The following is a 55597-nucleotide window of genomic DNA, read 5'->3' as shown; positions in this document are numbered from 1 at the left end:
TCCGCTGCCGTCCAGGTCGCGGCCGCGCCCGGCCACCCGGGAGGCGAGGAAGTCGGCCTCCTCGCCCGAGTGGACGCGGGCCCGGAAGTCGACGTCGTTGGTGTCGAGGGCGACCCGGGCGAACTTCGCGTAGGCGTAGGCGTCCTCGACGGTCAGCCTGCCGCCCGCGAGGACACCGGTGCGGCCGCGCACGAGCCCACGGGCCGCCGCCTCCAGCGCCTCGGGCCAGGAGGCGGGCTCCAGCTCACCGGTCTCGGCGCTGCGGACCAGCGGGGTGGTGAGCCGGTCGCGCTGCTGGGCGTACCGGAAGCCGAAGCGGCCCTTGTCGCACACCCACTCCTCGTTGACCTCCGGGTCCTCCGCGGCGAGCCGCCGCATGACCTTGCCGCGCCGGTGGTCGGTGCGGGTCGCGCAGCCGCCGGCGCAGTGCTCGCAGACGCTCGGCGAGGAGACCAGGTCGAAGGGGCGGGAGCGGAAGCGGTACGCCGCCGAGGTCAGCGCGCCGACCGGGCAGATCTGGATCGTGTTGCCGGAGAAGTACGACTCGAAGTCGTCGCCGTCGCCGGTGCCGACCTGCTGGAGCGCGCCGCGCTCGATCAGCTCGATCATCGGGTCGCCCGCGACCTGGTTGGAGAAGCGGGTGCAGCGGGCGCAGAGCACGCACCGCTCGCGGTCGAGCAGCACCTGGGTGGAGATCGGCACCGGCTTCTCGAAGGTCCGCTTGTGGCCCTCGAAGCGGGACTCCGACTGCCCGTGCGACATCGCCTGGTTCTGCAAGGGGCACTCGCCGCCCTTGTCGCAGACCGGGCAGTCCAGCGGGTGGTTGATGAGCAGCAGCTCCATCACGCCGTGCTGGGCCTTCTCCGCGACCGGGCTGGTCAGCTGCGACTTCACCACCATGCCGTCGGTGCAGGTGATGGTGCAGGACGCCATCGGCTTGCGCTGGCCCTCGACCTCGACGATGCACTGGCGGCAGGCGCCGGCCGGGTCGAGGAGGGGGTGGTCGCAGAAGCGGGGGATCTCGATGCCGAGCTGCTCGGCGGCGCGGATGACGAGGGTCCCCTTGGGGACGGAGATCTCGGCGCCGTCGATGGTCAGCGTGACGAGGTCCTCGGGCGGGAGGGCGGCTGCGCCGCCGGCCGGGCCGGCCGTGGTCACCGTCATGCCGTCACCTCCTTGTGGTGGTCCGCCCAGGCGGTCGACTTGGCCGGGTCGAAGGGGCAGCCCCGGCCGGTGATGTGCTGCTCGTACTCCTCGCGGAAGTACTTCAGCGAGGAGAAGATGGGGGAGGCGGCGCCGTCGCCCAGCGCGCAGAACGACTTGCCGTTGATGTTGTCGGCGATGTCGTTCAGCTTGTCGAGGTCGGACAGGGCGCCCTTGCCGGCCTCGATGTCGCGGAGCAACTGCACGAGCCAGTAGGTGCCTTCGCGGCACGGGGTGCACTTGCCGCAGGACTCGTGGGCGTAGAACTCGGTCCATCGGGTCACGGCCCGCACGACGCAGGTGGTCTCGTCGAAGCACTGGAGCGCTTTGGTGCCGAGCATCGAGCCGGCGGCGCCGACGCCTTCGTAGTCCAGTGGGACGTCGAGGTGTTCGTCGGTGAACATGGGGGTGGAGGAGCCACCGGGGGTCCAGAACTTCAGCCGGTGGCCGGGGCGCATGCCGCCGCTCATGTCGAGGAGCTGGCGCAGCGTGATCCCGAGCGGGGCCTCGTACTGCCCGGGGGAGGCGACGTGCCCGCTCAGCGAGTAGAGCGTGAAGCCGGGCGACTTCTCGCTGCCCATCGACTTGAACCAGTCCTTGCCGCGGTTGAGGATCGCGGGAACGGAGGCGATGGACTCGACGTTGTTCACCACGGTGGGGCAGGCGTACAGACCGGCGACCGCGGGGAAGGGCGGGCGCAGCCGGGGCTGGCCGCGCCGTCCTTCGAGCGAGTCGAGCAGGGCGGTCTCCTCGCCGCAGATGTACGCCCCGGCGCCCGCGTGGACGGTGATGTCGAGGTTCAGTCCGCTGCCGAGGATGTTCTCGCCGAGAAGGCCCTCGTCGTACGCCTCGCGTACCGCCTCGTGCAGGCGGCGCAGGACGGGCACGACCTCGCCGCGGAGGTAGATGAACGCGTGCTCGGAGCGGATCGCGTAGCAGGCGATGATCATTCCCTCGATGAGGGAGTGCGGGTTGGCGAAGAGGAGCGGGATGTCCTTGCAGGTGCCCGGCTCGGACTCGTCGGCGTTGACGACGAGGTAGTGCGGCTTGCCGTCGCCCTGCGGGATGAACTGCCACTTCATCCCGGTGGGGAAGCCGGCGCCGCCGCGGCCGCGCAGGCCGGAGTCCTTGACGTACGCGATGAGGTCGTCGGGCGACATCGCGAGGGCCTTCTTCAGCCCTTCGTACCCCTCGTGCCGCTTGTACGTCTCCAGCGTCCAGGAGTCGGGCTGGTCCCAGAACGCGGACAGGACGGGTGCGAGCAGCTTCTCGGGGCTGCTGTGGTCGATCTCGGCTGCCAAGGTCATCACTCCCCCTCCCCACCGGCTGACTCGCCGCGCGGGTGGACGATCTTGTGGTGCGGGGCTTCGCCCTTCGCCAGGCGCAGTCCGACGAGGGAGGCCGGGCCGGCCCCGCCGGTGGCCTCGACCGCGCCCTCGCGCGCGTCGGGGAATCCGGCCAGGATCCGGGCGGTCTCCTGGAAGGTGCACAGGGGCGCGCCGCGGGTGGGCTCGACGGGGCGGCCGGCCCGCAGGTCGTCGACCATCGCCTTGGCGGACTCGGGGGTCTGGTTGTCGAAGAACTCCCAGTTGACCATCACCACGGGGGCGAAGTCGCAGGCCGCGTTGCATTCGATGTGTTCGAGGGTGATCTTGCCGTCGTCGGTGGTGCCCTGGTTGCCGACGCCGAGGTGGGCCTGAAGCTCCTCGAAGATGGCGTCACCGCCCATGACCGCGCAGAGGGTGTTGGTGCAGACGCCGACCTGGTAGTCGCCGGAGGGGCGGCGCCGGTACATGGAGTAGAAGGTGGCGACCGCGGTGACCTCGGCGGTGGTCAGGCCGAGGAGGTCGGCGCAGAACCGCATGCCGGTGCGGGTGACGTATCCGTCCTCCGCCTGCACGAGGTGCAGCATCGGCAGGAGGGCGGAGCGGGACCCCGGATAGCGGGCGATGATCTCCTTGGCATCCGCCTCCAGCCGGGTGCGGACCTCGGCGGGGTAGTCGGGGGCGGGGAGCTGGGGCATCCCGAGACTGGTCTGTCCGTCCGTCATCGGTCGACGCCTCCCATCACGGGGTCGATGGACGCGACGGCGACGATGACGTCGGCGACCTGGCCGCCTTCGCACATGGCCGCCATGGCCTGCAGGTTGGTGAAGGACGGGTCGCGGAAGTGGACCCGGAAGGGGCGGGTGCCGCCGTCGCTGACGACGTGCACGCCCAGTTCGCCCTTGGGCGACTCGACGGCGGTGTAGGCCTGTCCCGCGGGGACCCGGAAGCCCTCGGTGACCAGTTTGAAGTGGTGGATCAGGGCCTCCATGGAGGTGCCCATGATCTTCTTGATGTGGTCGAGGGAGTTGCCGAGGCCGTCGGGGCCGAGCGCGAGCTGGGCGGGCCAGGCGATCTTCTTGTCGCCGACCATGACCGGGCCGGGCTCCAGGCGGTCGAGGCACTGCTCGACGATCCGCAGCGACTGCCGCATCTCCTCGAGGCGGATGAGGAAGCGCCCGTAGGAGTCGCAGGTGTCGGCGGTCGGGATGTCGAACTCGTAGTTCTCGTAGCCGCAGTACGGGTCGGTCTTGCGCAGGTCGTGCGGGAGGCCGGCGGAGCGCAGGATCGGGCCGGTGGCGCCGAGCGCCATGCAGCCGGTGAGGTCGAGGTAGCCGACGTCCTGCATGCGGGCCTTGAAGATGGGGTTGCCGGTGGCGAGCTTGTCGTACTCCGGCAGGTTCTTCTTCATGGTCTTCACGAACTCGCGCACGGCGTCGACGGCGCCGGGCGGGAGGTCCTGGGCGAGGCCGCCGGGGCGGATGAACGCGTGGTTCATGCGCAGGCCGGTGATCAGTTCGTACAGGTCCAGGATCATCTCGCGGTCCCGGAAGCCGTAGATCATGATCGTGGTGGCGCCCAGCTCCATGCCGCCGGTGGCGATGCACACCAGGTGGGAGGAGAGCCGGTTGAGCTCCATCAGCAGGACGCGGATGACGCTGGCCCGGTCCGGGATCTGCTCGGTGATGCCGAGCAGCTTCTCGACGCCGAGGCAGTACGCCGTCTCGTTGTAGAACGAGGTGAGGTAGTCCATGCGCGTCACGAAGGTGGTGCCCTGCGTCCAGGTCCGGAACTCGAGGTTCTTCTCGATGCCGGTGTGGAGGTAGCCGATGCCGCAGCGGGCCTCGGTGACGGTCTCGCCGTCGATCTCCAGGATCAGGCGGAGCACTCCGTGGGTGGAGGGGTGCTGGGGGCCCATGTTGACGACGATCCGCTCGTCGTCGGCCTTGGCCGCCGATTCGACGACCTCGTCCCAGTCGCCGCCGGTGACGGTGTAGACGGTGCCTTCGGTCGTCTCCCGTGCGGAGGCATGTGAAGTACTCATCAGCTGTACGACCTCCGCTGGTCAGGAGCCGGGATCTGGGCGCCCTTGTACTCGACGGCGATGCCGCCGAGGGGGTAGTCCTTGCGCTGCGGGAAGCCCTGCCAGTCGTCCGGCATCATGATCCGGGTGAGGGCGGGGTGGCCGTCGAAGACGATGCCGAAGAAGTCGTACGTCTCGCGCTCGTGCCAGTCGTTGGTCGGGTAGACCGCGACGAGCGACGGGATGTGCGGGTCGGCGTCCGGGGCGGCGACCTCCAGCCGGATCAGCCGGCCGTGGGTCAGCGAGCGCAGGTGGTAGACGGCGTGCAGCTCGCGGCCCTTGTCCCCGAGGTAGTGGACCCCGGAGACGCCCGTGCAGAGCTCGAAGCGGAGCGCGGGGTCGTCGCGCAGGGTGCGGGCGACCCGCACGAGGTGCTCGCGGGCGATGTGGAAGGTCAGCTCGCCGCGGTCGACGACCGTCTTCTCGATGGCGTTCCCGGGGAGGAGGCCCTGCTCGTCGAGGGCGCCTTCGAGCTCGTCGGCGACCTCGTCGAACCAGCCGCCGTAGGGGCGGGTGGCCGGGCCGGGCAGGCGCACGGAGCGGACGAGGCCGCCGTAGCCGCTGGTGTCGGCTCCGCTCTGGGCGCCGAACATCCCGCGCTGGACCCGGACCTCCTCGCCGTGGTCCCCGCGCTGGCCCGGCAGGTTCTGCTCGCTGAGCTCCTTGTCGGGATTGGGTGTCTCGTCACTCACCGGAGCAGACCCTTCATCTCGATGGTCGGCAGGGCCTTGAGCGCCGCCTCCTCCGCCTCGCGGGCCGCTTCCTCCGCGTTGACGCCGAGCTTGGAGGTCTGGATCTTCTGGTGGAGCTTGAGGATCGCGTCCATCAGCATCTCCGGGCGCGGCGGGCAGCCCGGCAGATAGATGTCGACCGGCACGATGTGGTCGACGCCCTGCACGATCGCGTAGTTGTTGAACATGCCGCCCGAGGAGGCGCAGACCCCCATGGAGATGACCCACTTGGGGTCGGGCATCTGGTCGTAGACCTGCCGCAGGACGGGCGCCATCTTCTGGCTGACCCGGCCGGCGACGATCATCAGGTCGGCCTGGCGCGGCGAGCCGCGGAAGACCTCCATGCCGAACCGCGCCAGGTCGTACCGGCCGGCGCCGGTCGTCATCATCTCGATGGCGCAGCAGGCGAGGCCGAAGGTGGCGGGGAAGACGGACGACTTGCGCACCCAGCCCGCTGCCTGTTCGACCGTCGTGAGCAGAAAACCGCTCGGCAGTTTCTCTTCGAGTCCCATGAGTGTGCCCTTCAGCCCCTCAGTCCCATTCCAGGCCGCCGCGCCGCCACACATACGCGTAGGCGACGAAGACGGTGAGCACGAAGAGCAGCATCTCCACGAGCCCGAAAAGCCCCAGGGCGTCGAAGGTGACCGCCCAGGGGTAGAGGAAGACGATCTCGATGTCGAAGACGATGAAGAGCATCGCCGTCAGGTAGTACTTGATCGGGAAGCGGCCCCCTCCGGCGGGAGTGGGCGTCGGCTCGATGCCGCACTCGTACGCCTCGAGTTTGGCCCGGTTGTACCGCTTCGGGCCGATTAGCGTGGCCATGACCACGGAGAAGATCGCAAACCCTGCCCCGAGGGCGCCGAGCACGAGGATGGGCGCGTACGCATTCACGCTCCTCGCTCCTTCCAGTCGTCCTTGACCTTTGGACCGCAGCGGGCATCCGGATCGCCGCCTCGAAGATCGCGTACATGTGAGGCAGTTCACAAGCCCGATTGACTCGCATCTTATGCCTGTCGCTCTGTGATCTGCGACACGGGGTGCACCAAGGACTTTGTGATCTCCACCACGAGGCGAACGATCATGAATTCGGATGAACGGTGATCTTCATACGAGAAGTAGCCACATGAGCACGAGACGTGACATCGACAGCGATCGTCGCTGGTCGGGGCGGCCTTGCTCTATCAAATGGTGTCAGCTACAGGCAAATTCGCGATGGACTCGCACGGGTGATAGGGGGCTCACCTCACCCGGCCGAGGGGCCACGCGGAGCGAAGTGGACGCGCCCCGGCGGGCACGAGAGCCCCGCATGGCCCCGGAGTTGCCGCCTTGTGACCTGCGTCACCAAGCCTACGGGCCGTCAACTGTGGGGCTTGGCCAACCGCGTGAAGAGGTGGTAAGCGCCGGTCAATTCGGACCTTTCGCGGAAAACCCGTGATCACGGGCCTGAAGGGGCGTGCCCGAATTGCCCGTTACGGCGTCAATAAGGGCGTCGCAGAAGCGGATTGAGTGGTTCCGGTCGTAACTGTGGCGCAACACACGTTTCTTGATGGGAACCGTGAACCCCTGATAGCGGTTGTTCTCATGTCCCAGACCGCTCACATACCCAGCCACCGGAAGCCCCGCCGCAGCGCGTCCAAGCTCGCGCTCCGTGCCGGAGTCGCCGGTGGCGTCCTGAGCACCATCGCGGTGGCCGGTGCTGCCGGGCCGGCGAACGCCGACCCTGTGACCGAGACCATCGAGATGCCCACGCTCGGCTCCCTCGAGACCGACCTGGCGAGCGCCGTGTCCGCCTCGGCCGAGGCGTCCCAGCAGGAGGCCCTCGACCTGAGCCTGCGCGCTCAGGAGGAGGCCGCGCACCGCAAGGCCGCCCAGGAGGCCAAGAAGGCCAAGGCGGAGGCCGACCGCAAGGCGGAGGCCGAGCGTGCGGAGAAGGCCCGCGAGGAGGCCCGTCAGCGCGCCTCCCGGACCGCGGAGCGCACGACCCTCGCCGCGTCCTCCTCGGACGACTCCTCCGGCAGCTCCTCCTCCAGCGACGACGGCGGCCAGGTGGCCACCGGCTCCGCCGCCGCGATCGTCGCCTTCGCCCGCGCCCAGGTCGGCGACGCCTACATCTCGGGCGGCACCGGCCCGAACTCGTGGGACTGCTCCGGGCTCGTCCAGGCCGCCTACCGCCAGGCCGGCGTCGACCTGCCGCGCATCTCCAGCGACCAGTCGTCGATGGGTACGTCCGTCTCGCTGAGCAACCTGCAGCCGGGCGACATCCTCTACTGGGGCAGCCGCAGCGGCTCCTACCACGTGGCGATCTACGTGGGCGGCGGCAACTACGTCGGCGCGCAGAACCCGTCCACCGGTGTGGTCGAGCGGTCCCTGGACTGGGACACCCCCTCGGGCGCCGTGCGCGTCCTCTGATCCACGCCGGGCAGTACGCCCGGGCACGGAAGGGCCGTCACTCCTCGGGGGAGCGACGGCCCTTCCGTATGCCGCCCGCCGGCGACAGGCCCCGTATGCGGCTTATTTCCTGAACGCCTCGATGAGCCGGGCGTAGCTGTCGCCGCCGTGGCCCGCGTCGACCGCGCTCCGCATCAGTTCCAGGTGCAGCCGGGGCAGCCGGCCGTCGACGCCCCGGGCGTCCCCCGCGTGCAGCAGGTGTCCGATCGCCGCCACCTGGACGTCGATGGTGGCGTCCGCACCCGGGTACTCGCCCTGGTCGATCTGCTCCGCATACCCGCTCATGAACCAGGCGACCGTCCGCAGCCAGCGGTCGGCGACCCTGGTGAAGTCCCGGGCCGTGACTCCGTCGGCCCCGGTGAGGGCGGTGGCGTGCAGCCAGCCGCCGAAGACCGACCACATGAGCCCCAGCAGTCCGGCGTCGTAGAGCGAGGCGAGTCCGGCGTCCCGGCCGAGGTCGACCGGGTCGCCGAGCACCGCGAGGACCGGGCGGTACCGGGCCAGCGGCTCGGCGTCCCCCGCGTACAGGATCATGTGGGCGCTGTCGCCGATCCCGGGCGGCGTCGTCATGATGCCGCCGTCCAGATAGCCGATGCCGTGGCCCGCCGCCCACTCGGCCTCCGCGCGGGCCTGCTCCGGTGAGCCGGTCGTCAGGTTCACGACGGTCCTGCCGCGCAGCGCCGGTGCCTCGGGGCCCAGGAGGGCGCGCACGGCGGGGTAGTCGAGGACGCAGACGACGATCAGGTCGCTCGCCGCGACCGCCTCGGCGACCGTGGCCGCGTGGGCGGCGCCCCGGTCGACGAGCGGCTCGGCCTTGGCCGGGGTGCGGTTCCAGACGGTGGTCGGGTGGCCCGCCGCCAGAAAGGCGGCGGCGAGGGCGGCGCCCATCTGCCCGAGGCCGAGGACGGAGACGGCGGTGGGGGTGTGCGTGTGCGTGTTCGCGGTCATGCCCTCACCGTTCCAGCGGCCGGAACCGGCCGACAGTGGCAGGACTGACGACATCCGCACCGTTCCCGCCATAGGCTCGGGGTCATGAACCCCGGAACCGTCGCCCTCGCCGTCGTCCCCGACCCCCGGGTCGGGACGACCCTGTGGGAGATGTACGAACTTGCCATCGCGGCCACGGTCTTCGGCATCCCGCACCCGGGCCTCGCCGACCCCTGGTACGAGCTGCGGCTGTGCGGGGAGGGCGATCCGGGGGGCGTCCTGGCGCTCCGGACGACCCATGGCCTCGACGGGCTCGCCGGCGCGGACACGGTCATCGTGCCGTCCGTCCCCGACGCGGTCGTGGAGGAGGGCGCGGAGGTCCCCGCCGAGCTGGTGGAGGCGCTGCGGGCGGCCGCCGACTCCGGCGCCCGGATGGTCTCTCTGTGCACCGGCGCCTTCGCCCTCGCCGCCGCCGGGCTGCTCGACGGCCGCCGGGCCACCGCCCACTGGCAGCACACCGCGCAGCTCGCGGCCCGCCACCCGGAGGTCGTGGTCGACGACTCGGTGCTCTACACCGACGAGGGGTCCGTTCTCACCAGCGCGGGGGCCACCGCCGCGCTGGACCTCTGTCTGCACCTCGTACGCAGGGACCTCGGGGCCGCGGTCGCCGGGCAGCTCGCCCGCCGTCTGGTCGTGCCGGCGCACCGCGCCGGCGGCCAGGCACAGTTCATCGAGGCGCCGGTGCCGCCCCGCGACGACGACGGCCTCGGGGGCGTGCTCCAGTGGGCGGCCGAGCGGCTCGCCGAGCCGCTGACCGTCGAGGACCTCGCGCGGCGGGCCCGGATGAGCCCGCGCACCTTCCACCGCAGGCTCCAGCAGGCCTGCGGGACCACGCCCTTGCAGTGGCTGCTGCAGCAGCGCGTGGCCCGCGCCCAGACGCTCCTGGAGTCGACCGACCTGCCCGTGGAGCAGATCGGCGCCCGCAGCGGTCTGGGCACGGCCGCGAACCTGCGCCGTCACTTCCTGCGGACCGTCGGGGTCTCGCCGAGCGACTACCGCCGGGCGTTCACGCCTTCGGGGCCACCTTCGAGAGGCCGTTGATGATGCGGTCCATCGCGTCGCCGCCCGTCGGGTCGGTGAGGTTCGCCAGCATCTTCAGGGTGAACTTCATCAGGACCGGGTGGGTCAGGCCCCGCTGCGTCGCGATCTTCATGATCTTCGGGTTGCCGATGACCTTCACGAAGGCGCGGCCGAGGGTGTAGTACCCGCCGTAGGTGTCCTTGAGGATCTTCGGGTAGTTGTGCAGCGCCAGCTCCCGCTGGGCCGGGGTCGCCCGGGCGTGGGCCTGGACGATGACGTCCGCGGCGATCTGGCCGGACTCCATGGCGTACGCGATGCCCTCGCCGTTGAACGGGTTGACCAGGCCGCCCGCGTCACCGACGAGCAGCAGGCCCTTGGTGTAGTGCGGCTGGCGGTTGAAGGCCATCGGCAGGGCGGCGCCGCGGATCGGCGTCGTCATGTTGTCCGGGGTGAAGCCCCAGTCCTCCGGCATGGAGGCGCACCAGGCCTTGAGGACCTCGCGCCAGTCCAGCTCCTTGAAGGCGGAGGAGGAGTTGAGGATGCCGAGGCCGACGTTGGACGTGCCGTCGCCCATGCCGAAGATCCAGCCGTAGCCGGGCAGGAGACGGTCCTGCGGGCCACGGCGGTCCCACAGCTCCAGCCAGGACTCGAGGTAGTCATCGTCGTGCCGGGGGCTGGTGAAGTACGTCCGCACGGCCACGCCCATCGGCCGGTCCTCGCGCCGGTGCAGGCCCATGGCGAGGGAGAGCCGGGTGGAGTTGCCGTCGGCGGCGACGACGAGCGGCGCGTGGAACGTGACCTCGCGCTTCTCCTCGCCGAGCTTGGCGTGCACGCCGGTGATCCGGCCGGTGCGGTCGTCGACGATCGGGGCGCCGACGTTGCACCGCTCGTACAGCCGCGCACCGGCCTTCTGGGCCTGCCGGGCGAGCTGCTCGTCGAAGTCGTCGCGCTTGCGGACGAGTCCGTAGTCCGGGTAGGAGGCGAGGTCCGGCCAGTCGAGCTGGAGCCGGGAGCCGCCGCCGATGATCCGCAGCCCCTTGTTGCGCAGCCAGCCGGCCTCTTCGGAGATGTCGATGCCCATGGAGACGAGCTGCTTCGTGGCGCGGGGGGTGAGGCCGTCGCCGCACACCTTCTCGCGGGGGAAGGCGGTCTTCTCCAGGAGCAGGACGTCGAGGCCGGCCTTGGCCAGGTAGTACGCGGTCGTGGAACCGGCCGGGCCTGCCCCGACGACGATCACATCTGCGCTGTGCTCGGAGAGGGGCTCGGTCACGGCGGGGTCTCCCGGAGGGTCGAGGGAAGGTCGGTTGCAGTGTAGGGCGGGGGTATCGCGGGGTGTTACGGCTTGAAGCCCCGGTGCAGGGCGACGATGCCGCCCGAGAGGTCGCGCCAGGCGACCTTCGACCAGCCGGACTTCTGCAGGAGCCCGGCGAGGGCCGGCTGGTCCGGCCAGGACCGGATGGACTCGGCGAGGTAGACGTACGCGTCGGGGTTGGAGGACACCGCGCGGGCCACCGGGGGCAGGGCGCGCATGAGGTACTCCTCGTACACGGTGCGGAACGGCGCCCAGGTGGGGTGCGAGAACTCGCAGATCACGACGCGGCCGCCGGGCTTCGTCACCCGGTACAGCTCGCGGAGCGCGGCCTCCGTGTCCTGGATGTTGCGCAGGCCGAAGGAGATCGTCACCGCGTCGAAGACGTCGTCGCGGAACGGCAGCCGCGTCCCGTCACCGGCGGTCAGCGGGAGCCAGCCGTGCCGCTTCTTGCCCTCGCGGAGCATGCCGAGCGAGAAGTCGCAGGGCACGACGAACGCCCCGGTCGCCGCGAACGGCAGCGACGAGGTCCCGGTCCCGGCGGCCAGGTCCAGGACCTTCTGCGCGGGCCGCGCGTCGACGGCCTTGGCGACCTCCTTGCGCCAGCGCCGGTCCTGCCCGAGCGAGAGCACGTCGTTGGTGAGGTCGTAGTTCGCCGCCACGTCGTCGAACATCGAGGCGACTTCGTGCGGCTGCTTGTCCAAGGATGCGCGGGTCACTGGCGTTCGGCCTCGCAGGATCGGTACGGGCGGTACGGAGGTAACGGCCCCATTGTCTCAGGACGCCTCCCGCCACCGGCGGGGGGCATGCCGGTGCGCCTCCGCCCCCGTCCCGGGGGTGCCGGGCGGGCGGGCGGTGTCAGCGGCGGCGGAAGACCAGGCGGCCGGCGAGGACCGTGGCGACGCAGGTGCGCGCGCCCGCCTCGGCGAGGGCGCGGTACGGGTCGGGGCCGCTCGGTACGTCGAAGACGGCGAACGCGGCGGCCGCGCTCGTCGCGCCGAGCTGCGTCAGGAAGGCCTCCTGGACCGCCCGCCCCGCGAACGGGTCCAGCGACGGCGGGCCCGCCGGTGCCCCGGAGCGCTCCACGACGCTCAGCCCGGCCCGGCGGACGGCGTCGACGACCGCTCCCCGCCGCAGCTCGCCGGCGACCGCCACCGTGCCGTGCGCCAGCATCCGCTGGAGGCCGCGCCGGGCGCTCGCGCCCCAGCGGGTCTCGTCCGGGGCGAGCGCGGCGAGGGCCTCGCCGGTGATCGGCTCGGTGCCGAGCGCGTCGGCCTCCCGCGGATCCGGGTGGTACGCCCGCTCCAGCAGTTCGGGGCCGTACGGGTTGAGCAGCGGCGGGGTGAGGACGCCCGGCCAGCGGCGGACCCGCGCGGTCGGGTGGGCGGCGGCCAGCTCCTCGTACAGGCCGACGGCGGCGATCTCCGCGCCCCGTACCGCGACCGCCCCGCCCGGCACCGGCGCGCGGCCGCCGCCGGGCAGCAGGAGGTCCGCCGCGTGGATCGTCAGCACACGCGTCAGTTGGCGTCGAGGAGCTTCAGCTCCGGGTGCGCCGTGCCGCCCTCGATCGCGATCGACGAGATGTGCGAGACGACCCGCTCGTCCACCGGGTCGTTCGCCGGGTCGTCGTGGACGAGGAGGTGTTCGTACGTCGTCGCGCGCTGCGCCGGGACCCGGCCCGCCTTGCGGATCAGGTCGATGATCTCCATGCGGTTGGAGCGGTGCTTGGCACCGGCCGAGGAGACGACGTTCTCCTCCAGCATGATCGAGCCCAGGTCGTCGGCGCCGTAGTGCAGCGACAGCTGGCCGGCCTCCTTGCCGACGGTCAGCCAGGACCCCTGGATGTGCGCGACGTTGTCCATGAAGAGCCGCGCCACCGCGATCATCCGCAGGTACTCGAAGATCGTCGCCTGCGTACGGCCCTTGAGGCGGTTGTTCTCCGGCTGGTACGTGTACGGGATGAAGGCCCGGAAGCCGCCCGTCCGGTCCTGCACGTCACGGATCATCCGCAGGTGCTCGATCCGCTCGGCGTTGGTCTCGCCGGTGCCCATGAGCATCGTGGAGGTGGACTCCACGCCCATCCCGTGGGCGATCTCCATGATCTCCAGCCACCGCTCGCCGCTCTCCTTGAGCGGGGCGATCGCCGTGCGCGGCCGCGCCGGCAGCAGTTCGGCGCCGGCGCCGGCGAAGGAGTCGAGGCCGGCCGCGTGGATGCGCTGGATCGCCTCCTCCACGGACACCTTGGAGATCCGGGCCATGTGCTCGACCTCCGACGCGCCGAGGGAGTGGATGACCAGCTGCGGGAACTCCTTCTTGATGGCGGCGAAGTGCTCCTCGTAGTACTCGACGCCGTAGTCCGGGTGGTGCCCGCCCTGGAACATGATCTGCGTCCCGCCGAGTTCGACCGTCTCCGCGCAGCGGCGCAGGATGTCGTCGAGGTCGCGCGTCCAGCCCTTGGTCTTCGCCGTCGGCGGGGCGTAGAAGGCGCAGAACTTGCACGCCGTGACGCACACGTTCGTGTAGTTGATGTTCCGCTCGATGATGTACGTCGCGATGTGCTCCGTACCCGCGTACCGGCGGCGGCGCACCGCGTCGGCGGCCGAGCCGAGCGCGTGCAGCGGCGCCGAGCGGTACAGGTCGAGCGCCTCCTCGGGGGTGATCCGGCCACCCTCTGCGGCGCGGTCGAGGACGGACTGAAGGTCGGCCTTCTCGGTCACCGGGTGGTCCCTTTCGGAGGGGTGCTGGACTGACCGAGCCAGCCTACGCCAGCGTCTCTCACCGTTTCCGCAGGGTGCCGGTCGGGCGGCCCGCGGCCTCCTCGTCGGAGCGGTAGGCGAGGGTGCCGTCCTTGCCGAGGGTGAGGGTGAACGACGAGGTGCCGCCGGTGCACAGGCCCTCGGTGCCGGGGCGGTCGGGGTCGGTGCGGTCGGCGATGCGCAGCTGGGTGGCGGAGGCGGAGGTGAGCCGGCCGATGCCGTGGCACCGGACCGTGGTTCCCAGGACGCTGATGACGTGGCTGGTGCGGACGACGTCCTCGCCGGTGCGGCCCCGGGTGACGACGGCGGTGACGTCGCCGTGCGGGGAGCCGTTGCGCTCGGTGGTGGGGCCGGTCCAGGTGCCGAGGAAGGCGGTGGGCACGGCGCCGTCGGGGGCGGAGGTGGCGGCCGGCGGACGGGACGGGCTCGCCCCGGTCCGGTCGGCGGAGGCGTCGCGGTCGCCGCCCGGCATCAGGTCGAGGAGGTGGCCCGCCCCGAGGGTGACGGCGGCGAGGGCGGCGGTGACGGTGAGCGCGACGGTGCAGCCGGCCCGGCGGCCGGCGAGGGAGAACGACAGCCTCCGCGTGCCGCCCGTCCCGCCGCCTCCCGTGCCGCCGTGTCCCGTCTCCGCCTCGGACCGGTCGGCCGCACGGGGGCGGGGGACGGGCCCGCCGCCCAGGGGGGCGGGCCCGGGGCTCGGCCAGAGACCGGGCGGCGGTTCCACCGGCGGGCCGAAGGCGCCGGGAGGGGCCACCGAGGGCGCCGTGAAGGGGACGGGCCCCGAGACGTGCGGGTCCCCCGCCGCCACGCCCGCGCCCGGCTCCGTGCCCGGGGACTCCCCCGGGCCGCGCGCGTCGAGTTCCAGGAGGCGGACCGCCGTACGGCTCACCTCCTCGACCAGGGGCGCCGGGAGCCATCCGGTCGAGACCAGGGCCGCCGGGCCCGCCGGGGCGAGGCGGGCCGCGACGGCGGCCGGGGTCGGGCGGGAGGCCGGGTCCTTGGCGAGGCAGCCCGCCACCAGCTCCCGCAGCTCCCCGGCGAGCGCGCCCAGTTCGGGCTCCTCGTGGACGACCTTGTACAGCAGCGTGGCGGAGGAGTCGCCGGGGAAGGGCGGGGCGCCGGTCGCCGCGAAGGCGAGGACCGCGCCGAGGGAGAAGACGTCGGAGGCGCCGCTCGCTCCCCGGCCGAGGATCTGCTCGGGCGCCATGTAGCCGGGCGAGCCGATGGAGACGCCCGTCGCCGTGAGCGAGGCCGTGCCGTCCGAGGCCCGGGCGATGCCGAAGTCGATGAGCCGGGGGCCGTCGAGGGTCAGGAGGACGTTGGACGGCTTCACGTCGCGGTGGACGAGCCGCAGCGCGTGGACGCCCGCCAGCGCCTCGGCGAGGCCGGCGCCCAGGGTCCGTACGGTGTGCTCCGGCAGCGGGCCGACGCTCTCGACGGCCCGGGCGAGCGTCGGCCCGGCGACGTAGCCGGTCGCCACCCAGGGCACCGCGGCCTCCGGGTCGGCGTCGAGGACCGGAGCGGTCCACCGCCCGCCGACCAGACGGGCCGCCTCCACCTCCCGCCGGAACCGCGCCCTGAACTGCTCGTCGAGCGCGAAGTGCGGGTGCACGATCTTCACGGCGACGGTCCTGCCGCCTTCGTTGCGGGCGAGGTAGACGCGCCCCATGCCGCCGGAACCGAGCCTTCCGAGGATGCGGTAGCCGCCGATGGTCCTCGGTTCCTCTGCTTCGAGCGGCTGCATGTCTTCCCCTCCAGGGCGCGCGACGGCCCTCGTGGCCCGTGTCACGGTGATTCGAGACGGTATCGAGCCAACCGAACGCCGCTCCCGCCCCTCCTCCCTTCCGTCATCCCCCGTCGTGTCCGAAAGCACCCGGAGCCGCACCATGAATCGCCAGCACCCGTCCCGGATCGTTGCCGCCGCCCTCGCCCTCGGCGCGGCGGCCGTCCTGGTCACCGGTTGTTCCGACGAAGGCGCGCCGGTCACGTTCGACACCCCGAGGTCGACGGCGCAGCCCCGTACGCCGGCCCCGGACCACCCCGCGAACGTCCGGGCGAAGCCGGCGACGAAGGTCCCGGAGACGGTTCTCCCCACCGGCCCCAAGGCGAGTTTCACCACGGCCAACACCCTGGAGGACGGCACCAAGATCGGGGTCACCACCCTGCGGGGCGAGAAGTCCGGGTTCACGGGCAAGGTGTGGGTGTGGGCGCCGGAGCGGTATTTCGACCCGGCGTACGCGGACAGCGGCTTTCCGGTCCTGGTGGCCCTGCCCGGCGGAAACGGTTATCCGACGAATTACTGGATGGGGACGGACCTCAAACTCCAGTCGAGCATCAGCGCGTGGTCGAAGGCCGGCAAGAGCCTTCCGTTCATCGTCGTGATGCCCGTCCTCAATCCGGACGACGACTTCTACTACGACGGCAGCGACATTCCGGGCCAACCGCGCATGGGGACCTGGCTGACCGAGGACGTGCCGGATTTCGTCCGCGCCAATTTCCGTACGTTCGCGTCCCGGGACGGCTGGGCGTTCATGGGTTCGTCCTCGGGCGGCTTCGTCGGGCTGAAATCCGTTCTCCAGCGGCCGGACCGGTTCAAGGCCGTGATCGCCTCCGGACCCGACATCGTCCCGGACTCGCCGCTGTGGGCCGGGCACGAGGCCGAGCGGCAGGCGAACAATCCGGAGCGGCTCGCCCAGGCGCTCGGCGCGAAGCCGGACACCCGGGCGAACGACGTGTACCTGGCGTTCCAGATCGGCACCCAGGAGTCGGGGGCGGCCCGGATCAAGGCGTTCATGAAGAGCTACACCAAGGGCCCGGTGAAGACCCGCCTCCAGGTCATCCAGGGAGGCGGGCACAACGCCAAGAGCTATGTGCGGGGCATGGGCGAGGGCTCGATCGCCTGGATCAGCGGCCACATGCAGGGCCCGGTCCCCGCGCCGTAGGCCGGTGCGTCCTACCGGGCGCCGAGCAGCTGCACCCGTACGTCGGCGGGGAAGCCGGTCGTCGGGCCGGTCCTGCGGGCGAACTCGCGGACGCCCGCCAACTGCTCGGGCCCGAAGCGGAAGTCCAGCGTCCGGAAGTACCGTTCCAGCAGCGCCTCGTCGAAGGACTCCCAGCGGGCGGCCTGCTCGGCGACCTTGGCGACCTCCACCAGCGACAGGTCGCGCGAGGCCAGGAACGCCTCGTGCACCTCGCGGACCGTCTCCGGCTCCCGGGCCAGGAAGTCCTTGCGCGCCGCCCACACCGCGAAGACGAACGGCAGCTCCGTCCACTCCTTCCACATCAGCCCCAGGTCGTGGACCTGGAGCCCCAGGCGCGGGGCGTCGTGCAGCGAGGCCCGCAGGGCGGCGTCGCCGATCAGGACGGCGGCGTCCGCCTCCTGCATCATCAGCCCCAGGTCGGGCGGGCAGGTGTAGTACTCGGGCTCGACGCCGTACCGCTCGGCGAGCAGCAGCTGCGCCAGGCGCACGGAGGTGCGGGAGGTGGAACCGAGCGCGACCCGCGCACCGTCCAGCCGCTCCAGCGGACGCTGGGAGACGATCACGCAGGACATGACGGGGCCGTCGCACCCCACGGCGATGTCCGGCAGGGCGACGAGGTCGTCGGCGTTGCGGAGGTACTCGACGAGGGTGATCGGGCCGATGTCGAGATCGCCGCGCACCAGCCGCTCGCTGAGCTTCTCCGGAGTGTCCTTCGTGAGCTCCAGATCGAGGAGCGTTCCCGTGCGGGCCAGGCCCCAGTAGAGGGGCAGACAGTTCAGGAACTGGATGTGCCCGACGCGGGGCCGGCTGCGCTGGTGGTCATCGGTTGCATTGTCCACAGCGCGAGGCTAGACCCGTCTCGTACGGTGGACATCGCCGGGGGCGGCGCGTCGGCACGTCGGCCCCTCCGACGCGTGATGCAAACGCGCGAGTGACGTGATCTTTCCCTCTAGTGCGCACCGCACCCTGCGTGCTACGCTCGTCGCAAGTTGCAGTTTGGTTTCCCTTGCAGTACAGAGCCTGCGGAGCATGTGACCCGCAGGCTTTTGTAGTTTTCAGACTTCTTTGCAGGTTCTGGAGCAGGGCAACCCTTTGGCCCAAGGAGGGCTTATGGCTACCGGAACCGTCAAGTGGTTCAACGCTGAAAAGGGCTTCGGCTTCATCGCCCAGGACGGCGGCGGCCCGGATGTCTTCGTCCACTACAGCGCGATCAACGCGTCTGGTTTCCGCTCGCTTGAGGAGAACCAGCTCGTGAACTTCGACGTCACGCAGGGTCCGAAGGGCCCGCAGGCGGAGAACGTCACCCCGGCCTAAGTTGCCCGGGTCGGCGGTCGCGCACGGCTAGAGAAGTACCCAAGGAGCCCTGCTCCGTGCCTTCGGGCGCGAAGCGGGGCTCCTGCCTTTCCCGGCCCCCGCGCACCCGCTTCCGCCCTCCTGCCCCTCCCCCTCGCCCGCCCGGCTTCGTACGCTGGACGCATGACCGAACGCAAACCCCCCGGCGTCAGCTTCGAGTCATTCGTGGACAAGCAGATCCGCGAGGCGGCGGAGCGGGGCGAATTCAAGCGGCTGGCCGGCTTCGGACGGCCTCTCGACGACGACCGCGCGCCCTACGACGAGCTGTGGTGGATCAAGGGAAAGATCCACAGCGAGGGCGGCTCCGTCCTGCCCCCGTCGCTCACCCTCCGCAAGGAGGCCGAGGACGCCGTCGAGGCGGCCGGCCGGGCCGTCTCCGAGTCCCAGGTCCGCCGGATCCTCGACGAGATCAACAAGAAGATCGCCGAGGCCCTGAAGCGGCCGCCGTCCGGTCCGCCGCTGAATCTGAAGCCGTTCGACGTCGACGCGATGGTCGAGGAGTGGCGGAAGGGCCGGGAGGAACGGACGCGGCGGGACGGCTGAGCCCCGCCCCCGGGCGCCTCCCCCGGCCAGGTGAACCTCGCCCGGCTCCCGGCCCCGCCCCGGCCGCGCGGCCCCGGCCCGGTCCGCCTTCGGTGGCCCACTGGGAGGAGAGCACCGCGCGATCCGGCCGGACCGCGCGCGCCCACCGTGGAGGAGTGACCGGATGAAGAGCGCCGAGCTGCTGCTTGACCTGTTCGACCGCGTACGGGAAGCCGTGCACGGGGCCGTCGAAGGACTGTCGGAGGAGGAGCTGGCGTTCCGCGTCGACGAGGACGCGAACTCGATCGCCTGGCTGGCCTGGCACCTGGCCCGCGTCCAGGACGACCACATCGCGGGCGCCTTCGACACCGAGCAGGTGTGGACGGAGAGCGACTGGGCGTCCCGCTTCGGCCTCCCGTTCCCGAAGGACACGATCGGCTTCGGCCACTCCAGCAAGCAGGTCGGCCAGGTCCGCGCCCCGGCCGAGCTGCTGCTCGGCTACTACGACGCCGTGCACGAGCGGACCCTCGAACACGTCCGCTCGCTGTCCGACAAGGACCTCGACCGGATCGTGGACGACTCCTGGGACCCGCCGGTCACCCTGGGCGTACGCCTGGTCAGCGTGGTCGCGGAGGACAACCAGCACGTGGGCCAGGCGGCGTACGTCCGGGGCGTGGTGGAGCGCCGGGCGACCGCCTGACGGGACGACCGGGGCGGCCGGGGGCTCACGAGCGGTCGCCGCGGCCGGCGAGGGCGAAGGTGGCCCACACCGTCTTGCCGACGCAGCGGCTCTCGACGCCCCACGCGGTGGCGAGGGCCGCGACCAGCAGCAGCCCGTACCCCCCTTCGTCCGGTACGGCGACGGGCTCGGGCTCCCGCTCGCCACGGGCGTCGGACACCTCGACCCGGACGTGGTCCTCGGCGAGGGCGAGCCGCACCTCGAAGTCGCGGCCGGGCACCCGGCCGTGCGTGACGGCGTTGGCGGCCAGCTCGGCGACGACGAGTTCCACGGCATCGGTGGCGGTCACGCCCCAGTCGCGGAGCTGCTGCACGGCGAGCAGACGAGCGAGACGGGCGCCGCGGCGGGTGGCCGACAGGCGCTGCGCGAACGCGGCGGGGGGCTCACCGGTTGGAGTGGCGATTTCGGACTTCATGCCCCCGAGCCTGGCCGCGCCGCCCTACCCTGACCAGCAGCGACGCCACGACGCTGAGTAACGGTACGAGTACGCCAAGAAGGCGGTACGCATGTCGGGGAACCACGAGGAGCGGCCGGAACGGCCGTCCGAAATCGACGGTACGGCGCACTTGTTCAGTGCGCTCGGAAAGATCACCAAGGCCCTGCGCAAGAACGCGGGCCTGAGCCAGGCGGAACTGGCCGAGGCCACGCACTGCAGCGAGGACCTGATCTCCTCGGTGGAGCGGGGAGTTCGGACGCCCCAGCCGGACTTCCTGCTGCGGGCGGACCAGGCGCTGGGGGCGCGGGGTGTCCTGGCGGTGGCGGTGGACGACGTACGGGAGGCGCTGGCGCGGGCACGGACGCGGCACCCGGACTGGTTCCGGCGCTTCGCGGACGCGGAGGCGCAGGCGGTGGCCCTGCACTATTACGCCACGCAGGCAGTACCGGGGCTACTCCAGACCGAGGCGTATGCGCGCGCGGTCTTCAGTCATCGTCGCCCCATGTGGGACGAGGAGGCGATCGAGAAGTGGGTCGCGGACCGCCTCGCCCGTCAGGCGATCTTCGACAAGTGGCCGGCGACCACCATCAGCTTCGTCCTTGAGATGGCTGTACTGAACCGCCCCACCGGCGGCCGGGCGGTGCACCGGGAGCAACTGCTCCGCATCCTGGAGATCGCCAGGCTCCGGACGGTGCACCTCCAGGTGATGCCCGTCGAGAGGGAGGAACATCCCTCGCTGGACGGCTCGTTCACCCTGCTGACGCCCCGGGGGCGGCGCGAGGTCGCGTACACCGAGATCTACGGGCACGCGCGGTTGATCACCGACCCCGAGGAGGTCCGCCAGTACGCGGAGCGCTATGGGATCATCCGAGCACAGGCGCTCACGCCCCATGAGTCCCTGGCGGTCATCGAGAAAATGCTGGGAGAGCTATGAACAGCACGGAACTGGCCTGGTTCAAGAGCAGCTACAGCAGCGGTGAGGGCGGCAACTGCATCGAAGTCGCGTACGACTGGCGCAAGTCCAGCTACAGCAGCGGCGAAGGCGGCGAGTGCGTCGAGGTCGCCGCCCACCCCACCACCGTCCACGTCCGCGACTCCAAGGACCCCGACGGCCCCCAGCTCGCCCTCACCCCCTCCGCCTGGACCTCGTTCCTTGCGCAGGCCGTCGCGCGCGACCTGAGCTGACGCTCACGCTCGTGCTGCGGGGCGAGGCCGGAACACCGGGACGGTGACGTCCCCCTCCGCCCGGAAGCCGACCTCCAGCTCCATGCCGACGCGGAGGTCGGTCTCGGGGACGTCCACGACCTCGGTCATCATGCGGGGTCCCTCGGCGAGGTCGACCACCGCGGCGACGTACGGCACGCGCGCGCCGAACGGCGGGAGGTCGTTCCGGTGGACGACGGACCAGGTGTAGAGGGTGGCGCGGCCGCTCGCGGTCTCCCAGCCGCCGTCCTCGCTCCAGCAGTGCGGGCAGAACTCGCGCGGGTAGTGGTGCGCCCGGCCGCAGGCGCCGCAGCGCCGCAGGAGGAGGCGGCCGGCGGCGGCCGCGTCCCAGTAGGGGCGGGTGAAGGCGTCGACGTCCGGGGTGGCGGCGGTCATCCGAAGAGTCCGATCGCGTGGTCGAGGGAGAGGGTCTGCCAGGACATGGCGAAGAGGGCGACGACGGAAATCAGGGCCATCATCGCGTTCTGCCCCTGCTCGGCCCAGTCGTGGATCATCAGGACGAGGTAGAGCAGGTTCAGGAGCAGGCCGCCGACCAGGGCGATCGGCGTGAGGAAACCGAGGACCAGGCCGAGGCCGAGGGCGAGTTCGGCGTAGACGACGACGTACGCCATGAGCTTGGGGCGGGGGGCGACGACCCGGGCGAAGCCGGTCCGTACCGCGCGCCAGCGGTGCTCGGCGGCGACGTCGGCCGCCCACGCGATGCCGGTGCCGCGCTCGAACCAGCCCTTCCGGTCCTTGTGGCGCCAGCTCTCCAGCCACCACAGGCCGAGGCCGATCCGGAGGACGGCGAGCCATTCCGCGCCGGTGAGCCAGATGGTCTGCATCGCTTCCGGACCCCTCCCGAACGAAAAATCTGACGGTACGTCAGTTCAGCGGACTTCACACCGTCCGCGCAAGCCCCTTGCAGGCGTGACCGATTCGCAACCGAACCCCCTCTTGACCGAGACCCAACAAGTGAGCATGTCGTTACGCTCGGCGTTCATGGACCACACCCCCCACGAGCACCCCGGCCACCCCGTCTACGTCATCGGTGGCGGCCCCGGCGGACTCGCCGTCGCCGCCACCCTGCGCGAGCGGGGCGTACGGGCCGTCGTCCTGGAGAGGTCGGATGCCGTGGGCGCCTCGTGGCGCTCCCACTACGACCGGCTGCGGCTGCACACCACCCGGCGGCTCTCGGCTCTGCCGGGGCTCCCCATACCCCGCTCCTTCGGTCGGTGGGTCGCCCGCGCGGACATGGTGCGCTACCTGGAGGAGTACGCCGACGTCCACGAGCTGGAGATCGTGACGGGGGTGGAGGTCTCGCGGGTGGAGCGGGCCGAGGACGGCGTGAGCTGGCTGCTGCACGCGACGGGCGGGCGCCGGCTGACGGGCAGCGCGGTCGTCGTGGCCACCGGCTACAACCACACACCGCGGCTGCCCGACTGGCCCGGGCTCGACGGGTACACGGGCGACTTCGCGCACGCGAGCGCGTACCGGAACCCCGCCCCGTACGCCGGGCGGGACGTGCTGGTCGTCGGGGCGGGGAATACGGGCGCGGAGATCGCGGCCGACCTCGCGGAGGGCGGGGCGGCGCGGGTACGGCTCGCGGTGCGCACGGTGCCGCACATCGTCCGCCGCTCGACGGCCGGCTGGCCCGCGCAGCGGATGGGCATCCTGGTGCGGCGGCTGCCGGTGCGGCTGGTGGACCGGATGGGTGCGCTGATGTGCCGGATCCTGCTGCCGGACCTGACGGACCGCGGCCTTCCGCGCCCGGACACGGGCCTGTACTCGCGGGTGCGCGAGGGGGCGGTGCCGGTGCAGGACGTGGGCCTCGTCGACGCGGTACGGACCGGGAAGGTCGAGATCGTCGGCGCGGTCGAGTCCTTCGACACCGACAAGGTGGTCCTCGCGGACGGCTCCCGCCTCGCCCCGGACGCCGTCATCGCCGCGACCGGCTACCGCCGGGGCCTGGAACCCCTGGTCGGCCACCTGGGCGTGCTCGACGAGCGGGGCGGCCCGCTGACCCACGGGAGGCGGACACCGGGCGAGGCGCCGGGCCTGTACTTCACGGGGTTCACCAACCCGATCAGCGGGATGCTCCGGGAGATGGCGCGCGATGCCGGGAAGATCGCGCGGGCGATCGCCAGGTCGCAGGGCCGGAAGGGTCGCGAGGGACGGAAGGGCCAGGAGGGGTGGAAGGGCCAGGAGGGCCGGAAGGCGTCCGTCCGATAGCCCCCGGACGGCCTCCCGCCCGCCTCCCGGACGGCCTTCGGAAGCACCCGTCGTGCTCGTCGGTGCAAGAGTGTTCCTGACGCGGCGTCAGACTTGTAATCTGACTGTGCGTCAGGTCACGACGAGGGACGGGCGGAACGATGCTTGGATCGACTCACGGCACCTTCACCACCGATCTCCGCGCCCGCGTGGTCGCCTGCGGAGAACATGCCGGGACGCCCGGCAGCGCCGTCCACGGGGTCACCGCCGTGGACGGGGACCGGGACGTCAGCGGCCGGCCGTTGCACGCGCCCGTGCCGGACCTCGACCGGTTCTTCCGGCCGCGGTCCGTCGCCGTCGTCGGGGCGTCCGACGCCGAGGGGCGGCCCAACACCGGGATCACCCGGCAGCTCGTCACCTGGGCCGAGCGGGTCGGCGCCGAGCTGGTGCCCGTGCATCCCACCCGCGCCTCCGTCTTCGGGATCCCCTGCGTGCCGTCGGTCGGGGCGCTCGCCGCCACGCTCGCGGAGCCCGTCGACCTCGCCGTGCTCCTGGTCGCCGACCCGCTGCCCGTGATCGAGGAGCTGGCCGAGGCGAAGGTGCGGTTCGCGGTGGCGTTCGCGTCCGGGTTCGCCGAGACCGGGCAGGCGGGCGCCGACGCCCAGGAGCGGCTCGCCGAGGCCGTGCGGCGCTCCGGGGTCCGGCTGCTCGGGCCCAACACCAACCTCAACGCCTTCGAGCGCTTCCGCGACGACCTCGACGGCCCGGCGATCGCCCTGATCACCCAGTCCGGACACCAGGGCCGGCCGGTCCACACCCTCCAGGAGCTGGGGATACGGCTCTCCCACTGGGCGCCCACCGGCAACGAGGCCGACCTGGAGACCGCCGACTTCATCTCGTACTTCGCGACCCGGCCCGAGGTGGGGGCCATCGCCTGCTACGTCGAAGGACTCAAGGACGGGCGCTCCTTCCTGCTCGCCGCCGACCGGGCCGCGCGCGAGGGCGTGCCGGTCGTCGCGGTCAAGGTCGGGCGCACCGAGACCGGGGCGCGGACGGCCGCCTCGCACACCGGCAAGCTGACCGGCGCGGACCGGGTCGTGGACGCCGCCATGCGGCAGTTCGGGGTGATCCGGGTCGACGGGCTCGACCAGCTCCAGGACACCGCCGCCCTCCTCGCCCGAGCCCGCAGGCCCGTCGCCGACGGGGTCGTCGTCTACTCCATCTCCGGCGGCACCGGCGCGCACTTCTCCGACCTGGCCACCGCCGCCGGACTGCGGCTGCCGACCCTGTCGGAGGCCAGGCAGGACGAGCTGCACCAGTGGATCCCGGAGTATCTGAACGTGGCGAACCCGGTCGACAACGGCGGCCATCCGGTGGGCGACTGGCGCGGCCGGAAGATCATCGACGCGATCCTCGCCGACCCGTCCGTAGGGGTCCTCATCTGTCCCATCACCGGGCCCTTCCCGCCGATGAGCGACCGGCTGGCCCAGGACCTGGTCGACGCGGCCGAGGCCACGGACAAGCTGGTGTGCGTGGTGTGGGGTTCGCCGGTGGGGACCGAGCCGGCCTACCGCGAGACCCTGCTCGGCTCCTCGCGCGTCGCGACCTTCCGTACGTTCGCCAACTGCATCGGGGCCGTCAAGGCGCATCTCGACCACCACCGCTTCACCACCGCGTACCGCTCCCCCTTCGACGAGGCCCCCCGCACCCCCTCCCCCTCCTTCCGCAAGGCGCAGGCCCTGATGCGGCCGGGTCACCGGCTGAGCGAGCACGCGGCGAAGCAGCTGCTGCGGGCGTACGGGATCCGGGTGCCGCGCGAGCAGTTGGTGACGAGCGCGGCGGCGGCGGTGCGGGCGGCCGGGCAGGTCGGCTACCCAGTGGTGATGAAGGCGTCCGGCGCCCAGATCGCCCACAAGACGGAGCTGGGACTGGTGAAGGTCGGGCTGACCTCGGCGAGCCAGGTCCGGGACGCGTACCGCGAACTGACCGACATCGCCCGCTACGAAGGCGTCGACCTCGACGGGATCCTGGTCTGCCAGATGGTCGGGCGCGGGATCGAGATGGTGGTGGGCGTGGCCCGGGACCCGCTCTTCGGGCCGACCGTGACGGTCGGCCTCGGCGGGGTCCTGGTGGAGGTGCTGCGGGACACGGCCGTGCGCGTACCGCCGTTCGGCGAGGAGCAGGCGCGGGACATGCTGGGCGAGCTGCGCGGGCGGGCCCTGCTCGACGGGGTGCGGGGGGCGCCGCCGGCGGACGTGGACGCGCTGGTGGAGGTGGTGCTGCGGGTGCAGCGGATGGCGCTCGAACTCGACGGCGACCTCGCCGAACTGGACATCAACCCGCTGATGGTGCTGCCGCGCGGGCAGGGCGCGGTGGCCCTGGACGCCCTCGCGGTGTGCCGGTAAGGAGCCCTGGTGGAAGAGGTACTGCACCGCGTCGAGCACGGCGTCGCGTGGATCACGCTCAACCGGCCGGAGGCGATGAACGCCCTCACCTGGGACCAGCGGGAGCGGATCATCGCGCTGCTCGGGGACGCCTCCGCCGACCCGGACGTACGGGCGGTGGTGCTGACCGCGACCGGTCGGGGCTTCTGCGCGGGCGCGGACCTGCGCGGGGCGCCCCCGGCCGGCGGGGAACGGGCGCCGGGCGAGCGGGTGGCCGGGGACGTGGCGCGGATGATCCGGCGGGGGGCCCAGCGGCTGATCGGGGCCGTACTGGACTGCGAGAAGCCGGTGATCGCGGCGGTGAACGGGACGGCGGCGGGCATCGGGGCGCATCTGGCGTTCGCCTGCGATCTGGTGCTGGCCGCCGAGTCGGCGTCCTTCATCGAGGTGTTCGTACGGCGGGGTCTCGTGCCGGACGGGGGCGGGGCGTATCTGCTGCCCCGGCTGATCGGGCCGCAGCGGGCGAAGGAGCTGATGTTCTTCGGCGACGCGGTCCCGGCGCGGGACGCCCGGGAGCTGGGTCTGGTGAACCGGGTCGTCCCGGCGGAGGAGCTGGAGAAGACGGCGCGGGAGTGGGCCGAGCGGCTGGCCCAGGGCCCGACGCGGGCGCTCGCGCTGACCAAGCAGCTCGTCAACGCCTCCCTGGACGAGGACCGTTCCCGCGCCTTCGCGGCGGAGGCCGCGGCGGCGGAGATCACCATGACGACCCGGGACGCGAACGAGGGGGTGGCGAGCTTCAGGGAACGGCGGGCACCGCGGTACGAGGGCCGCTAGATCATCCCGGCGGTTAGGTTGTCTCCTCAACATCCTTTTCACGAGGGTTCACGAGGGGAACATCATGGGCACGTTCGGAACGGGGCCGGTCAGCCGGCGAGGGCTCATACGGCTCGGCGGCGGGGCGGCCGCGGGTCTGGTCCTGGGGGGTGCGGCCGCCGGGAGCGCGGGCGCCACGGCGCGGGCCGGGGCGCCGACGGGGGCCGTGGCGACGGAGGCGGGGGCCCTGGCGCTGCCCGCGTCGCCGTCCTTCGACTTCGGCGACGGAGCGACCGCCCTGTTCATGCACAAGCAGGCGTGGTGTCCGACGGTGATGCAGTGCGCGGGCTACGACCACCTCAACAAGCACTGGTACGTCGCCCAGGTCATGTACAACCCGGACGACGGCGTCTCCTACGCCACGCGCAAGCTCGAAGGCGACATCGCCATCACCAAGCTGAGCGCGGACGGTTCGACCAAGCTCGGGCGGATGTACCTGCGCGGGTTCGGGCACGGCGCCCAGATCGGCATCGAGGCGACGGCGGCGGGCTCGGCGCCGTACATCTGGATCGAGTACGACTCGAAGCCGAACTCCGAGAAGACGGGCTTCGGCAGCAGGCTCTGCCGGATCAAGTACGTGGGTCCGGCCGCCGACCAGCCGCCGCGCAGCTTCCACTGGGACGACGCGGCGGACCGTACGGCCATGAACTTCAAGGACCGCACGCCCGACCCGCTCAAGCTGCCGGGCGCCGGTACGACGCTGACCTCGCCGCGGCCGGTCGTCGACATGCAGCACCGCCGTGTGCTGGTGCGCTTCAACCGCAACGGCCAGTGGCAGTGCGCGGTGTGGGACCTGGACACCGCGTCCGCCGCGCCGCTGGGCGCGCCGCTGCACCACTTCGCGGACCTGCCGCGGCCCGTGTACGACGCGCAGGGGTTCTGCCTCTACGGCTCGTACATCTACATGTACGAGGGCGAGGCGTACACCGGCGGCGGCCCGACGAACACGGCGGACGTCGGCACCACGCACATCACGAAGATCGACCTGAACACGGGCGTCTCGGAGCGCGGCCTCACGCGGGCGCTGAAGAGCCTCGAATTCCGTGAGCCGGAGGGCATGAACATCATGCTGGTGCCCGACCCGGCCCGTCCCGGTTCGTTCCTGCCCCGGCTGACCTTCGGCTTCGCCTCGGGCCTGTCGGGGGACCGCCGGGTGAACATCGCGTACAAGGACGCGCTGATCTGACGCCGGGGGCCCGGGGCGGGAGTCCCGGGCCCCACGGGTTCCCATCTGACGGTTCGTCAGCTTCAATGGGTGCTGTGATGGGACATGCCGGGATGGCGGCCACCGCCGTCCGATACCTCAGATCGGCCGGATCGCCGACGGCCGTCGAACCGCATCCACGGCCGCTGCTGCGTGCGGTACGGGAGGACGAGCGGCCGCCCGTGGACCCGGCCGAGTTCCGGCGGGTCCTCGGGCACTTCGCGAGCGGGGTCACCGTCGTGGCGGCCCTCGATCCCGACGGTCCGGCCGGGTTCGCCTGCCAGTCCTTCGCCTCGCTCTCCCTGGACCCGCCCCTGGTGGCCTTCATGGTGGCCCGTACGTCGACGACCTGGCCCCGGCTCGCCAGGGCCGGCGTCTTCTGCGTCAACGTCCTGGGCGCGGACCAGCGGGACCTGTGCCTGGGGTTCGCGAGGAGCGGCGCGGACAAGTTCGCGGGGGTGGAGTACGACGCCGCCCCGGCGACCGGCTCACCCCGCCTGACCGGCGCCCCGGCCTGGATCGACTGCACCATCGCCACCGTGCACACGGGCGGCGACCACCTGATCGTGGTGGGCCGGGTGGAGGCGCTGGGCACCCCGGCCGATGACGAGGGCGGACCGCTGCTCTTCCACCGAGGGCGGTTCGGGGGGTTCAGCGACCGGACGGCCCCCTAGAGCGCGTCGCCGATCTTTCCGGGGTCGCTGCGACGGATCACCAGGGCCATCAGGGCCGCCGCAGCGCACAAGGCGCCCGAGGTGTACCAGACGACGTCGTACGAGCCGAAGAGGTCGCGGGCCGCGCCCGCGGCGAAGGCGATGACCGCGGCGCCCACCTGGTGGGAGGCGAGGACCCAGCCGAAGACGATCGCGCCGTCCTCGCCGTAGTGCTCGCGGCACAGGGCGATCGTCGGGGGGACCGTGGCGACCCAGTCCAGGCCGTAGAAGACGATGAAGAAGAGGATCGGCGGGTCGACGGCCGGGGCGAGCAGCACGGGGAGGAAGAGCAGCGAGACCCCGCGCAGCGCGTAGTACACCGCGAGCAGCCGCCGCGACTCGAAGCGGTCCGTGAACCAGCCCGACGCGATCGTGCCGACGACGTCGAAGACCCCGATCACGGCGAGCAGCGAGGCCGCCGCGACGACGGGCATGCCGTGGTCGTGGGCCGCGGGCACGAAGTGCGTGCGGACCAGTCCGTTCGTGGTCGCCCCGCAGATCGCGAAGGTGCCCGCGAGGAGCCAGAACGGGCCGGTGCGGGTCGCCTTGAGGAGGACGGTCACCGCCCGGCGCGCCGCGCCGACGGCCGGGGCGGGCTTCTCCGCGTACTCGCCGCCGTACGGCGCGAGGCCCACGTCCGCGGGGTGGTCGCGCAGCAGCAGCCAGACGAAGGGGACGACGGCCAGGGCGGACAGGGCGACGGTCACCGAGGCCGGGCGCCAGCCGTGGTTCTCGACCAGCCAGGAGAGCAGGGGCAGGAAGACGAGCTGCCCCGAGGCGCCGGCGGCCGTGAGGAGGCCGGTCACCAGGCCGCGCCGGGCCACGAACCACCGGTTCGTCACCGTCGCCGCGAACGCCAGCGCCATCGAGCCGCTGCCCAGCCCGACGAGGACCCCCCAGAAGAGGACGAGCTGCCAGGCCGCCGTCATCCACACGGTCAGCAGGGAGCCGAGGGCGATCACACCCAGGGCGAGGGCGACGATCCGGCGGATCCCGAACCGGTCCATCAGGGCCGCGGCGAACGGCGCCGTCAGGCCGTAGAGCGCGAGGTTCACCGAGACCGCGAAGCCGATCGTCCCGCGCGACCAGCGGAACTCCTCGTGCAGCGGATCGATCAGCAGTCCGGGCAGGGAGGCGAAGGCGGCCGCGCCGATGATCGTGACGAAGGTGACGGCCGCGACGGACCAGGCGCGGTGGACGCGGGGCGTGCGGGCGGAAGCGGGCGGTGCGGGGGTCTCGGTTGTCTGGGTCACGTCACACAGCTTCGGGGGCCGGGCCTGCCCTCGCCATTGGCCCGAATGACAGCTTTCGCAAGGATCGGGACATCATCCCCCTACGGCGGGGCCGCCGGCCCGCGGCAGCGTCCTGATCGGCCGGGCCAGCAGCAGCGCCGCCACCACGAGCACCGCGATCCCCGCCCCCGCCAGCAGCACCCGCTCCGCGCCCACCGCCTCCGCCACCGGGCCCGCGAGCGCGCGGCCGGCCGCCATCATCAGCAGCGATCCGGCCACGTCGTAGGCGTGCATGCGGTTCAGGGCGTCCTGCGGCACGTGCGTCTGGACCGAGGTGGACCACATCACCAGCCAGAACGCGAACGCCGCCCCGCCCAGGAACTGGCCCGCGCCGAGCACCTGCACGGACGCGCCCGAGCCGAGCAGGACGAGGTTCACCGGCAGGCCGAGCAGGGCCACCGCGCCCGCCGCCAGCGGTCGGCGCGGGCGCAGCCGCAGGGCGAGCAGGCCGCCGGCCGCGCTTCCCGCGCCCTGCACGGCCATCAGCACGCCGTACGCCGCCGAGCCGTGCTCCCCGGTGACGAGGGTGGCGGTCAGCGGGACCATCGGGCCCGCCACCGTCAGCCCGTACACCGTCCAGATCGCGATGACCCCCCACAGCCAGCTGCGGGCCCTGAACTCCCGCCAGCCGACGGCCATCTCGGAGCCGAGGGAACCGCGCACGGCCGTGTCGGCGGGGGCGGCCGGGATCCGCATGAGGAAGAGGCAGAGGGCGCTGACCACGAAGGTCAGGCCGTTGGCGGCGAAGGCCGCGCCCGCGCCGGAGAGCGCGACGAGGAGTCCGGCCACCGCCGGGCCGGCCATCGTCATCAGGGACTCGACGACCCGCAGGACGGCGTTGGCGCGCTGCACGTCCGGGGCGATGCGCGGGATGGTGGAGGCGACGCCGGGCTGGAAGAGGGCCGCGCCGACACCGCTGAGGGCGGAGAGCGCGTAGACGCTCCACAGCGGCGGGCCGCCGGCGGCGAAGGAGACCGCGAGGACGGCCGCGCCGGGCAGCCGCAGCAGATCCGCCATGATCATCATCCGGCGGGCGGTGAAGCGGTCCGCGAGCACGCCGCCGACGACGACGAAGAGCGCGAAGGGACCGATCCAGGCACCCAGGGCGTAGCCGACGGAGGAGCCGGAGTGCCCGGCGCCGAGCAGCCCGGCCGCGAGCGCGACCGGGACCATGCCTTCGCCGAACACGGCGGCGGCCCTGGCCACGAAGAAGAGCCGGAAGTTACGGTTCCAGAGGGCCGGGGCCCCGATCGGCACGGGAGGGGCGACCCGGACCCCGGACTTGTACGGGTGGGGCGGGGAGTGCTCCGATGGCTTGTCCGTCACGGACCCGACTTGTAGCAGTAATTGGTCTGGACCACAAAGGGATTTCCTCGTGCCGCACCGCATAGCCGTCCTGGCCCTGCCCGGTCTCCTCCCCTTCGAACTGGGCATTCCGCACCGCATCTTCGGCCGCGCCAAGGACGCCGCGGGCCGTCCGCTCTACACGATCGTGACCTGCGCCCCGGTCGCCGGGCCGGTCGCCACGGACGCGGACTTCGCCGTCCACGTGGAGCACGGACCGGAGGCGCTGGCGACGGCGGACACGGTGGTCGTTCCGGCCTCCTACGAACTCGGGCCCGTCTACGAGGAGGGCCGGCTGACCGACGAGCTGGCCGCCGCGCTCGCCCACATCCGGCCCGGCACCCGGCTCGTCTCCATCTGCACCGGCGCGTACGTCCTCGCCGCCGCCGGCCGTCTCGACGGCCGGCCGGCCACCACGCACTGGGCCTCGGCCGCGCACTTCCAGCGGCTCTTCCCGAGCGTCCTGGTGGACGCGGACGTCCTCTTCGTCGACGACGGCGACGTGCTGACCTCGGCGGGCGTCGCGGCCGGGATCGACCTGTGCCTGCACATCGTGCGCCGGGACCACGGCACGGCGGTCGCCAACGAGGTGGCCCGCAGGACCGTCGTACCGCCGCACCGGGACGGCGGGCAGGCGCAGTACATCGCACGCCCCCTCCCGGAGCCGGGGACGGCGACCACCACGGCGGCGCGCGCCTGGGCGCTGGCGCACCTGCACGAGCCGATCCAGCTGCGGGACCTGGCGGCCCGGGAGGCGATGAGCGTGCGGACGTTCACCCGCCGCTTCCGGGAGGAGGTGGGTGTCAGCCCCGGTCAGTGGCTGACCCGGCAGCGGGTGGAGCACGCCCGCCACCTCTTGGAGTCCACCGACCTGCCGGTCGACCGGATCGCGCACAGCGCCGGTTTCGGCACGCCCCAGTCGCTGCGCTCGCACCTCCAGGCGGCGATCGGGGTGACCCCGACGGCCTACCGCCGCACCTTCCGCGCGGGCGCGGCGGACTGACCGGCGGCACCCGGCACCCCGCACGCGAGGCGCCCCGGGCACCGGCCCGGCCGGCACCCACCCGACCTGCGATCGGCGCCCGTCGTACACCGGCCCGGCGGGCGCCGGCCCTCACCTGAAGGTCAGCACCCGAAGGTCAGCACCCCCCGCGCGACCCGCCCCTGTTCCGCGTCCTCGGCCGCCTTGGCGAAGTCCTCCACCGGGTAGGTCGCGGTGACCAGCTCGTCGAGGAGGAGGCGGCCCTCGCGGTACAGCTCGGCGTAGAGGGCGATGTCCTTCTGCGGCCGGGAGGAGCCGTAGCGGCAGCCGAGGATCGACTTGTCCAGGAACATCGCGGCGGGCGGGAAGCTCGCCTCCGCCGTGGGGGCGGTCATGCCGAGCAGGATCGCCTGGCCGTGCCGGTCGAGCAGGTCGATCGCGGTGCGGACGAGGCCCACGTGTCCGACGCACTCGAAGACGTGGTCGGCGCCGGTGGGCAGGATCTCCCGTACGCCGTCGGCCGAGGTCAGGAAGTGGGTGGCGCCGAAGCGGCGGGCCGTCTCCTCCTTCGCCGGGTTGGTGTCGACGGCGACGACGGTGAGGGCGCCGGCGATCCGGGCGCCTTGCAGGACGTTGAGCCCGATGCCGCCGGTGCCGATGACGACGACGCTCTCGCCGCGGTCGACCCGGGCGCGGTTGAGTACGGCTCCGACGCCGGTGAGGACCCCGCAGCCCATGAGCGCCGCCGAGGTGAGGGGGATGTCGGAGGGGATCCGTACGGCCTGGACGGCCTTGACGACGGTCTTCTCGGCGAAGGAGGAGTTCGAGGCGAACTGGAACAGCGGCCGCCCCGCCCGGGAGAACGGCTGCCCTGGCCTGCCGATCGCCTTGCGGCACATGGTGGGGCGGCCGCGGTCGCAGTCGGCGCAGGCCCCGCAGTTGGCGAGGGTGGAGAGGGCGACGTGGTCGCCGGGGCCGACATGGGTGACGCCGGGGCCGACGGCCTCGACGACTCCGGCGCCCTCGTGGCCGAGGACGACGGGCGCCGGGAAGGGGATCGTGCCGTCGACGACCGAGAGGTCGCTGTGGCAGAGCCCCGCGGCCGCGACCGCGACGAGCACCTCGCCGGGTCCCGGGTCGCGTATCTCCAGGTCGTCCACGACCTCGACCCGCCTGCCGTCGAACACCACCCCCCTCATGACGTCGGCTCCGTCCCGGCGTTGGGGCGGCTCCCCGAGGCGGCGGCCCGGGACATCTCCTCCAGGCGCGCCAGCATCGGCATCGGGTCCGTCCCGACCGTCCCCGGCAGGAAGTCGGCGATCCGCTCCGGCGTCCACGCCCCGCCCTCGGCGTACCCCGCGCGCAGCTCCCTGGGCTGCGCCCAGACCGCGATCTTGGGACCGGCGATGGTGTAGACCTGGCCGGTGATCCGCTCCTCCCTGGCCCGGTCGGACAGCAGGTAGACGACGAGGGCGGCCACGTCCTCCGGTTCGCCGATCTCCTTCAGCTCCATGGGCACGTTGGCCGACATCCGGGTGCGGGCGACGGGGGCGACCGCGTTCGCCGTGACCCCGTACTTGTGCAGGCCGAGGGCCGCGCTGCGGACGAGGGAGATGATCCCGCCCTTGGCCGCGGAGTAGTTGGCCTGGGCGACCGAGCCCTGGTGGTTGCCGCTGGTGAAGCCGATGAGCGTGCCGCCGCCCTGCCGGCGCATGACCGCCGAGGCGGCCCGGAAGACGGTGAAGGTGCCCTTGAGGTGGGTGGCGACCACGGGGTCCCACTCCTCCTCCGACATGTTGAAGAGCATCCGCTCGCGCAGGATGCCGGCGACGCAGACGACGCCGTCGAGCTGTCCGTACTCCGTGAGCGCCACGTCCACGATCCGCTGCCCGCCGGCCATCGTGGAGATGTCGTCGGCGACGGCGACGGCGGTGCCGCCGGCCGCCTCGATCTCCTTGACGACACGGAGCGCGACCTCGGAGGTCGGCTCCCCGCCCTCGATGGAGACGCCGTAGTCGTTGACCACGACCCGCGCGCCCTCGGCCGCGCAGGCGAGGGCGACGGCCCGTCCGATGCCCCGCCCCGCGCCCGTGACGGCGATGACCTTGCCTGCCAAGAAGTTCCCCACGCCCGACCCCTTCCCGCATTTTCTGACGGTCCGTTAGATTCGTTCGTCAGCTGGATTCTACGGCCCGTCGGATACCGGAGAACAAGACCCGCGGAGGCCCCGATGTCACGTCCCGCCGCTCACCCCCCGGCGCTGCCCCCCGCTTTCCACGACATCGCCGAGCGGGTCAACAACTGGGGGCGTTGGGGTCCGCAGGACGAGGTGGGGACGCTCAACCTGATCACCGACGCGGTGGTGCGGGAGGCGGTCCTGTCGGTCCGGTCGGGCCAGCGGATACCGCTGGCCCTCGATCTGAAGCAGGACGGCGTGCAGACCGGCATGATCCCGGGCCGGGTGAACCCGCTGCACGTCATGGTCCAGGTCAATCAGGAGCTGTTCGGGCCGGGTACGGTCGCGACCAGCGACGACGCCGTGACGTTCGGGCTGCAGGCGGCCACCCACTGGGACGCGCTGACCCATGTCTCGCATTCGGGCCGGATCTACAACGGCCGCCCGGCGGCGACGATCACCCCGCACGGCCGCTCCGAGTTCAGCGGCATCCACACGGCCCGGCACGTCGTCAGCCGGGGCGTGCTGCTGGACGTGGCCTCCGCCAAGGGGGTGGACCGGCTGCCGGGCGATCACGCGGTGACGCCGGAGGATCTGGACGAGGCGGCGGAGTTCGGCCGGGTGTCCGTGCGGTCCGGCGACATCGTGCTGGTGCGCACGGGCCAGATGCGGTCGTATCTGGCCGGGGACAGGCACGGCTACGCCTTTCCGTCCCCGGGGCTGTCGATCCGTACGCCGGAGTGGTTCCACGCCCGCGACGTGGCGGCCGTCGCCAACGACACGCTCACCTTCGAGATCTTCCCGCCGGAGATCGAGGATCTCTGGCTGCCGGTGCACGCCCTCGACCTGGTGGAGATGGGCATGCTCCAGGGCCAGAACTGGAATCTGGAAAGTCTGTCCACAGCCTGTGCACAGAGCGGCCGCTACGCCTTCCTGCTCTCCGCGATGCCCGAGCCCTTCGTGGGCGGTACGGGCACGCCGGTGGCCCCGGTCGCGATCCTCTGACGCCGGGGCCCGACGGGCATGACCGTGCGGTCAGTAATGCGCCACGGAGACCTGGGCGGGCGGCCCGGCGGGGGGTGTGACGGCCGGCGCGGCCGTCGGTGCTCCCCGGTCGATCTCGCACCAGATGGATTTCCCGGCGCCCTCGGGCTGCCAGCCCCACCGGTCGGCGAGGCCGTCGACCAGCTCGAGGCCGCGGCCGTTGGTGTCCTCGCCTTCGGCGTGGCGGGGGCGGGGCGGGCGGTCGCTCCGGTCGGCGACCTCCACCCGTACCGTCCCGGCCTCCGGACAGCCCGCGCCGAACAGCATGCGCAGCACGGCCGGACAGCCGGTGTGCACCACGGCGTTGGTGACGAGCTCGGAGATGAGCAGCACCAGCGTGTCGGCGAGCGGCTCGTCGTCCCCTATGCCCGATCCGGCGAGCCTCGAACGGGCCCATCGCCGGGCGCGCCCCACCTCGGCCGGGTCGGGCCCGACCTCCAACTGAACCTGAAGCACCTGCACCGCTCACACCATCCGAACCGGCGGACACATCGCCTCGCGCCTCACAACAGCCATCGACGCCCTGACGGAACGTGATTTCCTTGCGAGACAGCATGGTTGACGTACAGTCACCGCAACAAGCGCTTCGGGCATATTCCAGCGCGAAGGAGTACGCATGGCCCATACTGTGCGACGCGCGCTGCGGGTAGTCGAACAGGGGCGCGTACGGCGCCTCCAGGGGGCGCGAGCGGCAGGCATTCCGGGCGCCGGAGCCGCCGCACGGGCAACACCGGGACGAACCGGGAGCACAACCACTCGCATCCCACGGAGGGTACCGGAGCGGCGCCCCGACTCCGGGCCGTGACGGCCCGCCCGAAGGACACAACCCGATATCGACGCTCCGTGAGCGCGCGGGGTCACCACGGCGACAGGTGCGCCGCCTCCGCCTCCTCGGCGACGGCCCTGGGCATCCACCGCCGGGCCCGCACCCAGGCCCGCTTCAGATGCAGATGGACGTCGGACTCCCAGGTGAAGCCCATGCCGCCGTGCACCTGGAGGCAGTCGCGGGCGCAGTCCACGGCCGCCTCGTCGGCGAGGAGCTTGGCCCCGGCGATCTCGACGGGGTCGCCGGTCACGGCGGCGGCGTAGACGGCGGCGCGGGCGACCTCGGTCCGTACGAGCATGCCCGCGCACAGGTGCTTGACGGCCTGGAAGGCGCCGATGGGCCGGCCGAACTGTTCCCGGGTCCGCGCGTACGCCACGGCGGTCTCGGTGGTCCGCGCCGCGCTCCCGAGCTGCTCGGCGGCGGTGAGGAGCGCGCCGGTCAGCCGCCCTTCCCGCGCCGCTCCGGCGGTCCCCGGCAGGCGGTGCAGCGGCGTCAGCGGGTCCACCGACCGCACGGGCCGGGCGCCCCCGACATCGCCCCGGACCACGTCCGCCGCGTCCAGCCACTCCACCAGCGCCCCGTCGGGGGCCGTCACCACCACCTCGCCCTCGGCGGCGCCCGCCACCTCCCCCGCCGCCAGGTGGGTCGCCACCAGCGGGCCCGGCAGCAGCGCCCGCCCCGCCTCCTCGAAGGCCAGCACCGCCTCCGGCAGCCCCAGGCCGACGCCGCCGTCCGCCTCCGGCACCCGCAGCGCGAAGAACCCGGCGGCTCCCAGCTCCCGCCACAGCGCCCGGTCCAGGCGGCCGGGGGTCTCGGCCGCCGCCCGCAGCGCGTCGCGGTCGAAACGGCGCTCCAGTAGCTCGCGTACGCCCTTCCTGAGCGCCTGCTGGTCGTCCGTCAGCCGGAAGTCCACGTGCCGCTCACCGTCCCTTCGGCAGGCCGAGGATGCGCTCGGCGACGATGTTGCGCTGGATCTGGGAGGTGCCGGCGGCGATCGTGTACGAGAGCGAGGACAGCCGGTCCTGGGTCCACTCGTGCCCGAGGTCGAGGGCGTCCGGGCCGAGGACGGCGGCGGCCGTGTCGTACAGCTCCTGGCGGGCGTGGGAGTACCGCAGTTTGAAGACGGAGCCGCCCATCCCCGGCACTCCGCCCGTCGCCTCCGCCTCGCTGACGTTCCACTGGGTCAGCCGCCACAGGGCCCGGAACTCGGCGCCGAGCCTGCCGAGCGCCCGCCGGACCGCCGGGTCGTCCCAGGTGCCGTTGGAGCGGGCGGCGCGGGCCAGTTCGCCGAGGACCCGGCGGCAGGCGACGACCTCGCCGACGAACGCGGTGCCGCGCTCGAAGGAGAGGGTCACCATCGTCACGCGCCAGCCGTCGTTCTCCTCGCCGACCCGGTGGGAGACGGGGATCCGCACCTCGTCGAGGAACATCTCGGCGAACTCGGCCGAGCCGGCGAGCGTCCGCAGCGGCCGGACGGTGATCCCGGGCGTGTCCATGGGCATGGCCAGCCAGCTGATGCCCCGGTGCTTCCCGGCGTCCGGGTCCGACGAGGTCCGCACGAGCAGCTCGCACCAGTCGGCGACCTCCGCGTGCGAGGTCCAGATCTTGGATCCGGAGACGACGTAGTGGTCGCCGTCCCGGACGGCGCGGGTCCGCAGGGAGGCGAGGTCGGAGCCGGCGTCCGGCTCGCTGAACCCCTGGCACCACACCTCGTCGCCGCGCAGCACGGGCGGGAGCCAGCGCTCGCGCTGTTCCGGCGTCCCCTCGGCGGCGATGGTCGGCCCGGCGTGCAGCAGCCCGACGAAGTTGGCGCCGACGTAGGGCGCGCCGGCCAGCTCGGTCTCCTCCAGGAAGATCAGCAGCCGGGTCGGCGGGGCGTCCCAGCGCACGTCCGCGTAGCCCGCCTCGTACAGCCGCCGCTGCCAGCCGCAGTCGTAGGCGCGCCGGCCCGGCCAGTCCAGCGGGTCGGGCCTGGGCGGCAGGGTGGGCAGGACGGCGGTGAGCCACGCCCGCAGCCGCGCCCGGAACTCCTCCTCCTCGGCGGTGTACGTCAGGTCCATCAGACGAGGTCCAGGCCCAGCATCCGGATCGCGTTGCCGCGCATGAGCTTGTACACGGTCTCGTCGTCGAGCCCCTTGACGTGGTCGAGGGCGACGTCCTTGGTGTGCGGGAAGGTGGAGTCGACGTGGGGGTAGTCGGTCTCGAAGGTGGCGTTGTCCCGGCCGACGACGTCGAGCGAGGCGATGCCGTGCTTGTCGCGGAAGAAGCAGCAGAAGATCTGCCGGTAGTAGTACGTGGAGGGCGGCTCGGGGACCAGGTCGCGCACCCCGCCCCACGCGCGGTGCTCCTCCCAGACGTCGTCGGCGCGTTCGAGGGCGTACGGGATCCAGCCCATCTGGCCCTCGCTGTAGGCGAGCTTCAGCGTCGGGAACTTCACCAGGACGCCGCTGAAGAGGAAGTCCATCATCGAGGCCATGGCGTTGTTGAAGCTCAGGGCGGCCTGGACGGCGGGCGGGGCGTCGGGGGAGGCGGCCGGCATCTGCGAGGACGAGCCGATGTGCATGTTGACGACCGTGCCGGTCTCCTGGCAGACGGCGAAGAAGGGGTCCCAGTAGCCGGAGTGGATCGACGGCAGTCCGAGGTGGGTGGGGATCTCGGAGAAGGTCACCGCTCTGACCCCGCGGGCGGCGTTGCGCCGGATCTCGGCGACGGCCAGGTCGATGTCCCAGAGCGGGATGATGCAGAGCGGGATGAGCCGGCCGCCGCTGTCGCCGCACCACTCCTCGACCATCCAGTCGTTGTAGGCGCGCACGCAGGCGAGGGCGACCTCCTTGTCGTGGGCCTCGGCGAAGGTCTGGCCGCAGAAGCGCGGGAAGGTCGGGAAGCACAGGGACGCCTCGACGTGGTTGAGGTCCATGTCCTTGAGCCGCTCGGCCGGGTCCCAGCAGCCGGGGCGCATCTCGGCGCGGGTGATGCCCTCCAGCGTCATGTCGTCGCGGTCGAATCCGACGGCGGCGATGTTGCGCTTGTACGGGAACCTCAGGTCCTCGTAGACCCACCAGTCGGTCGGCGGGCCGTCGGGGTCCATGGTGATCCGGTACTTGCCGCCGACGTAGGCCAGCTCCCCGATCCCGGCGGTCAGGGGCTTCGGTCCGCGGTCGCGGTACTTGGCGGGGAGCCAGGTCTCGAAGAGGTGCGCGGGTTCGATCACGTGGTCGTCGACGCTGATGATGCGGGGCAGTTCGGTCATGGACCCACTCCCATTTCTGATGACCCGTCAGATACCGTCGGCTCTCAGGCTAGCTCCGCACCCCTGGACCGACAAGGAGCGGGCCTCTACGCTCTCCGCACCATCTGACGCTTCGTCAGGTTCAGCCGAGACCGAGGAGGCGCCGTGACCGACACCGCCCACGCCCCGGACGAGACCGCCACCGCGCACGCGCTGGGCGGCTCGCGCACCCTGTGGGAGCTGGTGGAACGGCGGGCCGGCCGCACCCCCGACCGGCCCGTCCTGCTCCAGGGCGAGCGGTCCCTCACCTTCGGCGGACTGCGCGACCGCGCCGAGCGGTGCGCCGCCGGCCTGTACGCCATGGGCGTCCGCCCCGGCACCGTCGTCGCCTGGCAGCTGCCCACCCGCATCGAGACCGCGGTGCTCACCTTCGCCCTGGCCCGCCTCGGCGCCGTGCAGTCGCCGGTCATCCCCTTCTACCGCGACCGCGAGGTCGGTTTCGCGCTGCGCGAGTCGAAGGCCGAGTTCTTCGCCGTGCCCGGGGTGTGGCGCGGCTTCGACCACACGGAGATGGCCCGCCGGCTCGGCGCGCGCGGCGTCTTCGAGGCGTACGACTCCCTGCCCGACGGCGACCCCGCCGTCCTGCCGCCGCCGCCCGCCGAGGGGACCTCGGTCCGCTGGATCTACTGGACCTCGGGCACCACCTCCGACCCCAAGGGCGTGCTGCACACCGACCGTTCCCTGATCGCGGGCGGCTCCTGCCTCGCCCACGCGCTGCGCCTCACCCCCGAGGACGTGGGTTCGATGGCCTTCCCGTACGCCCATATCGCCGGGCCCGACTACACGGTGATGCTCCTGCTGTACGGCTTTCCCGCGGTGATGTTCGAGCAGTTCGCGCTCCCCGACGCGCTGGAGGAGTACCGCGCGCACGGCGTGACCGTGGCGGGCGGGTCCACCGCCTTCTACTCGATGTTCCTGGCCGAGCAGCGCAAGCGGCCCGGGGAGCCGCTCATCCCGACCCTGCGGCTGCTCGCGGGCGGCGGCGCGCCGAAGCCGCCGGAGGTCTACCACGCGGTGGTGCGGGAGATGGGCTGCGAGCTCACCCACGGGTACGGCATGACCGAGGTCCCGATGATCACCATGGGGTCGCCGGACGACACCGCCGAGAACCTGGCGACCACGGAGGGGCGGCCGCCCGCGGGCATGGAGATACGCATCGCCGACGACGGCGGGGTCCGGCTCCGCGGCGAGGCGGTCTGCCAGGGCTATCTGGACCCGGCGCAGACCGCGGCCGCCTTCGACGAGGACGGCTTCCTGATCACGGGCGACGTGGGCCACCTGACGCCGAGCGGGCACCTGGTCCTCACCGGCCGGATCAAGGACATCATCATCCGCAAGGGAGAGAACATCTCCGCCAAGGAGATCGAGGACCTGCTGCACCGGCACCCGGCCGTCGGCGACGCCGCCGTCGTCGGCCTGCCGGACGCCGAACGCGGCGAGCGGGTCTGCGCGGTGATCGAACAGCCGCCCGGGGCGGGCCCGCTGACCCTGGCGTCGGTGACGGACTTCCTGCGCGCGCAGGGCCTCTCCGTCCACAAGCTGCCGGAGCAACTGGAGGTGGTGGAGGCCCTGCCCCGCAACGAGACCCTGCGGAAGGTCCTCAAGTACAAGCTGCGCGAACGGTACGCCTGAGAGGGCTTCAGGCCTCGCTCAGGCCCGCCCCCCCCTGCCGACACGCGTCGCGGGCCGGGCCTCCGCACCACGTCAATCCTCAGCCGACCGGGGCGCCGCGACGATTCGCTATCTCTCCCGGCGGGAACGGCGGCCGGCCTCCTTGTCGGCCTGCTCCAACGCCCGGCAGTAGAGGCACGGCGTGTGCTCGCCATCCGTACCCCTGTGGGCGTCCGCCCCGGAGCAGTTCGAAGGCTCGGCACGCACTCCGGAGACGTACTCGTCGTATTCGTATGAATGCTTCTTCATGTGTTGCAAACAGACAGACCCGAACCCAAGCGACGGGCCGTCGCGCCCCGGAACGCAATGGGGACACGCCCGCCCCCGGGGCACCATAGAGTCATAGGTCGGTTACACAGGGTTTAGGAGCATTCGGACTCGGCCGGCTCCTCGCTCTCGCCGTTGTGGGGCGCACCACCGCCGGCGTGAACGACAGGTCCGCGGCGGGGGCTTCGGGCTTGCGCTTTCCGTTGCGGCAACTTCTACGGTCATGTGTGTGGCCGGAGAGACCGGCCCGGCGAGGGAGGCACCGGCAGTGGTTTGGCCTATCGCGGAGGTGGCGCGGATGTCCAAGGTGACCTCGCGGACGCTGCGGCACTACGACGAGATCGGCCTGCTGCCGCCCGCGCGGATCGGGAGCAACGGGCACCGCTACTACGAGGAGGCCGATCTGCTGCGGCTGCAGCAGATCCTGCTGATGCGGGAGCTGGGCCTGGGGCTGCGCGAGATCCAGACGGTCCTGGACCGCCGGCTCGACCAGGTGACTGTGCTCCGTGAGCACCACCGACGGCTGCTCGCGGAGCGGGATCGGCTGGAGACGCTGGCCCGTACGGTCGGCCGCACCATCGCCGAACTGGAAGAAGGCAAGGGCAAGGGCGATATGACGAAGATCAACAAGCCGGAGAACCTGTTCGAGGGATTCCAGGCCCCCTCCGCGGCAGAGGCAGAGGCCGAGGTACGGGAGCGGTGGCCGCAGGCATGGGAGCAGTCCCGGCAGGCCGTCGATGCGATGACCTCCGAGGAGATGGAGCGCTGGCAACGTGAGGTGACGGCGCAGATGATCCGTATGGCGGAGTTCATGATGGCCGGCACGCCGGTGTCCGACCCTGCGGTTCAGGACGAGGTGGACGCCAACTACCAGGGCATCTGCCGGTTCTGGACCCCGACCGCGGCCGCGTACAAGGGTGTGGGCCAGACCTATGTCGACGACCCGCGGATGCGGGCCAACTTCGACAAGATCGCCGTCGGTCTCGCCGTCTACCAGCGCGATGCGATGGCTGTGTACGCCGACAACCGGCTGAGTTGACCGCACGCGGCTCAAGGCTGTTCGGCGGGTCATGGGCGCAGCCGGAGGCGAACGGCTGCGACGGTCACGGTGCCGCACCTTCCGAAGAACGTGGGCCGGGGCGGCAGCGGACGCGTCATCACCGACCGCCGAACACCCACCGGAACGATCTCGCCACTTTCCGGTCACATGACCCGTCGGACACGACCTAGGCCTCGCGGACCTCCGTCATGAAGTAGCGGGCGAAGGCGGTCACGGCCGCCTCCTCGTCGATCTTGCCCGCGTCGTCGGCCGGCAGCGAACGGGCGCTCAGGGACGCCGCCGACTGCTCGATGCCGAGCGCCCGCAGCGCCCGTTCCACGTCGTCCCTGGTGGGGGCGATGGCCAACAGGGCGTGCAGGAAGGGCCGGGCGATCTCGGCGAAGCGTTCGGGGTGGTCGTGCAGGCGCTTGATCGCGCCGCCGACGAACTCCTGCTGGCTCACCCGCTGGTCGCCGTCGACGTCGGCGATCCCCGCCATGCCCTGCCAGAACGCCTCGGCGCCGGTGACCAGCGCCTGGCCCTTGTCACAGCGGAAGGAGGTGTCGAACTCCGTCAGGAGGCGTTTCGCCGCCGTGTTGAAGTCCTCGCGGGAGATGGTCCCGTCACCGTCCTGATCGAACGCGGCGAAGCGGGAGGCGATACGGCGCTGGTAGAGCTGCTCGGATTCCATGGGCTCCATGTGCGGACCTTACGACGCGGAGGCGCCCTATGCCGAGAGGGGCGGAGCGGTCAGGCGCCGCCCGGAGGACGACTGCGGGGGTACGGAGGCGGTCTGACCGGCGAGGGAGTCCACGGGAAGCGGGCGGGCGCGCTCGTCGACCGCGTCGGCGGTGTCGGCGTACACGTCGAAGAGCCGCCGGACGCCCAGCGCGGCCAGCACCCGGTTGACGTGCGAGCCCTCCAGGTCGCCGCGCGCGGGGAGCACCATCCGCAGCCGGCCGCCGCAGGAACGCATCAGCCGGCGGGAGGCGATGAGGACGCCGACCCCGCTGGAGTCGCAGAACTCGACGCCGGACAGGTCGAGGACGACGTGGTGGCGGCCGACCGCGACGGCCGCGTGCACGCGTCTGCGGACCACAGGGGACGTCACCAGGTCGAGTTCCCCCTGGACCCGCAGCACGGTCCAGGGGCCCTGCTCGTCTTCGTCGACGGTGAGCGTCACGCGGCGCGCCCTTCAAGCGGAGGGAGTCGTTCCTGTCCCCTCCCGCTGCCCGCTCTCGTCGCACTGAAACCCATCGTGCACGGAATGACGCTTTCCTTACCATCCAGGGCCGGTCCGGGGGGCGCACTTGTCGCAAAGGGGGGTGTGTGCCGGTGCGGCGCATTACTTTGGACGGTGAACTCGGGTCGGGAGGGCGCCGAAGAGCTCCGGAGGGCTTCGTATGGCGAAGGACACACCACCGCGCTGGGACCGCAGGATGCAGCAGCGGCTCGCGCGCGGTGAGGCGGCCGCGCTCGGCGAGCTGTACGACCGGTTCGCCTCCCTGGTGCACAGCCTCGCCCACCGGGTGCTGGACGACGACGACGCGGCGGACCAGGTCACCCGGGAGGTCTTCGGCTACGTCTGGGAGAACCCCGACGCCTACGACCCGAAGCAGGGCAACCTCCGTTCCTGGGTCGCCAAGCTCACCCAGCGGCAGGCCGTGCACCGGCTGCGGCAGAACGAGGCGACGGCGTTCGCGGAGACCGGCGAGGGCTCGGCGGAGGAGCTGGAGCAGAAGGTGCGGCGGGCCTCGGTCGCGGCCCGCGCGGACTACATCGTGACGTCGATGCCGGCGCCGCTGCGGGCCGCGCTGGAACTGGCCTATTTCCAGCGGCGCGACTATCGCCAGACGGCGGCCGACCTCGGTGTCACGGAGGACGAGGCGCGGCGCCGGCTGCGGCTCGGACTGCAGTTGCTGTCCACGGCGAACACCCGCCCGCTGGAGAACTCCTCACCGCCCGGCTACGGACGTTCGCTGTGAACGACGCGAACGGCGACCCGGACGAGGTCGCGCGCGCTCCCCGCATACCCGGGCCGCGCTGGGCCCCGGACGACCACGCGGACCTCTCCGCGCCCCCGGCGCCCGCTCCCCCGCCGGAGGCGAAGCCGGAACCGAAGCCGGAGCCGGAACCGGAGTCGATGCGGGACCCGGAGCCGCCGCCCGGCCCCGACGCGGTGACGGCGCCCGACCCGGCGCCCGCTCCCCCGCCCGACCCGGCGCCCGTGGCCGAGCCCGCGCCGCCCGCCGCGCCCCCGACCCACGCCGTGCTCAAGTCCCTGCTCGGGGCCTGGGCACTCTCCGCGTGTTCCCCGGAGGAGACCCAGGCCGTCGAGGACCACCTGACCGAGTGCGCCCCCTGCGCGGACGAGGCGCTGCGGCTGCGGGACGCCGTCGGCCTGCTGCACGCCGAGCGGGACCTGGACCTCGACCCGCTGCTGCGCTCCCGGGTCCTGGAGAACTGCCTGGGCCGCCGCCCCGCCCGTATCCCGGTGCCCGCCTGGGCGACCCCGTACGACGCGGAGACCGCCCGCCTCGACGCGCTGCTGCGGGACATCGGCGAGTCGGAGTGGCACGCCCCGGTGCGGCTGAAGTGGTTCGACGGCGAGCGCCCGGCCCGGCGCAAGACGACCGTCGCCGGGGTGATCGGGCATCTGCTGACCGTGGACGGCCTGGTCTCGACGGCGCTCGGCCTGGACGACCCGCTGGGCGCCGACGCACCGGAACAGGCCCCCACGGCGCGCACGGAGGCGTACTGGCAGGGCTCGTACCATCCGCCGACGCGCAAGGTCCGCGAGCCGTGGCGGGAGCAGAGCCACACGCTGATCCGCACGGTGTCCTTCGCCGGGCGGGGCGTCGCCGACATGACCGTCACCTACGGCGACTTCGCGCTGCCGCTGCGGGACTCGCTGCTGGAGCGGGCCTTCGAATGCTGGGTGCACGCCGACGACATCGCCAACGCGGTGGCGTATCCGTACGAACCGCCCAGCGGCCCGCACCTGCACGACATGATCGACCTGGCGGCCCGGCTGCTTCCGGCCGCCCTCGCGGGACGCCGTCGCGCGGGCCTGGCCTCACCGCCCCGCCATCTGGTCGCGGCGGGCGCCCCCGGCCGCTCGCTCCATCTGGAGGTCGAGGGCTCGGGCGGCGGCCACTGGTACATAGCCCTGGACTCCCCGGCGGCCGTCGGCTCCCCGGACCACGCGGTGGCCCAGGTGGCCATGGACGGGGTCGAGTTCTGCCAGCTCGTCGCGGGCCACGTGCCTCCGGAGGAGGCGGCGGCCGGTCAGGACGGCGACCGGGAGGCGATCAGGGACGTCCTCTTCGCGGCGGCGTCACTGAGCAGGCTGTAGGGCGTGTGCCGAGAGTCCCGTCCGGCCGGGACCGCCCGGCCGCCCGGGCCGCGAGACGTCAGGCGAAGACGACCGTGCGGCGGCCGTTGAGGAGGATGCGCCGCTCGGCATGCCACTTCACGGCGCGGGCCAGGGCCTGGCACTCCACGTCGCGGCCGACCGCCACCAGCTGGTCCGGGGTGACCTCGTGGCCCACCCGCTCGACCTCCTGCTCGATGATCGGCCCCTCGTCGAGATCGGCCGTCACGTAGTGCGCGGTCGCGCCGATCAGCTTCACCCCGCGCGTGTGCGCCTGGTGGTAGGGCTTCGCGCCCTTGAAGCTCGGCAGGAAGGAGTGGTGGATGTTGATGATCCGGCCGGAGAGCTGCTTGCACAGGTCGTCGGAGAGCACCTGCATGTACCGGGCGAGGACGACCAGCTCCACCCGCTCGGAGCGGACCAGCTCCAGCAGCTCCGCCTCCGCCTCCGGCTTGTTCTCCTTGGTGACCGGAATGTGCCGGAACGGAATCTCGTACGAGCCCACCAGCTCGGCGAAGTCGGTGTGGTTGGAGACGACCGCCACGATCTCGACGGGCAGCGCCCCGATCCGCGAACGGAACAGCAGGTCGTTGAGGCAGTGACCGAACTTCGACACCATCAGCACGACCCGCATGCGCTCGTCGGCGCGGTTGATGTGCCAGTCCATCGTGAACGCGTCGCCCACCGCCGCGAAGCTCGCCCGCAGCTTGTCCACCGTGACCGGCGCCTCCGCCGAGAAGTGGACGCGCATGAAGAAGAGACCCGTGTCCCGGTCTCCGAACTGCTGACTGTCCTCGATATTGCAGCCGGTGATGAAGAGGTAGCTCGACACGGCGTGCACGATGCCCTGTTTGTCGGGGCAGGAGAGAGTGAGGACGTACTGGTCGGTCATCCCGCTAGCCTGCCACACGGCGCGGGCCCGTCAGGGACGGCGTCCGTCAGGCGGAACGCGTCATGATGCGCAGGACGTCCAGGGAGCGGGGCGGCTCGTCCGGGTCCTCGCCGTCCGCCGACGCCATCCGCACGTGTGCCTCGCGGGCGGCCCGGACCGCCTCCGGCCAGCCGTGGTGCTCCATGTAGGCCGAGACCGGCGCGTCGGGGCCCACCTGGTGCATGATCCGCAGCACGCGCAGCACGGCGACGTCCACCAGGGCGGCCTCGCCCGAGTCGCGGAAGATCGTCCCGACGTACTTCTCGGCGGACCAGTTGTCCAGCCAGGTGTCCTCGACCAGGCGGTAGACGGCGTCGGTGACGTCGCCGTACCCCTCGTGGCCGGCCAGCCAGGTCGTCTCGTGGAACCCGGGGTCGGAGAGCATGTGCAGCGCCGAGCGCACGTTACTGCGCCAGCGCCACCAGGGCATGTCGTTGAGCGGCATGCCGCCCATGGTGGGGGAGCGACGGCCGCGACGGGAAGAGTTCACCGAACCGGAGACAGGACTGGACACCTTTCGATCGTACGTTCCCCATTCTTGACGGCCGACCGGCCCCCGTAATTCACCTTCGCGTCACCCACCGTTGAACCATGCTCACTCCCGCGTTACCCGTGAGGCGGAAATGTGCATGCCCATGACCGGTAGGCGACTGACCTCACTCCTCGCGTACGTCACGACGGCGACGGCAGGCGCGGCACTGCTCGCCGGCTGCGGCGTGATCCCTGGGGCCACGGGGGGCTCCAGGGAGCCCGTCACCGTGATGACCTGGGCACCCGACGGCACCCGGGCCACCAACATGCCCGGCATGCCCGCCATGGCGCAGGCCTACGCCCGCTGGATCAACTCCACGGGCGGCATCGACGGCCACGAGCTGCGCATCCTCACTTGCAACGAACAGAACACCTCCGCCGGCGCCGCCGCCTGCGCCCGCCGGGCGGTCCGCGAGGACGTCGTCGCCGTCGTCGGCTCCTACAGCCAGAACGGCCGGGGCTTCATGGCCCCCCTGGAGGCGGCGGGCATCCCGTACGTCGGGGGCTACGGCATCTCCGAGGACGAGTTCACCAGCCCGCTCTCCTATCCGGTCAACGGCGGCCAGGCCTCCCTCATGGCCGGCCACGGCATGCAGCTGGCCGAGTCCTGCCGCAAGGTCTCCCTCGTCCGGCCCGACACCATCGCCGGCGACAAGCTGCCCGCCCTCCTCGACTCCGGGCTCCGCACCTCCCGGCACGGTGGGGCCACCGACATCCCGGCCCTGGAGGACGCCGCCGAGTACACCCAGCAGGCCGGCCGCGCCCGCAGCAAGGCCGGGCGGGAGGACGGCTGCGTGGCCGCCGTCCTGGGCGAGCGCACCCAGACCTTCTTCGACTCCTTCCGCCGCCTGCCCGCGAACGGGAGCCCGGCCACGGAGGACGGCGGGGACGGCGGGAGCGGCGGGAGCGGCGAGGGCTCGGCCGGGGGCGACGCGAAGAAGACGTCCGGGGTACGGATCTCCTCGGTCCTCGGCAGCGTCAGCCAGCCGGTCATCGACCGCACGGGCGGCGCCCGCAGCCCCTTCGAGGGCGCGTACGTCACCGGCTGGTACCCGGAGGCGGACGACCCGCGCTGGGAGCCCATGCGCAAGGTCATCCAGGAGCACGCCTTCGCCGACAACCGCGTGGACCCCTCCGACGCGGGCGTCCAGACGACCTGGATCGCGTACACCGTCCTGAAGCAGGTGATCGAGTCCCTCGACACCGACTCCGTCGAGGCGAGCGCCGTCTCGCACGCCCTCGACCAGGGCGTCCGGATCGACACCGGCGGCCTCACACCCGAACTGCGCTGGCACTACGAGGACATGCTCGGCGCCCCCGGCTTCCCCCGGATCGTCAACCACGAGGTGACGTTCCAAGTGGTCCGCCAGGGGCGGCTCGTGGCGCAGAAGCCCGGCTTCGTGGACGTCGGCGAGACCGTCCTCAGCGCTCCCTGAGCCCCCTTACGGACGCGGGCGTCCGGCCTCAGAGCTGGGTCGGGGTCCGCTGCGGCAGGCCGTACTTCGTGGCGGTCGGGTTCCACAGCCCGGCCGCCTCGCGCTTGGCCGTGGTGGCCTCGCCGCTCTTCTTGTTCGCCTCGGCCGTCCGGCTGGTGCTCCGGGCCTTGCCCCCCTTGCACGCCTTCTTGGCCTTCATCTGGACGGCCCAGGCGGCGTAGTGGTCGTCGGCGGAGGCCGACGCCTGCCACGCCTTGGTGAGGGCGGCGGTCAGCGCGGCGTTGTCCGGCAGCTTGTCGACGGACAGGCCCCCCAGGCGTGTCACCAGCTCCCGGCGCTGCGCGGCGGCGCCCCGCAGGTCGGTGGCGGCCTGGTCGAGGTTCTTGCACTGCTTGATGGACTCGACCGAGCGGATCACCGCGTCCCGGCTGTTGTTGCTGTCCGCGAGCAGCTTGTCGAGCGCCTGCGCCTGCGGTTCGGCGGGGTCGGCGGCCTTCTCGGTCGGGGCGGTGGTGGACGGGGCGCCCGTACCGGCGCTCGCGCTCTGGCCGGGCTTCTCGCCCTTGTCGTCGTCCCCGCCGCTGAGCAGCGCCCCGGCGCCCAGCCCCACGACCGCGCAGCCGACGACGACGGCGGCGATCAGCGCGACCGGCGACTTCCGGCGCGGCGCGGGCTCGTCGTCGCCGTCGTAGTAGGCGTCCTGGAATCCGTACGGCTGCGGCGGCCGCGGCCCCTGCGGCTGGTTCCCGTACGGAGGCTGGTGGTGCTGCGGGGGCTGGGGGGCCTGGTGGTGCGGCGGCTGCTGCGGCAGGTGCTGCGTCGAGTCGCTGCGGAAGAGGTTGTCGAACTCGGCGGGCGGCTGCCGCTCACCGGCGGGCTGCGACGGTACGGGAGCGATGTACTGCGTCGCGTCGGAGGCGCCGGCCGGCTGCCGGCTCAGCGGCCCGGTCCCCAGGAACTGGGTGTCGGAGCCGCCGCCCTGCCCGGTGACCGGCGGGATGTGCTGGGTCGCCTGCATGTCGTCGGCGGCCCCGGCCTGCGGATAGCCGTACCCGCCGGCCGCCTGCGCCTGCTGCGGATAGCCGTACCCGCCCTGCGGCGGAAGCGGCCCCGGCGCCTGCTGCCCGCGCGGGTCTCCCCCGGACGCCTGCGCCTGCTGCGGATAGCCGTACCCGCCCTGCGGCGGAAGCGGCCCGGACGACTGGTGCGGGTGCGCCCCGGGTATCGCCCCCGGCGCGGACCCCGGCCCCTGACCCTGCGCGGCGCCCGGCATCGGACCCGGCATCGGGCCCGGCCCGTGGCCCTGCCCGGGTGCCCCGCCCTGGCCCTGCGCTGTGCCCGGCATCGGACCCGGCATGGGGCCCGGCTGCCCGCCGTGGGGCGGGAACGGGGCGATGTACTGCGTCGCCTGCATGTCCGCGGCCGCGCCCGGCACCGTCTCCGGCGGCAGCGGCTGCGCCGGGGGCAGGGGCTGCCCGCCGCCCGGACGGCCGCCGCCGGGACCCCAGGCACCGCCCCACGGCTGACCGCCGGCGGGGCCGGCGGCCGGGCCGCCCTCCGCGCCGCCTTCTGCGGGCAGCACGACACCTTCGTGCGCGGGCCGTACCGCCGGCGGATACTGCGGCTCCGGACCCTGTCCGCTTTGCGTCACCGGGACTCCTACTGATGGACCTACGGAATCGTCGGCTCACGCTACCGGGTGCGCCCAGCGGTCCGCACACGCGTGTGAAACCCGCTACAAAGCCCCCACGCGCGCCCGGGCCGCCGCACCGCCCGGGCCCTCGTGACCCCCGTCACGCGGCGAGCGTCTCCAGCCGCGCCCCGAACTCCCGTACCGCCGGCTCCCGGGCGAACGGCTCGAAGCGGTCCTTCAGATCGTCCAGATACTCCGCGCCCCGCGACGACCGCAGCGTGGCGAGCAGTTCCACCGCCCGCGAGCCCGTGTCGCAGGCCTGCTCCACCTCCCGGTGCTGCAGCTGCGCCGACGCCAGCAGCACCAGGCCGATCGCCCGCCGCCGCGCCCGCGTCTCCGGATGCCCGCGCAGCGAGTCCTCCGCCGCCCGCGCCGCCTCCGCCGGCATCCCCAGGTCGCGGTAGCAGTGCGCCAGTTCGTCCGACAGATAGGCGTGGTCGAAGTGCGCGATCCACGCCGGGTCCTCGCCCGACTCCGGATCGGCCTGCTCCAGCGCGCGTACGGCACGCCCCGCCACCACCTCGAAGGAGCGGACGTCCCCGAGCAGCGCGTGCCCCCGGGCCTCCGCGGCGTAGAACATCGCCTCCGCCCTCGGCGTGACGTGCCCCCGCGCCCCTTCCTGCGCCGCCCGCGCCAACTGCGCGATCTCGCGCGGGTTCCCCAGGTCCGCCGCCAGGTGGCTCATCGAGGCCGCGAGGACATAGCCGCCGTAGCCGCGGTCGCCCGCCGCCTGCGCGAGCCGCAGCGCCTGGATGTAATAGCGTTGGGCCAGACCCGGCTGCCCGGTGTCCACGGCCATGTACCCGGCCAGTTCGGTGAGCCGCGCGACCGCCCCGAACAGCTCCCGGCCCACCGACTCGCGGTACGACCCCGAAAGCAGCCCGGACACCGCGCTGTTGAGGTAGTGCACCAGCACCGGCCGCACGTGCCCGCTGCCGAACCGCCGGTCCAGGTCGACCAGCGCGCTCGTCATGGCCCGGACCGCCGCCACGTCCGCCGACCCGACCCGCGCCCCCGCCGACCGGGCCACCTGCGCGTCCGCGCCGGTGATCAGCCAGTCCCGGCTCGGCTCGACCAGCGCGGAGGCCGCCACCGTCGAACCCGACAGGAAGTCCCGGCGCCCCACGTCGCTGCGCCACAGCTCGCAGACCTGCTCGATCGCGCCCAGCACGGTCGGCGCGAACTGCAGCCCCACACCGCCCGCGAGGTTCCGGCCGTTCGCCATCCCGATCTCGTCGATCGTGACCGTGCGTCCCAGCTTGCGGCCCAGCGCCTCGGCGATGACGCCGGGCGCCCGGCCGCGCGGCTGCTGCCCGCGCAGCCACCTCGCCACGGACGTCTTGTCGTACCTCAGGTCCAGGCCGCGTTCGGCCCCGACCATGTTGACTCTGCGGGCGAGGCCGGCGTTGGAACACCCGGCCTCCTGAATGAGCGCCTGCAGCCGTTCGTTCGGCTGACGGGCAACGAGTGGCCTGGCTGCCATGACAAACCCCCTGAGGCCGGTCGTGATCGGTGGCTCCGGTCGGTGATCGGTCGAACCCGACTGAAGTGAACTGATCACTGCCCGACGGATATCCGGTCAATGCCGATGTGAACACGCGAAACCGGACGCATCGGCCGCTCCCTCGCCGCCGCCGGCCCCCACCCTGGTTACCCCGCCCTCGCGCCCGGGCCTCACGCGCGCCCCCGCCCGTGCACCCATGCGCCCCGCGTGCAGGATCGATGCCCCGCACCGCTCTTGGCCCATGCCCGTAACTCCAGGTGACGGCGGCAGTTGTGTTCACCGTGGAAGAGACCATGGGAGTCACGGAAGCCGCACACATCCCCAAGCAGCGAGGCGAGCAGCTGCTGGACTGCGCCGTGCGGTACGCGGAAGAGCGGCACTGGGACGTGTTCCCCGGGACCTGGCTGGAAGCCGTCGAGGGCAGGGAGCGCTGCTCCTGCGGCGTCGACAGCTGCGTCTCGCCGGGCGCCCACCCGGCGAGGCCCGACTGGTCGACCCAGGCGACGGGCAGCGCCGTCGGGGCGCGGCGCATGTGGTCGAAGCAGCCGAAGGCGTCGATCCTGCTGCCGACCGGCCGTACCTTCGACGCGATCGACGTGCCCGAGGCGGCCGGTTTCCTCGCGCTGGCCCGGATGGAGCGCATGGAGCTCACGCTCGGCCCGGTGACCTGCACCCCCGACCGCCGGATGTTCTTCTTCGTCCTGCCCGGTGCCGCGACGAAGGTGCCGGACCTGGTGCGCAAGCTCGGCTGGGCCCCGACCTCGATTGACCTGCTCACGCGCGGCGAGGGCCACTACGTGGCGGCGCCGCCCACCCGGGTCGGCGGGCACGGCGCCGTGCAGTGGGCGCGGCGGCCGACCGCCGCCAACCGCTGGCTCCCCGACGCGGAGGAGCTGATCAGCCCCCTCGCGTACGCGTGTGGCCGGGAAGCGGCGGCGGCGCGGGACCGCAACGCTTGACCGGACGGCCAAGGAGCCGTCCCCGTAAGGTTGTCCCTCCATCGCACGGGGACGACCGAGGGGTTGACGGACCATGCCTGACCAGGCATTCGACGAAGCGTTCCACGCGGCGGGCGGCGCACCGGACACCGGTGCGACGCCCGCCGTCCGCGTCGAGGGGCTGTGGAAGCGTTTCGGCCAGCAGATCGCGGTGAACGGCGTCGATCTCGTCCTGCCCGCGGGGAAGTTCATCGGCCTCGTCGGACCGAACGGCGCGGGCAAGACGACCACCCTCTCGATGATCACCGGCCTGCTCCGTCCCGACCAGGGGCGCGTGCTGGTCGCCGGGCACGACGTCTGGGCCGATCCGGAGTCGGTGGCGCAGGTCAAGGCCCGGATCGGCATCCTGCCGGAGGGGCTGCGCCTCTTCGAGCGGCTGTCGGGGCGGGAACTCCTCGCGTACACCGGTCGGCTGCGCGGCCTGCCCGGCGCGGAGGTCGACAAGCGGGCCACCCAGCTGCTCGACGTCCTGGACCTGGCGGGCGCGCAGCACAAGCTGGTGGTGGACTACTCCACCGGTATGCGCAAGAAGATCGGTCTGGCGGCCGCGCTGCTGCACAACCCCGAGGTGCTCTTCCTGGACGAGCCGTTCGAGGGTGTCGACCCCGTCTCCGCGCAGACCATCCGGGGCGTCCTGGAGCGGTACACCGCGTCGGGCGCGACCGTCGTGTTCTCCAGCCACGTGATGGAGCTGGTGGAGTCGCTGTGCGACTGGGTCGCGGTGATGGCGGCCGGCCGCATCCGCGCGCAGGGCCCGCTCGCGGAGGTCCGCGGCGAGGCGCCTTCCCTGCAGGCCGCGTTCCTGGAGCTCGTCGGGGCGCAGGGCCGGGACACCGGCGAGTCGCTGGACTGGCTGGGCGGCGGCGCGATCCGGGACGCGGGTGCCGGTGGGGCCGGTGGGGCCGGGAAGGATCTCGGCGGCGGCAACGGCGCGGGCGGCAGCGGCGGTACGGGACGATGAGCGCCCCGACGGCCGCGCCGGCGGCCTCCGCCCCCTCCCCCTCCGCGCCCTCCCTCACCTCCGTCTTCGTCGGGCTCAAGCTGGCGCTGCTGCGCAACGGACTGCGCCAGTCGAGCGGACGCACCGCCGTGTTCGTCACCTCGGCCGTGTGCGCCGCGGTCTTCGCGGCCGCGATACTCCTGGCCTTCGTGCTGATGCGGGGCAACGCCGACGCCGACATCATCGCCGTGCTGCTCATCGGCGTGCTGGCGATCGCCTGGGCGGTGATGCCGCTGTTCGCGGCGGGCGGCGACGAGACGCTGGACCCCTCGCGGCTCGTGATGCTGCCGCTGCGGCCCCGGCCGCTGGTCCGGGCGCTGCTCGTCTCCTCGCTGATCGGCATCGGTCCGGCGTTCACGCTGTGCATGGCGCTCGGCGCCGTCCTGGCCCTGGCGCGGGGCGCTGCGGGCGTGCTGGTCGCGGTGGTGGCCGTGCCGTTGACGGTGCTGGTGTGCGTGGCGCTGGCGCGGGCGGTCGCGGCTGCCAACGTACGGCTGCTGACCTCGCGCAAGGGCCGTGATCTGGCGGTGCTGAGCGGTCTGCTGATCGCGGTGGGGATCCAGTTCGTCAACTTCGGGGCGCAGCAGCTCGGCAGGGCGGGGGGCCTGTCCTCGCTGGAGCCGGTCGCGGCCGTCGTGAGCTGGCTGCCGCCCGCCTCGGCGGTCGCGGCCGTCGACGCGGCGTCCGGAGGCGACTACGGCGTCGCGGCGGGGCAGTCGGCCGTGACGGTCCTCGTCCTCTGCGCGCTCCTCGTGTGGTGGCAGCGGAGCCTGGTCACGCTGATGACGGCGCCGGACGGCTCGACGATCGGGGCGGCCAGCGGCGCGACCGCGGCGGACAAGGCCGGCCGGGGCCGCCTGGCGCGGCTGCTGCCCGGCGGCCGTACGGGCACGGTGATGGAGCGCGGTCTGCGCTACATGTGGCGGGACCCGAAGACGAAGGCGTCCTGGGTCTCCTCGCTGGCGGTCGGGGCGATCGTGCCGTTCCTCAACGCCGTCCAGGGCACGGGGTCGATCTACTTCGCCTGCTTCGCCACCGGGATGCTCGGCATCCAGATGTACAACCAGTTCGGGCAGGACACCTCGGCGTTCTGGATGGTCGCCCAGACGATCTCGACCCCGGCGGACGCCTACGCCGAGCTCCGCGCGCGGGCGCTGGCGCTGCTGCTGGTCACGCTCCCGTTCACGGTCCTGGTGACGGTGGGCACGGCGGCGCTCCTGGGCGACTGGTCGGTGCTGCCGGAGGGGCTGGGCCTCGCCCTGGCCCTGCTGGGCGCGATGACGGGGGCCGGGGCGTTCACCTCGGCGGCCTTCCCGTACTCGATCCCGCAGGACGGCGCCTTCAAGAGCGCGGCCCCGGGCCAGGGCGGCCTGGCGTGGATGTCGATCCTCGGCGGCATGGTCGCGGGGGCGCTGCTGTGCGGCCCGGTGATCGGGGCGACGATCTGGCTCCACGTCGCCGACCTGCACTCCTTCCTGTGGCTGCTGTTCCCGCTCGGCGCGGTCTACGGCGGGCTGCTGGTGTGGGCGGGCCTGCGGCTGGCGGCGCCGCGCACCGCGTACCGGCTGCCGGAGATCCTCACGGCGGTCAGCAAGGGCTGAGCCCCCTTCCGTGGGGGGGGGGGGGGGGGGGGGGGGGGGGGGGCCCCCCCCGGGGGGGGGGGGGGCCCCCGGAAACAAAATAGCGGGCACCCCCCGGCGCCGGGTGTTGGTGGGGGTTT

General features: G+C 72.5%; 53 protein-coding genes and 1 pseudogene (1 of these 54 cut by a window edge). 23 read left to right on the top strand and 31 right to left on the bottom strand.

What is annotated here, in order from left to right:
• The 7 genes in view from ACZ6RC_RS06785 to ACZ6RC_RS06755 are tightly spaced (at most 19 nt apart) and all read right to left on the bottom strand, a layout consistent with a single transcriptional unit that may run on beyond the window.
• Positions 1-1164: the beginning of an NADH-quinone oxidoreductase subunit G gene (locus ACZ6RC_RS06785; RefSeq protein ID WP_469579766.1), read on the bottom strand. Its footprint begins 1326 nt before the window's first position; the window shows 1164 of its 2490 coding nt (coding positions 1-1164); its start codon is at positions 1162-1164; its stop codon lies beyond the left edge, outside the window.
• Positions 1161-2513: an NADH-quinone oxidoreductase subunit NuoF gene (nuoF, locus tag ACZ6RC_RS06780; RefSeq protein WP_391144004.1), complete on the bottom strand. Its 1353-nt coding sequence runs from the start codon at positions 2511-2513 to the stop codon at positions 1161-1163. Before nuoF ends, ACZ6RC_RS06785 begins: the two co-directional genes overlap by 4 nt.
• Positions 2510-3253 carry an NADH-quinone oxidoreductase subunit NuoE gene (nuoE, locus tag ACZ6RC_RS06775; protein WP_391144001.1) on the bottom strand — a complete coding sequence of 248 codons (744 nt, stop codon included), beginning with the start codon at positions 3251-3253 and terminating at the stop codon, positions 2510-2512. Before nuoE ends, nuoF begins: the two co-directional genes overlap by 4 nt.
• Positions 3250-4572: an NADH-quinone oxidoreductase subunit D gene (locus ACZ6RC_RS06770; RefSeq protein WP_391143998.1), complete on the bottom strand. Its 1323-nt coding sequence runs from the start codon at positions 4570-4572 to the stop codon at positions 3250-3252. Before ACZ6RC_RS06770 ends, nuoE begins: the two co-directional genes overlap by 4 nt.
• A complete protein-coding gene (locus tag ACZ6RC_RS06765) occupies positions 4572-5303 on the bottom strand; it encodes an NADH-quinone oxidoreductase subunit C (protein WP_391143997.1) in 732 nt (243 codons plus the stop codon). Before ACZ6RC_RS06765 ends, ACZ6RC_RS06770 begins: the two co-directional genes overlap by 1 nt.
• Positions 5300-5854 (bottom strand): NuoB/complex I 20 kDa subunit family protein, encoded by a 555-nt coding sequence (locus tag ACZ6RC_RS06760; RefSeq protein ID WP_355779461.1) that lies wholly within the window; start codon positions 5852-5854, stop codon positions 5300-5302. The genes ACZ6RC_RS06765 and ACZ6RC_RS06760 overlap by 4 nt, the downstream gene beginning before the upstream one ends.
• A 19-nt stretch (positions 5855-5873) precedes the next feature.
• Positions 5874-6233 carry an NADH-quinone oxidoreductase subunit A gene (locus tag ACZ6RC_RS06755; RefSeq protein WP_030494815.1) on the bottom strand — a complete coding sequence of 120 codons (360 nt, stop codon included), beginning with the start codon at positions 6231-6233 and terminating at the stop codon, positions 5874-5876.
• Positions 6234-6923: 690 nt separating this feature from the next.
• Here ACZ6RC_RS06755 and ACZ6RC_RS06750 point away from each other — a divergent pair.
• Positions 6924-7751: a C40 family peptidase gene (locus ACZ6RC_RS06750; RefSeq protein WP_391143993.1), complete on the top strand. Its 828-nt coding sequence runs from the start codon at positions 6924-6926 to the stop codon at positions 7749-7751.
• Positions 7752-7853: 102 nt separating this feature from the next.
• On the opposite strand, the gene ACZ6RC_RS06745 is transcribed toward ACZ6RC_RS06750, so the two are convergent.
• Positions 7854-8792 carry an NAD(P)-dependent oxidoreductase gene (locus ACZ6RC_RS06745; protein WP_469579761.1) on the bottom strand — a complete coding sequence of 313 codons (939 nt, stop codon included), beginning with the start codon at positions 8790-8792 and terminating at the stop codon, positions 7854-7856.
• 30 nt (positions 8793-8822) lie between these two features.
• Between ACZ6RC_RS06745 and ACZ6RC_RS06740 the strand changes: the two genes are divergently transcribed.
• On the top strand, positions 8823-9818 hold the full coding sequence (locus ACZ6RC_RS06740) for a helix-turn-helix domain-containing protein (protein ID WP_391143989.1): 996 nt from the start codon (positions 8823-8825) through the stop codon (positions 9816-9818).
• Here ACZ6RC_RS06740 and ACZ6RC_RS06735 read toward each other — a convergent pair.
• The 5 genes from ACZ6RC_RS06735 to ACZ6RC_RS06715 all read right to left on the bottom strand — a co-directional run bounded on the left by ACZ6RC_RS06735 (position 9784) and on the right by ACZ6RC_RS06715 (position 15606).
• Positions 9784-11067, bottom strand: a complete 1284-nt coding sequence (locus ACZ6RC_RS06735; protein WP_391143986.1) for a geranylgeranyl reductase family protein — start codon at positions 11065-11067, stop codon at positions 9784-9786. The two genes, ACZ6RC_RS06740 and ACZ6RC_RS06735, sit on opposite strands and share 35 nt — an antisense overlap.
• A 65-nt stretch (positions 11068-11132) precedes the next feature.
• On the bottom strand, positions 11133-11825 hold the full coding sequence (locus ACZ6RC_RS06730) for a demethylmenaquinone methyltransferase (RefSeq protein ID WP_453612808.1): 693 nt from the start codon (positions 11823-11825) through the stop codon (positions 11133-11135).
• A gap of 139 nt (positions 11826-11964) precedes the next feature.
• Positions 11965-12618 carry an imidazolonepropionase-like domain-containing protein gene (locus tag ACZ6RC_RS06725; RefSeq protein ID WP_469579758.1) on the bottom strand — a complete coding sequence of 218 codons (654 nt, stop codon included), beginning with the start codon at positions 12616-12618 and terminating at the stop codon, positions 11965-11967.
• A gap of 5 nt (positions 12619-12623) precedes the next feature.
• Positions 12624-13823, bottom strand: coding sequence for a cyclic dehypoxanthinyl futalosine synthase (gene mqnC, locus ACZ6RC_RS06720; protein ID WP_391143979.1), 1200 nt, complete (start codon positions 13821-13823; stop codon positions 12624-12626).
• Positions 13824-13881: 58 nt separating this feature from the next.
• Positions 13882-15606, bottom strand: a complete 1725-nt coding sequence (locus tag ACZ6RC_RS06715) for a serine/threonine-protein kinase (protein ID WP_469579756.1) — start codon at positions 15604-15606, stop codon at positions 13882-13884.
• 142 nt (positions 15607-15748) lie between these two features.
• On the opposite strand from ACZ6RC_RS06715, the gene ACZ6RC_RS06710 reads away from it, so the two are divergent.
• The gene (locus ACZ6RC_RS06710) at positions 15749-16804 is read left to right on the top strand and encodes an alpha/beta hydrolase (RefSeq protein ID WP_469579753.1); all 1056 of its coding nucleotides are present in this window, start codon (positions 15749-15751) and stop codon (positions 16802-16804) included.
• Between the two features lie 11 nt (positions 16805-16815).
• On the opposite strand, the gene ACZ6RC_RS06705 is transcribed toward ACZ6RC_RS06710, so the two are convergent.
• A complete protein-coding gene (locus tag ACZ6RC_RS06705) occupies positions 16816-17682 on the bottom strand; it encodes a menaquinone biosynthetic enzyme MqnA/MqnD family protein (protein WP_469579751.1) in 867 nt (288 codons plus the stop codon).
• Between the two features lie 271 nt (positions 17683-17953).
• Here ACZ6RC_RS06705 and ACZ6RC_RS06700 point away from each other — a divergent pair, with 271 nt between their 5' ends.
• From ACZ6RC_RS06700 to ACZ6RC_RS06690, 3 genes are all read left to right on the top strand, one after another.
• Positions 17954-18157 (top strand): cold-shock protein, encoded by a 204-nt coding sequence (locus tag ACZ6RC_RS06700; RefSeq protein WP_008738468.1) that lies wholly within the window; start codon positions 17954-17956, stop codon positions 18155-18157.
• 162 nt (positions 18158-18319) lie between these two features.
• A complete protein-coding gene (locus ACZ6RC_RS06695; protein ID WP_469579749.1) occupies positions 18320-18739 on the top strand; it encodes a DnaJ family domain-containing protein in 420 nt (139 codons plus the stop codon).
• Positions 18740-18902: 163 nt separating this feature from the next.
• On the top strand, positions 18903-19418 hold the full coding sequence (locus ACZ6RC_RS06690; RefSeq protein ID WP_391143965.1) for a mycothiol transferase: 516 nt from the start codon (positions 18903-18905) through the stop codon (positions 19416-19418).
• Between the two features lie 25 nt (positions 19419-19443).
• On the opposite strand, the gene ACZ6RC_RS06685 is transcribed toward ACZ6RC_RS06690, so the two are convergent.
• Entirely contained in the window at positions 19444-19872 is a 429-nt protein-coding gene (locus ACZ6RC_RS06685) for an ATP-binding protein (RefSeq protein WP_391143962.1), read from the bottom strand.
• 91 nt (positions 19873-19963) lie between these two features.
• Here ACZ6RC_RS06685 and ACZ6RC_RS06680 point away from each other — a divergent pair, with 91 nt between their 5' ends.
• Together ACZ6RC_RS06680 and ACZ6RC_RS06675 are read left to right on the top strand one after the other, a co-directional pair.
• A complete protein-coding gene (locus ACZ6RC_RS06680; RefSeq protein ID WP_469579746.1) occupies positions 19964-20827 on the top strand; it encodes a helix-turn-helix domain-containing protein in 864 nt (287 codons plus the stop codon).
• Positions 20824-21078: a DUF397 domain-containing protein gene (locus tag ACZ6RC_RS06675; protein WP_469579744.1), complete on the top strand. Its 255-nt coding sequence runs from the start codon at positions 20824-20826 to the stop codon at positions 21076-21078. The genes ACZ6RC_RS06680 and ACZ6RC_RS06675 overlap by 4 nt, the downstream gene beginning before the upstream one ends.
• Before the next feature lie 3 nt (positions 21079-21081).
• Here the strand turns inward: ACZ6RC_RS06675 and ACZ6RC_RS06670 are convergent, their stop codons facing one another.
• A complete protein-coding gene (locus ACZ6RC_RS06670; RefSeq protein ID WP_469579742.1) occupies positions 21082-21492 on the bottom strand; it encodes a Zn-ribbon domain-containing OB-fold protein in 411 nt (136 codons plus the stop codon).
• Positions 21489-21941, bottom strand: coding sequence for a DoxX family membrane protein (locus ACZ6RC_RS06665; RefSeq protein WP_469579740.1), 453 nt, complete (start codon positions 21939-21941; stop codon positions 21489-21491). The genes ACZ6RC_RS06670 and ACZ6RC_RS06665 overlap by 4 nt, the downstream gene beginning before the upstream one ends.
• A 157-nt stretch (positions 21942-22098) precedes the next feature.
• On the opposite strand from ACZ6RC_RS06665, the gene ACZ6RC_RS06660 reads away from it, so the two are divergent.
• From ACZ6RC_RS06660 to ACZ6RC_RS06640, 5 genes are all read left to right on the top strand, one after another.
• Positions 22099-23328, top strand: coding sequence for a flavin-containing monooxygenase (locus ACZ6RC_RS06660; protein WP_469579738.1), 1230 nt, complete (start codon positions 22099-22101; stop codon positions 23326-23328).
• Positions 23329-23468: 140 nt separating this feature from the next.
• Positions 23469-25712, top strand: a complete 2244-nt coding sequence (locus ACZ6RC_RS06655) for an acetate--CoA ligase family protein (protein WP_469579736.1) — start codon at positions 23469-23471, stop codon at positions 25710-25712.
• 75 nt (positions 25713-25787) lie between these two features.
• Positions 25788-26525, top strand: a complete 738-nt coding sequence (locus tag ACZ6RC_RS06650) for an enoyl-CoA hydratase/isomerase family protein (RefSeq protein WP_469580762.1) — start codon at positions 25788-25790, stop codon at positions 26523-26525.
• 64 nt (positions 26526-26589) lie between these two features.
• Entirely contained in the window at positions 26590-27750 is a 1161-nt protein-coding gene (locus ACZ6RC_RS06645; protein WP_469579734.1) for a phage baseplate protein, read from the top strand.
• Between the two features lie 65 nt (positions 27751-27815).
• Positions 27816-28442 carry a flavin reductase family protein gene (locus ACZ6RC_RS06640; protein ID WP_391143939.1) on the top strand — a complete coding sequence of 209 codons (627 nt, stop codon included), beginning with the start codon at positions 27816-27818 and terminating at the stop codon, positions 28440-28442.
• On the opposite strand, the gene ACZ6RC_RS06635 is transcribed toward ACZ6RC_RS06640, so the two are convergent.
• A complete protein-coding gene (locus tag ACZ6RC_RS06635; RefSeq protein ID WP_469580759.1) occupies positions 28439-29743 on the bottom strand; it encodes an MFS transporter in 1305 nt (434 codons plus the stop codon). The two genes, ACZ6RC_RS06640 and ACZ6RC_RS06635, sit on opposite strands and share 4 nt — an antisense overlap.
• A gap of 63 nt (positions 29744-29806) precedes the next feature.
• The gene (locus ACZ6RC_RS06630; RefSeq protein WP_469579732.1) at positions 29807-31099 is read right to left on the bottom strand and encodes an MFS transporter; all 1293 of its coding nucleotides are present in this window, start codon (positions 31097-31099) and stop codon (positions 29807-29809) included.
• A 49-nt stretch (positions 31100-31148) separates the two neighbouring features.
• On the opposite strand from ACZ6RC_RS06630, the gene ACZ6RC_RS06625 reads away from it, so the two are divergent.
• Positions 31149-32120: a GlxA family transcriptional regulator gene (locus ACZ6RC_RS06625; RefSeq protein WP_469579730.1), complete on the top strand. Its 972-nt coding sequence runs from the start codon at positions 31149-31151 to the stop codon at positions 32118-32120.
• 122 nt (positions 32121-32242) lie between these two features.
• Here the strand turns inward: ACZ6RC_RS06625 and ACZ6RC_RS06620 are convergent, their stop codons facing one another.
• Together ACZ6RC_RS06620 and ACZ6RC_RS06615 are read right to left on the bottom strand one after the other, a co-directional pair.
• Complete coding sequence (locus ACZ6RC_RS06620; protein ID WP_391143933.1) at positions 32243-33298, bottom strand: Zn-dependent alcohol dehydrogenase; 1056 nt, start codon at positions 33296-33298, stop codon at positions 32243-32245.
• Positions 33295-34227 carry an SDR family oxidoreductase gene (locus ACZ6RC_RS06615; RefSeq protein WP_391143930.1) on the bottom strand — a complete coding sequence of 311 codons (933 nt, stop codon included), beginning with the start codon at positions 34225-34227 and terminating at the stop codon, positions 33295-33297. The genes ACZ6RC_RS06620 and ACZ6RC_RS06615 overlap by 4 nt, the downstream gene beginning before the upstream one ends.
• A gap of 102 nt (positions 34228-34329) precedes the next feature.
• On the opposite strand from ACZ6RC_RS06615, the gene ACZ6RC_RS06610 reads away from it, so the two are divergent.
• Positions 34330-35280, top strand: coding sequence for a cyclase family protein (locus ACZ6RC_RS06610; protein WP_469579728.1), 951 nt, complete (start codon positions 34330-34332; stop codon positions 35278-35280).
• Positions 35281-35310: 30 nt separating this feature from the next.
• On the opposite strand, the gene ACZ6RC_RS06605 is transcribed toward ACZ6RC_RS06610, so the two are convergent.
• From ACZ6RC_RS06605 to ACZ6RC_RS06590, 4 genes are all read right to left on the bottom strand, one after another.
• On the bottom strand, positions 35311-35781 hold the full coding sequence (locus ACZ6RC_RS06605) for an ATP-binding protein (RefSeq protein WP_391143926.1): 471 nt from the start codon (positions 35779-35781) through the stop codon (positions 35311-35313).
• Between the two features lie 395 nt (positions 35782-36176).
• Complete coding sequence (locus ACZ6RC_RS06600; protein ID WP_453612758.1) at positions 36177-37058, bottom strand: acyl-CoA dehydrogenase family protein; 882 nt, start codon at positions 37056-37058, stop codon at positions 36177-36179.
• Between the two features lie 7 nt (positions 37059-37065).
• Positions 37066-38205, bottom strand: coding sequence for an acyl-CoA dehydrogenase family protein (locus tag ACZ6RC_RS06595; RefSeq protein ID WP_469579725.1), 1140 nt, complete (start codon positions 38203-38205; stop codon positions 37066-37068).
• Entirely contained in the window at positions 38205-39395 is a 1191-nt protein-coding gene (locus ACZ6RC_RS06590; protein ID WP_469579723.1) for an amidohydrolase family protein, read from the bottom strand. Before ACZ6RC_RS06590 ends, ACZ6RC_RS06595 begins: the two co-directional genes overlap by 1 nt.
• A 144-nt stretch (positions 39396-39539) precedes the next feature.
• On the opposite strand from ACZ6RC_RS06590, the gene ACZ6RC_RS06585 reads away from it, so the two are divergent.
• Both ACZ6RC_RS06585 and ACZ6RC_RS06580 read left to right on the top strand, forming a co-directional pair.
• Positions 39540-41066, top strand: coding sequence for a class I adenylate-forming enzyme family protein (locus ACZ6RC_RS06585; RefSeq protein WP_469579721.1), 1527 nt, complete (start codon positions 39540-39542; stop codon positions 41064-41066).
• A 574-nt stretch (positions 41067-41640) separates the two neighbouring features.
• Positions 41641-42411: a MerR family transcriptional regulator gene (locus tag ACZ6RC_RS06580; RefSeq protein ID WP_469579719.1), complete on the top strand. Its 771-nt coding sequence runs from the start codon at positions 41641-41643 to the stop codon at positions 42409-42411.
• Between the two features lie 187 nt (positions 42412-42598).
• Here ACZ6RC_RS06580 and ACZ6RC_RS06575 read toward each other — a convergent pair whose 3' ends face one another.
• Both ACZ6RC_RS06575 and ACZ6RC_RS06570 read right to left on the bottom strand, forming a co-directional pair.
• Complete coding sequence (locus tag ACZ6RC_RS06575; protein ID WP_391144389.1) at positions 42599-43102, bottom strand: EF-hand domain-containing protein; 504 nt, start codon at positions 43100-43102, stop codon at positions 42599-42601.
• Between the two features lie 126 nt (positions 43103-43228).
• Positions 43229-43594: pseudogene (locus tag ACZ6RC_RS06570) on the bottom strand (STAS domain-containing protein); the annotation flags it as partial.
• A gap of 220 nt (positions 43595-43814) precedes the next feature.
• Between ACZ6RC_RS06570 and ACZ6RC_RS06565 the strand changes: the two are divergent.
• Together ACZ6RC_RS06565 and ACZ6RC_RS06560 are read left to right on the top strand one after the other, a co-directional pair.
• A complete protein-coding gene (locus ACZ6RC_RS06565; protein ID WP_391143911.1) occupies positions 43815-44396 on the top strand; it encodes a sigma-70 family RNA polymerase sigma factor in 582 nt (193 codons plus the stop codon).
• Complete coding sequence (locus ACZ6RC_RS06560) at positions 44393-45766, top strand: zf-HC2 domain-containing protein (protein WP_469579717.1); 1374 nt, start codon at positions 44393-44395, stop codon at positions 45764-45766. The genes ACZ6RC_RS06565 and ACZ6RC_RS06560 overlap by 4 nt, the downstream gene beginning before the upstream one ends.
• Positions 45767-45824: 58 nt before the next feature.
• Here ACZ6RC_RS06560 and purU read toward each other — a convergent pair whose 3' ends face one another.
• Positions 45825-46676, bottom strand: a complete 852-nt coding sequence (gene purU / locus ACZ6RC_RS06555; RefSeq protein ID WP_453612750.1) for a formyltetrahydrofolate deformylase — start codon at positions 46674-46676, stop codon at positions 45825-45827.
• A 46-nt stretch (positions 46677-46722) separates the two neighbouring features.
• A complete protein-coding gene (locus ACZ6RC_RS06550; protein WP_391144386.1) occupies positions 46723-47169 on the bottom strand; it encodes an SCO4402 family protein in 447 nt (148 codons plus the stop codon).
• A 181-nt stretch (positions 47170-47350) separates the two neighbouring features.
• Here ACZ6RC_RS06550 and ACZ6RC_RS06545 point away from each other — a divergent pair, with 181 nt between their 5' ends.
• Complete coding sequence (locus ACZ6RC_RS06545) at positions 47351-48682, top strand: ABC transporter substrate-binding protein (RefSeq protein WP_453612747.1); 1332 nt, start codon at positions 47351-47353, stop codon at positions 48680-48682.
• A 28-nt stretch (positions 48683-48710) separates the two neighbouring features.
• On the opposite strand, the gene ACZ6RC_RS06540 is transcribed toward ACZ6RC_RS06545, so the two are convergent.
• Together ACZ6RC_RS06540 and ACZ6RC_RS06535 are read right to left on the bottom strand one after the other, a co-directional pair.
• Entirely contained in the window at positions 48711-50333 is a 1623-nt protein-coding gene (locus ACZ6RC_RS06540) for a hypothetical protein (protein WP_469579714.1), read from the bottom strand.
• Positions 50334-50475: 142 nt separating this feature from the next.
• Complete coding sequence (locus ACZ6RC_RS06535) at positions 50476-51858, bottom strand: transcriptional regulator (RefSeq protein WP_469579712.1); 1383 nt, start codon at positions 51856-51858, stop codon at positions 50476-50478.
• A 293-nt stretch (positions 51859-52151) separates the two neighbouring features.
• On the opposite strand from ACZ6RC_RS06535, the gene ACZ6RC_RS06530 reads away from it, so the two are divergent.
• The 3 genes from ACZ6RC_RS06530 (at position 52152) to ACZ6RC_RS06520 (ending at position 55478) form a co-directional block, all read left to right on the top strand.
• Positions 52152-52838: a bifunctional DNA primase/polymerase gene (locus ACZ6RC_RS06530; RefSeq protein ID WP_391143896.1), complete on the top strand. Its 687-nt coding sequence runs from the start codon at positions 52152-52154 to the stop codon at positions 52836-52838.
• Positions 52839-52911: 73 nt separating this feature from the next.
• Entirely contained in the window at positions 52912-53838 is a 927-nt protein-coding gene (locus ACZ6RC_RS06525) for an ABC transporter ATP-binding protein (RefSeq protein ID WP_469579711.1), read from the top strand.
• Positions 53835-55478 carry a transporter gene (locus ACZ6RC_RS06520; protein ID WP_469579709.1) on the top strand — a complete coding sequence of 548 codons (1644 nt, stop codon included), beginning with the start codon at positions 53835-53837 and terminating at the stop codon, positions 55476-55478. The genes ACZ6RC_RS06525 and ACZ6RC_RS06520 overlap by 4 nt, the downstream gene beginning before the upstream one ends.
• Positions 55479-55597: the final 119 nt, after the last annotated feature.

Source organism: Streptomyces sp. NPDC048353 (assembly GCF_055587165.1).
This window is presented reverse-complemented; position numbering and strand designations above follow the sequence as displayed.

Coding starts and splice junctions, on each gene's coding strand:
- ACZ6RC_RS06545 (WP_453612747.1), top strand. CDS start 47,351: ATGACCGGTAGGCGACTGACCTCACTCCTCGCGTACGTCACGACGGCG.
- ACZ6RC_RS06690 (WP_391143965.1), top strand. CDS start 18,903: ATGAAGAGCGCCGAGCTGCTGCTTGACCTGTTCGACCGCGTACGGGAA.
- ACZ6RC_RS06700 (WP_008738468.1), top strand. CDS start 17,954: ATGGCTACCGGAACCGTCAAGTGGTTCAACGCTGAAAAGGGCTTCGGC.
- ACZ6RC_RS06650 (WP_469580762.1), top strand. CDS start 25,788: ATGAACGCCCTCACCTGGGACCAGCGGGAGCGGATCATCGCGCTGCTC.
- ACZ6RC_RS06575 (WP_391144389.1), bottom strand. CDS start 43,102: ATGGAATCCGAGCAGCTCTACCAGCGCCGTATCGCCTCCCGCTTCGCC.
- nuoE (WP_391144001.1), bottom strand. CDS start 3,253: ATGACGGACGGACAGACCAGTCTCGGGATGCCCCAGCTCCCCGCCCCC.
- ACZ6RC_RS06740 (WP_391143989.1), top strand. CDS start 8,823: ATGAACCCCGGAACCGTCGCCCTCGCCGTCGTCCCCGACCCCCGGGTC.
- purU (WP_453612750.1), bottom strand. CDS start 46,676: ATGACCGACCAGTACGTCCTCACTCTCTCCTGCCCCGACAAACAGGGC.
- ACZ6RC_RS06715 (WP_469579756.1), bottom strand. CDS start 15,606: ATGCAGCCGCTCGAAGCAGAGGAACCGAGGACCATCGGCGGCTACCGC.
- ACZ6RC_RS06620 (WP_391143933.1), bottom strand. CDS start 33,298: ATGAGGGGGGTGGTGTTCGACGGCAGGCGGGTCGAGGTCGTGGACGAC.
- ACZ6RC_RS06595 (WP_469579725.1), bottom strand. CDS start 38,205: ATGGACCTGACGTACACCGCCGAGGAGGAGGAGTTCCGGGCGCGGCTG.
- ACZ6RC_RS06535 (WP_469579712.1), bottom strand. CDS start 51,858: ATGGCAGCCAGGCCACTCGTTGCCCGTCAGCCGAACGAACGGCTGCAG.
- ACZ6RC_RS06655 (WP_469579736.1), top strand. CDS start 23,469: ATGCTTGGATCGACTCACGGCACCTTCACCACCGATCTCCGCGCCCGC.
- ACZ6RC_RS06760 (WP_355779461.1), bottom strand. CDS start 5,854: ATGGGACTCGAAGAGAAACTGCCGAGCGGTTTTCTGCTCACGACGGTC.
- ACZ6RC_RS06660 (WP_469579738.1), top strand. CDS start 22,099: ATGGACCACACCCCCCACGAGCACCCCGGCCACCCCGTCTACGTCATC.
- ACZ6RC_RS06640 (WP_391143939.1), top strand. CDS start 27,816: ATGGGTGCTGTGATGGGACATGCCGGGATGGCGGCCACCGCCGTCCGA.
- ACZ6RC_RS06745 (WP_469579761.1), bottom strand. CDS start 8,792: ATGTCGTCAGTCCTGCCACTGTCGGCCGGTTCCGGCCGCTGGAACGGT.
- ACZ6RC_RS06590 (WP_469579723.1), bottom strand. CDS start 39,395: ATGACCGAACTGCCCCGCATCATCAGCGTCGACGACCACGTGATCGAA.
- ACZ6RC_RS06610 (WP_469579728.1), top strand. CDS start 34,330: ATGTCACGTCCCGCCGCTCACCCCCCGGCGCTGCCCCCCGCTTTCCAC.
- ACZ6RC_RS06680 (WP_469579746.1), top strand. CDS start 19,964: ATGTCGGGGAACCACGAGGAGCGGCCGGAACGGCCGTCCGAAATCGAC.
- ACZ6RC_RS06525 (WP_469579711.1), top strand. CDS start 52,912: ATGCCTGACCAGGCATTCGACGAAGCGTTCCACGCGGCGGGCGGCGCA.
- ACZ6RC_RS06670 (WP_469579742.1), bottom strand. CDS start 21,492: ATGACCGCCGCCACCCCGGACGTCGACGCCTTCACCCGCCCCTACTGG.
- ACZ6RC_RS06770 (WP_391143998.1), bottom strand. CDS start 4,572: ATGAGTACTTCACATGCCTCCGCACGGGAGACGACCGAAGGCACCGTC.
- ACZ6RC_RS06565 (WP_391143911.1), top strand. CDS start 43,815: ATGGCGAAGGACACACCACCGCGCTGGGACCGCAGGATGCAGCAGCGG.
- ACZ6RC_RS06750 (WP_391143993.1), top strand. CDS start 6,924: ATGTCCCAGACCGCTCACATACCCAGCCACCGGAAGCCCCGCCGCAGC.
- ACZ6RC_RS06665 (WP_469579740.1), bottom strand. CDS start 21,941: ATGCAGACCATCTGGCTCACCGGCGCGGAATGGCTCGCCGTCCTCCGG.
- ACZ6RC_RS06695 (WP_469579749.1), top strand. CDS start 18,320: ATGACCGAACGCAAACCCCCCGGCGTCAGCTTCGAGTCATTCGTGGAC.
- ACZ6RC_RS06550 (WP_391144386.1), bottom strand. CDS start 47,169: ATGGGCGGCATGCCGCTCAACGACATGCCCTGGTGGCGCTGGCGCAGT.
- ACZ6RC_RS06710 (WP_469579753.1), top strand. CDS start 15,749: ATGAATCGCCAGCACCCGTCCCGGATCGTTGCCGCCGCCCTCGCCCTC.
- ACZ6RC_RS06520 (WP_469579709.1), top strand. CDS start 53,835: ATGAGCGCCCCGACGGCCGCGCCGGCGGCCTCCGCCCCCTCCCCCTCC.
- ACZ6RC_RS06645 (WP_469579734.1), top strand. CDS start 26,590: ATGGGCACGTTCGGAACGGGGCCGGTCAGCCGGCGAGGGCTCATACGG.
- ACZ6RC_RS06685 (WP_391143962.1), bottom strand. CDS start 19,872: ATGAAGTCCGAAATCGCCACTCCAACCGGTGAGCCCCCCGCCGCGTTC.
- ACZ6RC_RS06675 (WP_469579744.1), top strand. CDS start 20,824: ATGAACAGCACGGAACTGGCCTGGTTCAAGAGCAGCTACAGCAGCGGT.